The sequence below is a fragment of the Reyranella sp. genome (assembly GCF_965229815.1).
GTDB lineage: Bacteria > Pseudomonadota > Alphaproteobacteria > Reyranellales > Reyranellaceae > Reyranella.
Map to the genome: position 1 here is coordinate 1,344,378 of NZ_CBDDJN010000002.1, position 56,649 is coordinate 1,401,026.

Consider the following 56,649-nt stretch of genomic DNA (forward strand, 5'->3'; position numbering starts at 1 on the left):
GTGGGCAAGAAGAAGGACATCGAGGCCCGGGTCGCGCAGATCAAGGCACAGGTCGAGGAGACGAGTTCCGACTACGACCGCGAAAAGCTCCAGGAGCGCCTGGCCAAGCTGGCGGGCGGCGTGGCGATCATCAAGGTCGGCGGTGCCACCGAGGTCGAGGTCAAGGAGCGCAAGGACCGTGTCGAGGATGCCATGCATGCGACCAAGGCCGCGGTCGAGGAGGGGGTCGTCGCCGGCGGCGGCGCCGCCCTGCTCTATGCGTCGCGCGTGCTAGAGAACAGGCGAGGCGCCAATCCGGACCAGCAGGTCGGCATCGAGATCGTGCGTCGCGCGCTGCAGGCGCCGGTGCGCCAGATCGCCCAGAATGCCGGCTTCGACGGCGCCGTCGTCGCCGGCCGGCTGCTCGACCAGAAGGACGTCAATCTCGGCTTCGACGCCCAGAAGGGCGAGTATGTCAGCATGCTCAAGGCCGGCGTCATCGATCCGACCAAGGTCGTCCGCACGGCCCTGCAGGGAGCCGTGTCGGTGGCCGGCCTGCTGATCACGACCGAGGCGATGGTGGTCGATTCGCCGACCGCCGATGCGCCACCGGCGATGCCGGGCGGCGGCATGGGCGGCATGGGCGGCGGGATGGGCTTCTAGTCCCTTCCTTCCCGGAAAGGAGGCGCCATGACCTTGCGCGCGGAATATCGCCTGGGTCACTCCGAGTACAATGCATTCCTCTTCGCTGCCCTCGGCGAGGACGAGGCCGGGCTGCCCCTCACGGTGCTGTCGGCCCTGACCCGGCTCGGCCTCGATCCCTGGCAGGAGGCCGCCCGCCTGGCCGATCTGCCCCGGGAGGTTGCGGCACGACAGGTCGCCGAGAAGATCGGCCAGTTGCCTGCGGGCAACTGGACGGCCGCCGATGTCGGGGCGATCGCCGAGCGTCTCGTCGGCTGCCTGCCGGCCCGCAGCGTTCCGGCCGTCCCGCTGCCGAAGGACGCGCCGCCAGGGCGCCCCAAGAAGGCACCGTCCCTCGCGATCTGGGTGGTTTGCGGCGTTCTGCTCGCCGCCGTGCTGGCGGTCCGACTCTTCTATTCGTAGCCGGACCGCGCCCTTCCTCTTCGCCGGGGAAGAGGAAGGGCGGTCTCGCCAGGGCGGGTTCTTACTTGATCGTGACCTGGTGCGTGACCTTCTCGCCGTCGGTCACCGTCAGCTCCCGGAAGCCCAGCAGCTTCAGCAGGTCGAAGAAGGTCGCGTCCTCGGCCACCGTGCGCTCCTGGAAGAACGGCGACAGGCGCGACATGGTCGTCATGTTGGCGAGCAGCGCGCGCATGCGATAGACGGTGTTGAGCTCGCCCTGCTGCATGCCGACGATGATCATCTTGTCGGCCTTCTCGCCCTTGGCGAACACGGCATAGGGCACGCGGTAGGCCGACTGGATCGTGCCCTGGGACACGACCGTCACGAACTGGATGCGCTGCGGGCGGTCGACGCCCTCGATGGTCTTGAGGCTCGATTCGAACACCTCGGTCGATGTCGGCTTCGGATAGTAATAGCCGATGTAGCGGTCCTCGGTGGGCGACTTGGCCGGGGCCGCGGCCGGCTTGGCCTGCTGCGCCAGCACCGGCAGGGCGGTCGCGGTCAGGGCGATGGCTGCGAAGGCGGCGACTGTCTTGATCATGATCCGTGTCTCCGGGTGCTGGCGATCAGAACAACGTATAGCCGCCATCGATCACGAAGTCGCGCCCCGTCGTGTAGGCCGTTGCGTCGCTGGCGAGGTAGACGGCGATCGGCCCGAAATCGGCGCCGACGCCCCAGCGGCGCTCGGGAATGCGCGGCAGGACGTTGCCGGCGAACTTCGGGTTGGCGACGGCGTTGGCCGTCATCTCGGTCTCGATCCAGCCCGGCAGGATGGAGTTCGCGGTGATCCTGTGACGCGCCAGCTCGACGGACAGCGCCCGCACCATGGCGCACACGCCGCCCTTGCTGGCGCCGTAGTGGCTGGAGCGGGCGGCACCCTCGATGGCCGCCGTGCTGGCCATCGCGACCAGCGAGCCGCCCTTGCCGCGCTCGACCATGTGCCTGGCGGCGGCCCGGAAGGTGAAGAACACGCCGTCGAGGTTGACGCGCAGGACGCGGCGCCATTCCTCGTAGTCCATCTCGAGGATCGAGCCCTTGCCGCGGCCCGACACGCCGGCATTGGCGACGCAGTTGTCGACATGGCCCATCACCTTCAGCGTCTCGGCGAAGGCCGCCTGGACCTGGGCCTCGTCGCCGACATCGACGATCTGGGTGTGGATCTTGCGGCCGTGGCGCTTCAGTTTCTCGGCGGCGTCGGCGTTCTTCCCGGGGTTGGTGCCCCAGATGCAGACGTCGGCGCCGGCCTCGGCCAGCGCGTCGGCCATGCCGAACCCGATTCCGCCGTTGCCGCCGGTCACCAGCGACACCTTGCCCGTCAGATCGAAGCCCTTGTAGGCCATGCGAAGTCCCCCTCGGTCGGTCTCATCTTCCCATGTTCCTCTCCCCCTTGGGGGAGAGGTCAGGTGAGGGGGCTCGACGCGAAGACTGTCTCCTGCATCGCCCCCTCACCCAGCCTCTCCCCCAAGGGGGAGAGGAGCATGAGCGGGACGATGAACACGAAACGTCGCGTCAGTTCAACTTGTCGGTTTCGACCAGCACAATCTCCGCGTCCTCGACCGCGGTGATCTCGACTTCCGGCAGGTCGACCACGGCCACGCCGTCGCGCGCCTTGGCCGTCACCGGCGAACCGTCGGCGCCGCGCACCTCGATCCTGCCCTTGGCCGCCACGAGATAGGCCGGCTTGCCGTCGAGCGTCTGGCGGAACGACTGGCCCGCCTTCAGCGTGCCGGCATACAGCGCACCGTCGGCGTAGAGCGGGATGGCGCCGTCGTGGCCGCGGCCCGAGGCCAGCGGCACGAGCTTGCCGTCGCGCCCTTCGGTCGGGAACTGGACGGTTTCCCAGCGCGCCGGCACGCCCTGCTGGTTGGGCAGGATCCAGATCTGGAACAGCTCGGTTTCGGCCTGCTCCATGTTGTACTCGGCGTGCTGGATGCCCTGGCCCGCGCTCATCACCTGGATCTGGCCGGCCTCGGTGCGGCCCTGGTTGCCCAGGTGATCCTGGTGGGTGATCGCGCCTTTGATGACGTAGGTCACGATCTCCATGTCGCGATGGGGATGCGGCGGAAAGCCGGACTGCGGCGCGATGCGGTCGTTGTTCCACACCCGCAGCGCACCCCAGTGCACGCGTTCGGGGTTGCGGTACTCGGCGAAGCTGAAATGGAAGTTGGCGTTCAGCCAGCCATGGTTGGACTTGCCGAGCTTCTCGAAGGGTCTGAGTTCGATCATGGTTTACCTCTTGCCGCCAAGATGGCCCGTCGGGTCAGGGGATCAAGTTTCTGGTTGGTGACTGCAGGGACGCGGCGATCCGGGGCCTTGAACGCGGGCGCCGGCGCGGCGGCTTGGCTGTTTCCAGCCAAATGCGTCATGCACTAGGGTGGCCGCCATGCAGCCTGAAGTCCTCGCCTTGCCGGACCCCGCCCTGGTCGAACGGATGCACGTCCTCGAGGGCCGCACGGACGGGACGGATCCGCATTTCGAGCGCTTTCGCAGTGTCCTCACCCAGCTGTCGCGCGACGCCTGGCAGGCGCTGACGGACGAGCTCGACTGCGATCGCGGGCCGCTGGCCGAGGTCGGCGTGATGGTCTTTCCGCTCGACCCGGGCCTCGCCGGGCGGCTGCTCGCGGCGATGCTGTCGGCGCCGCGCACGCGGATCCGGCGCCGCGACTTCGCGCCGGGCTACATGAGCACCGCCACCGCCCAGTGCGACTATCTCAACAGCGGCAACCAGTACCGCAAGCTGACGCCGGCCTCGCGGGCGCTGCTCGCCGAGTTCATGGTCGAGGCCGGCCCTCTCATCGAGCGCATGATCGGCCATCCCTATCGCATCGCCTCGACGCGCCAGTTCCAGCTCATCCCCAGGCGGCCGGCTGCCGACCGTCATCTCGACGGCTGGCCGGTGGCCATGCGCAAGATCTTCATCCTGCCGCAGGGCTGCGGCACGCGCTCGGGCACGACCTGGTTCCGCCGCCGCGACGGCGTGGAGTTCACCCTGGAGAGCGACGCGCCGGTCTGGATGCTGTTCGAGAACAGCGTGGTGCTGCACGCGCCGATCTCCGGCGTGGCGCTGCGCCCGACCATCGAGTTCGACATCGTGCCGGCGCGGCAGACCAGCTTCGAGGTCGTCGATGCCGGCATCGGCGGCTGGTATCCCTACTTCCCGACCGAGCAGGAACTGCAGCGCGCCACGCGCTCTGCCCTCGAGCGCTTCCTCGAGGAGATGCCGGAGGGTGCGCCGGTCGAGACCTGGCGGCAGCGCCTCGCCCGGTCGCTCGCGCGCCTCAGGCCGAGGCGCGGCTGACCTAAAGCATGATGAGATTGGCTGGAAGCAGCCAATCTCATCATGCTCTCCCGCAATCGACGACATTCGAGCGCGCGGATGAGATGAGGTGGAATCGCGAGCGATTCCACCTCATCTCATCCCGCTCTAGTTCCGTTTGCGTCCCTGCAGGACCAGAAGCGCCAGACCGACGCCCAGCATGATCGAGGCCAGCAGGCCGAGCCCCATGGCGACATAGCCGGTCGCCGTCAGCGTCGAGGGCGGACCGCTGCCCAGGTACACGAAGCCGATGCCGAGGCACAGGATCAGCGTGAGCAGGCCGACGCCGATCATCGACGCGACGCCCGAGAGTCTGGAGTTCTTCGTCACCGGCCGGACCTCCGCAAGGACGGGGGATTCTCGGCCTTCCGACGTCCCGCCTGTGCGACCAATCGGTGGCATGAGGCCGCCTGGTTCACCTTCCGCGTCTGCCCGACGTGCGGCCGCCTCTGGCGCCGGGCCCGTCAGTCCACCCGTCAGGCCCCGGTCGCGCCGAGCTCGTTCCTGCAGATCGCGCCGCCCTTCATGATGAGCTTGAGGGTCTCCTGCGGCCGGGCGAACACGCCGAGATCGGCCAGCGGATCGCCCTCGACGACCAGCAGGTCTGCATGGGCGCCCTCGGCGATGACGCCGAGCATGCCTTTCTCCATCAGCAGCTCGGCGTTGACGGCGGTGGCCGAGCGCAGGATCTCGGCCGGCGTGTCGAGGTCGCGGCGCATCTCGAACTCGCGCAGCTGCGATTTCTGGGCGTCGGGTCCCCACAAGTCGGTGCCGAAGCCGATCGGGACGCCGTGCTTGCGCGCCCACCGGTAGACCTGCCGGCCGCGCGCGATGGTGCGTTCGAGGTTGCCGACGATGGCCGGCGACAGGTGCTCGTGGTCGGCGCTTTCGACGCGCTGCACCAGGGAGATGAAGGTCGGCACGTAGAAGGCCCGGTGCTCGGCCATCATGGCCACCGTCTCCTCGCTCACGAAGTTCGCGTGCTCGATGGAGCGGACGCCGGCCTGCAGGCAGCGCCGCACGCCCTCGTCGGTATAGACGTGGGCCATGACATAGGTCCCGCGGGCCGCGGCTTCCTCGACCGCCGCGCGCAGCTCCTCGGGCGTGAACTCGTAGCGCGTGGCGTGCCCTTCGGCCGGGAACACCACGCCGCCCGAGGCGAACAGCTTGATCTGGGTGGCACCGCGGCGCAGCTCCTCGCGCGCCGCCTTGCGCACCGCGTCGACGCCGTCGGTGATCACCGACATGACCGAGAAGGGTCCGGCATGGCCGCACGGGTCGGTCTCCTCATCCGGTGTCCGGAAGTCGGCGCCGCCACCGGTCTGGGTGAGCGCCCGTCCGGAGAAGTACAGGCGCGGCCCGATGATCCGGCCTTCGGCGAGCAGCCGGGCCGTGGCGTGGCCGGCGCCGCCGGCCTCCCGGATGGTCGTGTATCCGTCCATCAGGCAGTTGCGCAGGTAGTCCGCCGAGGCGATGGCGATGTCGGCGGCCGGGCTGGCGATGTTCTTCGGTGTGAGCGACAGGCCGGTGATGTGGGCATGGGCGTCGATCAGGCCGGGCATCAGGGTCCGGCCGGCGACGTCGATCACGGTCGCGTCCGCGGCCTCGACCGGCGCCCGCGAAACCGCAGCGATGCGGTCGTCCCGCACCAGCACGTTGTAGCCCGGCTGCCGGGCGGCGAAGCCCTCGAGGACGAGACGGGCGTTGATGAAGAGCGTCGCTCCCATGAGCGACAGAGTAGGCGCTGCGGGAGGACTGCAGAAGTGGCTATTGTCCCGCCCAAGACCGCCGAACCGTCCTCGGCCCTCGTCCTTTTCTCCAGCAGCCAGGATTCCACCACCTGCCTCGCCGGGGCGCTGTCGTGTCGCGAGCGGGTGGAGACAATCGGCTTCGCCTACGGCCACCGGCTCATCGCGGCGATGGAGGTGCGCGAACCAGGGCGGCGCGGCATCGCGCGCTGTCCGCCGACTGGGGCCGCCGGCTGGGGCCGCCGGCTGCGAGAGGTGCGATGCCAGCCGGCTGTGGGCTGCCGGCTGCCTAGGCTACCGCGCCAATGATGGCGACCGGGCCACCGCCGGCGGGCCCCTGGTGCTCCGCACCCCCTGAGACGTAGAGCAGCGTATCGCCGATCGCGCCGGCCAGCGCGCCGCCGACCAGCGCGCGGGCGTGGCGCGTCGAGTGGATGTCGCTGTCGTCCAGCATGGTGTGGCGGCGCCCGCGGATCTCGCCGGTCGGCGAGGCTTCCGCCTTGGCGAGAACGGCAACGACTTGGTCGCGGCCGATGCCCAGCCGGTCGAGCACGCGCGTCGCCGCCGGGGCGTCGATGGCGTCGGTCATTACGTCGTGGCCGATCACGAGGTTGCCGCCCCAGCCGGGCGCGTTGCCAAGCACAACGATCTCGTTGCGCAGCAGCTCGACTCCGGCCGAGGTGCTGGCGACCTTCGAGTAGAGCGACCAGTCGCGGCAGATCGCCGCTTCGTGCGCCTCGCGGATCTCGCCCAGCGCCAGCGCCACTCCCAGCGCCGAGGCGCCGCGCGACAGTGCCATCGAGTAATAGGTGTCCTCGGTGGTGACGGCGGCACCGCGCCGGCTCGCCTCCTCAATGCGCTCCTTGGTGAGCAGTGGGCACTTGATCTGCACGAAGTGAACGTCGGCCGGATCGGCGATGCCGGCATCCCGCATGGCGAGGCGCACGGTCGTGGCAGTCTCCTCGATCTGCGCCGCGCGGCCGATTTCCTCGGGCCTGAAGGGGCGCGTCAAACCGACGCCGATGGCGAGCCGCGGCGGCAGCTTGGGCGCCGGCGCGGATTCGCGGCACATCACCAGGAGGTGCGGCGACAGGCCGCCCTCGGTGCCGCCCGACATGACGATGGCGACCCGCTGCTCGATCTGCGACAGCGGGCAGCCCAGCCGCTCCGACAGCAGCAGCTTCAGTGCGAGTGTCGCGTAGCCGCGCGTGTAGTCGTTGACGCAGCCATTGCCCTCGGTCTTGCCGACGATCGCCACGATGGTGGCAGGATCGATCTCGCCTGCATCGATGGCGCGCGTCAGCGGCAGGGTGTCGTTCGGTCCGGCCGTCGGCAGGCGCAGCACGCGGGCGCGGCGGAAGGCATTCGTCGTGTCAGGCATGGGCAGCGCCTCGTTGTGCGATCGCAAATCGCGTCACCAGCCGGCCGAGGACAGTAAGCACCGGCGTGTCGACGCCGTTGGCCGCGCCGATCGCGCACGGCGCCTCGACCAGGGCGGCGATCTCGAGCGGCCGGCCGGCCTCGAAGTCCTGCAGGGTCGACGTCCGGAAGCCGCGCATGTGGCCGTTCATCGCCAGCCGCTGCTCGGCGTCGACGGGCAAGGCGATGCCGACCGAACCGGCGACGGCGATCAGCTCGTTCATGGCCGCGACACAGATGTGGCGCAGGCTTGGATCGTCGATCATCTCGTCCATCGTCGCGCTGGCGACCACCGACAGCGGGTTGAAGACCCCGTTGCCCAGCAGCTTGGTCCAGACCTCCTGGCGGATATCGTCGGTCTCGACGATGTCGAGATTGGCCTGCCGCAGCAGCTCGGCGATGCGCGACAGCCGGCCGTCGCGGCGCGGGATCACGTCGCCCAGCACCAGCCGGCGGCCGGAGCTCCAGTCGATGCAGCCGGGGCCCATCCGCGTCGCGCCCATGTAGACGACGCAGCCGACCAGACCCGCCGGATCGATGCCGGAAGTCATGGCGCCTGCGGGATCGAGGCACGAAAGCGTGTCGGGCGCCGCCGGCTCGGACTGGCCGGCGAAGTACCACCAAGGAATGCCGTTGATCGCCGGAATCAGCGTCGTCGACGGCCCGATCAGGCGCTTGAGCAGCGGCATCGCCGACGGCCAGTCGTGTGCCTTCATGGTGCCGAGCACCATGTCCTGCAAGCCGATGTCGTCGTCGGGCGACGCGACGGCGACGCGGACGGTCTCGCGTCTGCCGTGGCGCTCGATGGTGAGGCCGTCGCGGCGAAGGGCGTCGGCCGACCGGCCGCGGGCGATCACCGTCGGCGACAGGCCGGCACGAGCCAGCGACCATGCCACGACGCCGCCGATGCCGCCGGCACCGACCACCGCGATGCTCGGGAATGTCATGTCAGAGTGGCGCCTCGCCGCGGACCGAGGTGCGCCAGATGACACGCCGGTGCAGCGCGTGGTCGTATTCCGTCGCGGTGTGCATCGTTCCGCGATTGTCCCAGATCAAGACGTCGCGGGGCCGCCAGCGGTGGCGGTACTGGAAGGCAGGCTGGGTCGCGTGGGCGAACAGCCGGTCGAGATAGGGCCAAGCCTCGCTGTCCTCGACTCCCGCAAGGCCGGCGAGGCAGTTGCCGCCGAGATAGAGGCTCCTGCGCCCCGACATCGGATGGATGCGGATCATCGGATGGGTGACGTCGGGCGTGCGCGCGAGCTGCCCGGCGGTCAGCGGCGCGGCGTTGCGGCGCTTGGCGTGGAGGTGGCGATAGCTGTGCAGGCCGCGCAAGTGCCGCAGCCGTTCTTGGTCGTCGTCGGGCAGCGTCTCGAAGGCGGCGTAGGTGCTGCAGAAAAGCGTGTCACCGCCTTCCGTTGGCGTCTCCACGCCGTAGAGCAGCGTGTAGGCCGTCGGCTCGGCAAAGTAGGAGAGGTCGGTGTGCCAGCCGAAGCCGTCACGCGGGTTGCCGATGTTGCGGCCGTTCTCGACCACGTTCGACAGGACGTAGATGTCGCGATGGCTGGCCATGCAGTACTGATCGAGCACGTGCGGCTCAAGCTCGCCCAGCAGTCGGCTGACCGACAGCAGCTCGTCGGGGGTCAGCGTCTGCTCGGGGAACACCAGAACGGCATGCTCCGTCAGCGCCTCCAGCAGCGGTGCCGTCGATGCGCCGTCGAGAAAAGACCGCAGATCGACGCTGGCGACCTCCGCTGCGAGATGCTCGGTGAGAGGGCGTGCGACGAGCCTGGGAGCATCTGTCGTCATGTTGGGGCGCGTATGCACAGTCCGTGCCGCGCGAAACGCTCCAGCTGGACAGCGAGCGGTGCGGTTGCGATAGGAAACGCATGCAATACGCGCGTCACCTGCGGTTGATCGACATGATCGCCCGCACGGGTTCGATCCGTCGCGCCGCCGATCGGCTCGGCATCGCTTCATCGGCGCTGAACCGCCGCGTCCAGGAATTTGAGCGCGAGATGGGCGCTAGGCTGTTCGAGCGCCGGCCGCGCGGCGTACGCCTGACCGCCGCAGGCGAGATCGTGATCGCGCATATCCGCAGCACGCTGTCGGACCTCGAGCAGGCGAAGTCGATGGTCGACAGCTTGCAGGGCGTGCGTCGCGGTACGATCCGCATCGCCGCCATCGAGGCGTTGGCAAACGGCTTCCTGCCCGAGGCGATCGCCGAGTTCCTGTCGGACCACCAGCAGATCGAGTTCAAGACCACGATCATGGGGCGCGAGGACGTCGTGCGCGCGGTAATCGAGTTCGATGCCGACATCGGCGTCGTCTTCAATCCCGGCCGCGACCCAATGTTCAAACACGTCCTCGAGATCGAGCAGGCGCTGTTCGCGCTGATGTCGAACCGCCATCCGCTGGCCCGGCGCGAGCAGGTGCGACTGGCCGATTGCGCGGAATATCCGCTAGCGCTGCCCGACCGCTCTTTGGGCGGCCGCCTGCTCCTCGAGGAGTTTCTCGCCAGCAAGGCCTTGATGCTGCGGCCGTCGCTCGAAGCCAACTCGTTCGAGCTGATGCGCGAATATGTCCGCCGCTCGGAGGCCATCTGCTTCCAGATCGGCATCGGCACATTGTCGGCAGCCTCGGCGGGCTGCCGTGCCGTGCCGGTCGCCGACCGTGGCCTGCCGAAGCGCAAGCTGGTGGTGGGAACTCTGCGCGATCGCGTGCTCCCGGTGGCCTCCGCCATGTTCCTCGAGGCGATTTGCGCCCGTTTGGCGGGCACCGCCCGGAATTCGCAGGCGTTGGCAAAGGCTTAGCCCGAGTCATTCCGAAGGCAGATTGCTGCGCTCGAATTCTGGCATCGCTGTGCTTCTAAAATTGCCTCAGCACGCTCAGTCCGGCGGGCGGCCATGGCCCATCGATTGCTTCGTGAAGACGGGTGTTCACGCTGCCGACAGGGAGTGCCGCGCGATGAGGGGTCCTAGCAATCCGATATGTCCTTCCGGCGTCTCGCGACGCCGGGTTCTGGCCGGCGCCGCTGCCGCCGGCACCGCGGCGCTGGCGGCGCCGCGTCTCGCCTTCGCCGCCAAGGACAAGGTCGTCCTGCAGATGGGCTGGATCAAGAGCGTCCAGTATGGCGGCTACTTCGCCGGCCTCGAGAAGGGCTTCTTCGACGCCGAAGGCATCGAGGCGGAGTTCCTGACCGGCGGCCCCAGCATCGATTCGATCAACGTCGTGGCATCGGGCCAGGCGCTGGTCGGCGATCGCGACAGCACCAACATCATCCTGGCGCGCGCCAAGGGCATCCCGGTCAAGGCGTTCGCTGCCGCCTACCAGATCAGCCCGTATTCGCTGATCACCGCCAAGGGCAAGAAGATCTCGACCCTGAAGGAGATGGAAGGCAAGACCATCGCCATCCCGCAGGGCCGTCGCGCCACGATGGCGGCGCTGCTCAAGCGCGCCAACGTCGACGCCACCAAGATCACCTTCGTGCCGACCGGCACCGATCCCGGCATCCTGGCGACCGGCCAGGTCGATGGCTACTTCGGCTGGTACACCAACCAAGGCTCGATGCTGACAAAGAAGGGCTTCGCCATCGACTACACGACCGAGCACGACCTCGGCAATCCGACCTATCCGGTGGCGCTGTTCGCGCTCGACGAGACGATCGACAAGAAGAAGGACCTGCTAGTGCGCTACTTCCGCGCCCAAGCCAAGGCGTGGAAGTGGTTCGCCGAGAACCCCGAGGCGATCGCACGCGTGACCGTGGAAAAGTACGGACCGCGCGGCCTCGACCTCGAGCAGCAGATCGGCGAGGCCAAGATCACCGCGCCGCTGATCATGATGGGCGAGGCGGCGACCAAGGGGCCGCTGTGGATCGACACGCCGTTCTTCAAGGACGGCATCGCCTTCGGCAAGGAGGCGGGCTTCCTCACGACCGACGTGCCCGTCTCTGCCGTGGTCACGCAGGATATCGCCAAGGCTGCGGGATGACCGACGGGGCCGACGGGACTTTCACCGTCGCCCGGGCGCTCACGCATCCGGGAGAGGGGACGTGCGCCCACAACGTCGCCTTTGCCTTCTCGGACGGCCGCGTCGCGGCGATCCGCGACGCGGCCGCCCCGTCCTCGGCGGACAGGCTCGCGTTGCCGGCGCTGGTCAATGCGCACGATCACGGGCTCGGCCTGTCGAACGTGGCGCTGGGCGCCGGCGACGATCCGCTGGAGATCTGGCGCGTCGGCCTTTACGGCCGTCCGGCGCTCGATCCCTACGCCAATGCCGCGGTCGCGTTCGGACGGCAGGCGCTGTCCGGCGTCGGCACGGTCGTCCATCTTCATGTCGGCGGCGCGCGTGGCGCGGCGATGCTCGACCAGGTACGCGCGGTGTGCGGCGCCGCCCGCGACGTCGGCGTGCGCCTGGCCTTCGTCTACCCGCTGCACGATCGCAACTGGCTGACCTACGGCGGCGACGACGCGCTGCTCGCGGGCTATCCCGAAAACCTGCGCGGCTGGCTGCGCCGGAACCTGGTGCGCGAGGCGCCGCCGCTCGACGAGGTCGCGGCCACCGCCGAGCAAGCCGCCGCGATCTGCGCCGATGCCGGCGTCGTCTTCCAGCTCGGGCCCAACGGGCCGCAATGGTGTTCCGATCCGCTGCTGCGTCTGGCGGCCGACCTGTCGGCGGCCAACGGCTGGCGAATCCACATGCACCTGCTCGAAACCCGGACACAGCGCGCCTGGGCCGATCGCACCCATCCCGACAGACTGCTGGCGCATCTCGATTCGCTCGGCCTCGTGTCGGAGCGGCTCACGGTCGCTCACGGCGTATGGCTGCGTGAGCCCGAGATGGCGCTGCTGGCGGAACGCGGCGCCACCGTCGCGGTCAATGCCGTCTCCAACATGCGCCTGCGCTCGGGCCGCTCCCCCGTCGCCGCCTTCCTGCGCAGCGGCCTGCGCTTCGCCCTCGGCCTCGACAGCTTCTCGCTTGACGACGACTGCGACGCGCTGCGCGACCTGCGCGTCGCCTACCTCCTGAACGCCCACGCCATGGTCGAGCCGCCGCTCGACCCGAAGTTGCTGTTCGAGGCGGCGCTGTCGCGCGGCTACTTCTCGGCGACCGGCGAGACCGGCTACGGCGTCCTACGAGCCGGCGCGCCTGCCGATCTCGTGACGATCGACCTTGATGGGCTCGCCGCCGACCGGCTCGAAGGCACCGTCGCCGAGCAGGACCTGTTCCTCACCCGCGCCAGCGCGCGCCACGTCGCCGACCTGGTCGTCGCCGGCCGGCCGGTGGTGCGTGACGGCAGGCTCACCGGAATCGACCTCGACGGCCTCGTGCGCGAGCTCGCCCGCCAGGCGCGCGCGGCGCCGGGCGGCGACGAGGCCCAGCACTTCATGGCCTGGCACAAGGCGGGGCTGCGCGCGCACATTGCCGCCGCCTCCTAGGACGAGAAATGGATTCGCATCTCGAGTTCGTCCGCGTGACAAAGGAGTTCGATCTCGACGGCAAGAGCTTCACCGCCCTGTCCGATGTCTCGCTCGCGCTGCGGCGCGGCGAATTCGGCGCCATCATCGGCCCCAGTGGTTGCGGAAAGTCGACCCTGCTGCGCATGGCGGCCGACATCGTCGAGCCGACGGCCGGCCGCATCACCATTGACGGCCGTCCGCCGTCCGAGCTGCGCGCGAGGCACAAGGTCGGCTTCGTCTTCCAGGAAGCGACGCTGCTGCCCTGGCGCTCGGTGCTGGAGAACGTCGCCCTGCCCATCCGCATCGTCGGAAAGGGCCACTCCGACGCCGCCGATCCGGCGGCGCTCGTACGGCTGGTCGGCCTCGAAGGCTTCGAGAGCGCGCGACCACGCCAGCTCTCGGGCGGCATGCAGCAACGCGTGGCGATCGCCCGCGCCCTGGTGCTGCAGCCCGAGATCCTGCTGCTCGACGAGCCGTTCGGCGCGCTCGACGAGATCATCCGTCAGCGCATGAACCTCGAGCTGCTGCGCATCTGGAGCGAGAGCCGCACCACCGCGCTGCTGGTGACGCACAGCATCGCCGAGGCGGCCTTCATGGCCGATCGCATCTTCGTGATGTCGACCCGGCCCGGCCGCATCCTGCGCGAGATCGAGATTGACCTGCCGCGGCCGCGCGCGATCTCGATGATGCGCAGCCTGGAGTTTGCCGATTGCGTGAACAATCTGCGCGACGTGCTGTTCGGCGCCGAGGCGGAGGTGATGGAGTATGTCTGAGCCGGGCCGCCGGCCCGACGAGCGCGTGCAGGCGATCGTCATCCCGCTGATCTCCGTCGGCGTCGCCCTGCTGGCGGTCGAGCTGACCAAGCGCGGCGGCTTCCTACCGGTGACCATCCCGGCGCCCAGCCAGGTCGCGGCCTCATTCGCCAAGAACCTCGACACCGTCGTCTATCATCTGGTGCCGACGCTGCGTGCCGCCGCGATCGGCTTCCTTGTTGCGGTCGCCGTGGCACTGGCGCTGGCGACGGTGGCGACGCTGGTCAGGTTCGCGAAGTCGCCGATCTACAACATTGCCGTTGTCACCTACAGCATCCCGCTGCTGGCGCTGTCGCCGGTGCTGGTCGTCTGGCTGGGCAACGGTCCAGCGGCGCGCATCACGATCGCGGCGCTGGCCGGCTTCTTCCCGGTCATCGTCGGCGCAATCCAGGGCCTCGATGCCATCGACCGGCGGCAGAAGGAGCTGTTCGACGTGCTGTCGGCGAGCCCGTTGCAGCGCTTCTGGCTTCTGTCGGTGCCGTCGTCGCTGCCGTTCCTGTTCTCCGGGCTGAAGATCTCGGCGGCGAGCGCGGTGCTTGGCGCCATCGTCGCCGAATGGGCGGGGGCGGAGCGTGGGCTTGGCGTGATGATGGCCTACGCCCTGTTCGCCTTCAACGTCGAGCAGGTCTGGCTGACTGTCGTCACCGCGACGCTCTGCGCCATCGTCGCCTACGGCGTCGTCCAGGCCGTCGAGCGGCTGGTCGTCACCTGGCAGGTCGAGAGCGACCTGTGACCCTGCCGCGCGCCCTGCGGCCGCTGGCGCCGCTCGGCACGATCGTGCTGTTCCTTGCCGGCATCTCGCTGGTCTGGCAGGGCGTCATGCAGGTCTTCGCCGTCAAGACCTACTTCATGCCCTATCCCGGCCCGACCTGGCTCGCGATCCTGAAGCAGTGGCCGGTCATCTGGAAGAACCTGTCCAGTACGCTGCTCGAAGGCCTGGTCGGGCTGGCGATCAGCGTCGTGATGGCATCGGCGGTCGCCGGCCTCTGCGTCAACTGGCGGAGCTTCCGGCGCGCCGCCATGCCGTTCGCCATCGCCGTACGCTCGATCCCCATCGTGGCCATCGCCCCGCTGATCACCCTTGTCGCCGGCCGCGGTTTCGCCACCGCAGTGATCGTTGTCGTGCTAGCGACGTTCTTCCCGTTCTTCGTCAATGCCATGCGTGGCTTCCAGGACACGCGGCCGACCATGCTCGAGTTGGCGCATGTCTACGGTGCGTCGCGCTGGCAGACCTTCTATCTCATCCGCTTCGTCTTCGCCCTGCCACACCTGTTCTCCGGCCTGCGCACCGCCGCGCCGCTCGCCATCCTGGGCGCGATGCTGGCCGAATGGCTGACCGGCAGCGCCGGCATTGGCTACCTGATCCTCGATTCGGCGGCGACGCGCGACCTCGAGTTGCTGTGGGCGTCGATCCTGGTCAGCACCATCCTGGCGATGCTGGTGTTCTGGCTGACTGCGGCGGCCGAGAAGATGCTGCTGGCGCGAACGACCTAGAGGTTGCTCGGCCAGCCGGCGCTGCGATGCGCGCCGCTGTCGTAGAACGACTTCATGCCGTTGCGCAGGCCGGCGAGGAACGGCCGCTCGCCGACGATGCGGTCGATCGAGCGGCTCGCCTGCGCCGTCAGCTCGGCGCGGGCGCCGGCGAGGTCGAACGTCGCAAGCCTGGAATCGGCGACGACGGTGCGGCCACCGACCACCAGCCGCATCACGTTGCGCGCCGTCGCCCGAGCGAGCGTCAGCAGCAGCGGATCGGCCGCCCGGTTGGCGTCGGACGAGAGGCTGTCGTAGTCGAGCACGACGAAGTCCGCCGGCGCGCCCGGCTGGAGTCGGCCGATGTCGGTGCGTCCGGTCACGGCGCGATGGCCGGTCTCGCACATCGCTCGCAGCGCCCGTCGCCACGACAGGCCGCCCTGGTCGAAGCCGACGCCGTCGTGGACGTAGTGCGCCAGCCGCAGCTCGCGGAAGCCGTCGTCGTCGTCGTCGAGCGCCATGTTGTCGACGCCCAGCGCGACCGGCATGCCGGCATCAAGGAAGGCGGCGACCGGCGCGATTCCCGACCGCAGCCGCAGGTTGGACGAGGTGTTGACTGCCACGGTGACGCCGCGCTCGCCCAGCAGCTCGATCTCGTCGGGCCGAAGCCAGACGCCGTGCGCGATGGTCAGCCGGTCCGACAGCAGCCCGACCGAATCGAGGTAGCGCACCACACCCTGCGGATAGGCGCCGTCGGCGAACTCGCGCTGGCGCCTGGTCTCCAGCAGGTGCATCTGCACGCGTCGGCCGCTCTCGGCCGAGGCCTCGGCGATCGCCTCGATCAGGGCGTCGGAGCACCACTGGATGCCGGTCGGGCAGAACTGCACGGTGACCGTGTCGTCCTCGATCTCGCGCGCGATCGCCTCGACCAGCGCCACCTGCTCGGCCGGCGCCACTACCGGGCGGTCGAAGCGCCGGCGAATCTCCTCCTGCAGCGCCGGCTCGACGTGGCTGAGCAGTGCTGCGTCGGGACCGTAGGCCAGGCGGTTGCGGTCGCGCATCGGGACGCAAAAGGCGAGGCGGATGCCGATGTCGCGAGCCGCCCGCGCACAGGCGACGGCCTCGTCGAGCAGCGCCGCCGGCGAATGCGGGACGTGGAAATGGACCACCGACCCGATGCCGCTGCGCGCCATGCGGGCATAGGCGACGCCGGCGATCAGGTACGGATCGGCCTCCGGTGCGTTGTACATGGCGGGCAGCCACATCTCGAGCGACTGGTCGGTGGCGCCGAAGCTCACGTTGCAGATGCCGCGGCAATGGTCGTGGCCGTTGGCGAGGCTCGGCAGCACGAAGCCGGAAGAGGACGGCTGCGAGGGCCCGACATCGTCGACCGCGATGATCGTCGATCCTTGCCAGGACAGGAGCTTGCCGGTGGCGAGCGGCGCATCGGCCGACGGCAGCAGCCAGCCGGCGGTGACGGTCTCCAGTGTGATTTCGCTCATGCCGCGCTCCGCGCCTCGTCGAAGGCGAAAAGGCCCGGCGTGCCGCCGGTATGCCAGTAGAGCAGGTCGGCCTTGCCCGGCAGCCCGCCGTCACGGGCGAGCTGCAGCACTGCCTTCATGGTGCGGCCGTTGTAGACGGGGTCGCATAGCAGGCCGTCGCCGCGGGCGACGGCGCGGATGGCGTCGAAGTCGCTGCCGTCGGGCTTGGCGTAGCCCGCGCCGTAGAAGCGGTCGTCGACGCGCAGCCTCTCGACGGGGACGGCGACGTCCAGCCCGAGATAGTCGGCGGTCTCGCGAATCATCGTCGCCATGGCCGGGACCATCTCGACTGCCGTCTTGCCGGTGCTGATGCCCAAGATGTCGACTTCCCAGCCGAGCGCCGCGGCGCCCAGCACGAGGCCGGCCTGGGTGCCGCCGGTCCCCGTCGGGAAGACGATGCCGTCGATGTCGTATTCAGCGAGCTGTCCGCGTGCCTCGGCCATCGCCTCGACGAAGCCGCGGATGCCGACCGCCGTCGAGCCGCCGGGCGGCAGCACGTAAGGCTTGCGGCCGCGCGCCCGAAGCTCCGTCACGGTCTTCTCGATCAGGCGGGCGATCGGCTCGCCGTTGGAGAAGTGCAGGGTGGCGCCATAGAGCTTGCCCAGCAGCACGTTGCCGCGCGCGGCATTGGGCTGGGCGCCGTCGAGGCAAAGCACGGCGTTCAAGCCGTAGCGCACTGCGGCCGCCGCCGCCTGCACGCAGTTGTTGGATTGCAGGAAGCCCGTCGCGACGAGCGTGTCGCAGCCGCTCTCGCGCGCATCCGCGACCAGGTAGGCGAGCTTGCGCGCTTTGTTGCCGCCGAGCGCCAGGCCGGAGAGATCGTCGCGCTTGACGACGACACACCGTCCGATCTCCGCCGACAGCCAGGTCAGTTCGTGCACCGGCGTCGGGAACTGGCCGATCGGCAATCTGTCGGGAAGCTTGTGCGAGACGGGCTTGGACGACATGGGCGATCCTCGGACGAGTCTTCGTTTGCCTGCCCCGGCCTGCACCAACCGTGCCGAAGCCGTTTCGGCCAGTGATGCCGAGATGAGGGCACACCGCGTGCGCTTTTCGTGCGCTCGCAGGGTGCGTCGTTGGCTTGGAACTTGCCTCTTCGCGACCGGAGGCAGCGGATGGATCTCATCGTCGAGGGCGCGCGGGACGCGACGACCGGCCGACCCATCGCGCTCGGCATCGAGGCTGGCAGGATCGCCTTCGTCGAGCCCGCGGTCCCTCCCGGCGTGACCGGCCGGCGGATCGACGCGGCCGGCTGCATCGCGTCGCCGGCCTTCGTCGAGCCGCACTACCATCTCGACAAGTGCTTCCTGACCGAAGGCGCCGCGCCGGAATCCTCTTTCGAGGACCAGGTGGCCGCGGTCGCCGACAGCAAGCGCCGCTACACGATCGACAGCGTGGCCGAACGGGCGGTGCGCGCCGGCCGAATCCTGGGCGCGCGCGGCGTCGGTCGCGTGCGCGGATTCGCCGACATCGATCCCTATGCGCGGCTCATCGCCTTCGACGGCCTGCTCGAGGCGCGCCGCCGCCTCGCGCCGCTGCTCGACGTGCAGATCGTGGCCTTTGCCCAGCACGGCCTGGTCGATGCGCCGGAAACGCTGGCGATGATGCGTTACGCCCTGTTCCACGGCGCGACCGTGGTCGGCGGCCATCCGCAGCTCGAGGCCTCTCCCGAGGCATCGCTCCGCCAGATCGAGCTGGTCTTCGAACTGGCCCGCGAGTTCGACGCCAATGTCGACTTCCACGTCGACGAGAACGACCGAATCGATTCGCTGTGGCTCGAGCAGGTGCTGCGCGCCGCGATGGCCCATCGCTGGGAAGGCCGCGTCGCCGTCTCGCATGCCGCGTCGCTGCCCAAGCAGTCGCCGGCGTACCGGCAGTCGGTCTACGCGATGATGCGAGACGCCGGCGCTGTCATGGTGTCGAGCCCGACCTCGGGCCTGCTGTTCCGCGGCCTCGACGCCGCCGATCCGCCGCGCGGCATCACCACGGTGAAGGAGATGATGGCGGCGGAGATCCCCGTCGCCAGTGCGCAGGAGACCTACCAGTCGGTCTTCGCACCCAACCTCCGGCTGCCCGATCCGATCCTGAACGCGCTGATGCTAGCCTATGCCGCCAAGCTCGCGACCGACGACGGCCTGGCCCGGGTGTGGCGCTCGATCACGGCTGACGCCGCGAAGGCGGTCGACGGCTGCGACGTGTCCTATGGGCTCGCCGTCGGCGCCACGGCCGACTTGGTGGTGGTGAAGGCCGAGAGCATCGTCGATGCCTTCAACCAGGCCGTTCCCGGCCGCATCGTCATCCATGGCGGCCGCGAGGTCGCGCGCTCGAGCTTCGACGAGACCATCCATGCCTGACCCGGGCGGCAGCGCCGTCTTTCTCAACGGTCGCCTCGACGGCGGCGCGGCGGTCGACCTGATGGTCGACAAGGGCCGCATCATCGCCTTCGATCGCAATGCAGCGTCGCCGGGCATGGCGTCGATAGATCTCGACGGCGGCCTAGTGCTGCCCGGCCTGATCGACGGCCACGCGCATCTCGACAAGAGCCTGGTGGGCGACGTGTGGATCGACAACGACTCCTCGGCCGTCATCCAGGACCGCATCGATCACGAGCTGCGTGTCGAATCGCTGGCGCGCCTCCCGCTCGCCCAGCGTGCGGCCAATCTCGTCGAGCTCGCGATCACCCATGGCACGACGCGCATCCGCACGCACGTCGACGTCGAAAGCCGCTACGGTATCGGGCGCGTCGAGGCGATCGCCGGCGTGCGCGAGCGCTATCGCGACGCAATCGACATCGAGATCGTGGCGTTCCCTCAGCTCGGCGTGGTCAGCCGCCCGGGCACGGTGGCGCTGCTCGATGCCGCGCTCGATGCCGGGGCCGACCTGCTGGGCGGCATCGACCCAGCCGGCGTCGATCACGACGTGAAGGGCCAGCTCGACGTGCTGTTCGGCCTCGCCGCCAAGCGCGGCGTCGCCCTCGACTTCCATCTGCACGACCAGGGCAGCCTCGGCTTGCACCAGCTCGAGCGCATCGCCGAGCGCGCGGCGGCACAGTCGATGCAGGGACGGGTAGCGATCAGCCACGCCCATTGCCTCGGCACGGTCGATCCCGCGCTGCTGCAGCCGGTGATCGACAAGCTGGCGGCTGGCGGCGTTTCCATCATGACATTCGGGCCGGGCGCGGTCGCCATGCCTCCCATCAAGCGCTTGCGCGAGGCGGGCGTGACGGTCTTCAGCGGCAACGACAATATCCGCGATCCATGGACGCCGTTCGGCAACGCCGACATGCTGGAGCGCGCGATGATCGTTGCCTATCGCTCCGGCTATCGTAGCGACGGCGATCTTCGCATCGCCTTCGATCTCGCGACGGTCGCTGCCGCGAAGGCGACGGGTGCTGCGGATTACGGCCTGTGGCCGGGCGCGTGGGCCGACTTCAGCGTCGTTGCAGCGGCGTCGTTTCCCGAAGCCGTGGTGGCGCGGCCGGTGCGCGACTGCGTGGTCAAGCGAGGGAAGGTGGTCGCGCGTGGCGGCAGGCTGGTCGGTCGCTGACGCGCTAGTGAACTAGGCTGCCGTCGTCTGCTCAAGCGTGACGGCCAGCGCGAGCAGGTCGAGGTCGCGGCCGGGCGGGCCGATCAGCGCCAGCCCGATCGGCGCGCCGTCGACTGTCGCGGCCGGGATGTTGATCTGAGGCTGGCCGCTCAGCCCGGCGATGCAGGTCAGGCGCTGGGCGCGCTGGCGGAAGCTCTCGACCGCCGCGCCGGTCGCGGTGAGGAGCGGCGCCGGGCCGGGCGCGGTCGGCAGGCAGAGCACGCCATCCAGGCCGACCATGTCGCGCACGCGGCGGGTGATGCGGGCTCGGGCTTCGCGGGCCGGCGTCACGTCCTGACCCGACATCTCCTTCGCGAAGGCGAAGCGCTCGCCGATCGCCGGGCCGAATACCGGCTTCGCCTCCTCGATCCACGGCCCCAGGACCGACCAGGTCTCGTTCGCCGACAGCAGCCGGAACTGCACGCGCCACGACTCCAGCCCGTCGTCGGCGATCGTGACGGGAGCCGCGCCGCCGAACCGTCGCTCGACGGCGGCAATGGCCGGGGCGAGCGCGGCGCGGGCCGCCTCGTCCGCCTCGGCCTCGGCATCGAGCCCGCGCATCAGGCGGGCGAGCGGCGGCCGGGCCGGCGCGGGCGGCAGCAGCACCGCGCCGGCCTCGGCGAACAGGCGGGCGTCGCGGGCGAACCAGCCCAGCACGTCGAGGCTCGGCATGAAGGGCACGACGCCGTCGAGCGGCATCAGCCCGTGCGTGGTGCGGATGCCGTAGAGACCGCAATAGCTCGCCGGCACGCGGACCGAGCCGCCCGAATCGGTGCCGAGCGCGAGGTCGCACAGCCGTGCCGACACCGCCGAGGCCGAGCCGCTCGACGAGCCGCCGGGCACACGATCGGGCGCGGCGGCGTTGAGTGGCGTGCCGTAGTGGAAATTGTCGCCGTTCAGGCTGTAGGCCAGCTCGTCGCTGATCGTCTTGCCGACCATCGTGGCGCCGGCCTCGAGCAGCGCCGTCACGCAGGGGGCCGTCGCCGTCGCCGGCCCGTGCGTCTCGAGCCAGCGCGGGTTGCCCGCGCCCGTGACGTGGCCCGCGATGTCGATGAAGTCCTTGACGGCGAAGGTGCGGCCGGCGAGCGGGCCGGTCGCGGCGCCGGCGATGCCGAAGCGGCCGTGCGGGCAGAAGGCGCCGGCCGTGTCCGCGAATTCCCAGGGCGGCGTCATTCGGCAGCTTCCGCCGCAGCGGTGCCGGCGGGCGACATCGGATAGTTCCGCCGCCGCGCCTCGGCGCGGTAGCGCACCGCCAGCCAGCGGTTGAACTGCGCCAGCGTCTCCTCGAGATGGCTGAAGCGGCCGCGCGGCGCGAAGCGCGAGAACTTGGCGCGCTGCATGGCGAGGTTGACCGTCGTGTCCTGCTCGCCGAGCTGGCGCGAGCCCTCCATCATCCGGGCGGCGCGTGCCTTGAAGTCGGGCAGCTCGACGGTGCTGCGCGGCATGCACCAGCCGCCCGCCGTGAACAGGCCGCCGCCGACCTTGAGGGAGGTCGGGCCCTGCGGGAAGACCAGGCCGTAGCACAGCATGTCGGGCATGAAGATGATGTTCATGTTGGGCGGCACCATGCCGAAGCCGACGCGGTTGCGCTGCTTTTCGCTCAGCGTCTCGATGATTGGGAACAGGGCCGGCGCCGCCCAGCCCTTCTCGGTCAGGCTGCCGTCGCGCTCGAGGAACGGCACGTAGCGCACGATCACGTTGTCGTCCGGGCCGCGCCAGGGATCGAACTCGACGCCGGTCGAGGGCGCGAAGTCGTGGATGACCGGATGGACGAACTGCGTGTGGTAGGGCTCGATGTAGTTCTCGAGCAGCATCTTCCAGTTCCACGGCACCGGCTCTTGCGTCACCTCCGGCGCCACGGTGACCATGTTGTCGAGGTCGTAGCCCGCCATGTAGGGCTCGAGCTTGGCGAGCGTCGGCGCCAGGGGCAGGGCCGCCGGATCGAAGTTCACGAAGATGAAGCCGTGCCACAGCTCGACCCTGAGGTTGGGCAGCGACGCTTCGCTCTTCAGCACGTCGAGGCCGGCCGTCTGGCCCATGTGCGGCGCGCCGAGGAACTCGCCGGCAAGGCCGTAGGTCCAGCGGTGATAGGGGCAGGTGAAGGCGCGCGTGTTGCCGGCGCAGTCCTCCTGCAGGGTGTGGCCGCGATGCCGGCAGAGCGCGGACAGCGCGCGGATGACGCCGTCCGTGCCGCGCACCACCAGGATCGGCTCGTCGGCAAGCGTCAGGGCGAGATAGTCGCCGGCATTGGGGATCTGCTGGGCGCGGCCGACGCACAGCCATGACCGCATGTAGACCGCCGCCATCTCGAAGGCGTGGAAGGCCGGCGAGCGATAGGCTTCCGGCGGCAGGACCCGGGCGACCTCGACCGGCCCGTCCGAGGCGTCGAGCCCGTCGAGGACGGCGGCGACGTCGGGATGCGGGATATCGGCAGCGTGTCGGTCGATGCCTGGCATGCGTTGCTCCGTCTGGCGTCCGCCGGTCTGTGCCGACGGGCCCGCCATGCATCCGCCATGCCATGAGTCGCGAAATCCGGTGGGTCCGAACCCCTTGAATCCCGCGCAGGCCCTCCCAAATCGTCGGCCGCCGGGTGTCGACACCGAGCCCGGCCCATTTGTTTCGCATGTTGCTCCATGGAGGACGTGATGATGCAGATCGACCAACTTCGCCCCCGGGCACGGCCGGCGCTGCCGGTGCTCCCGGGAACTGTGAACCCTGAGTTCGTGCGATGGGAGTGCGAGTCGGACCGACCGGCCGCTGCCGCCCACGCGACCCAACCGGACCGCCAGGCGGCGGCCGAGCCCGCCGGCCGGTCCGATTCGCCGCCTTGGCCACGGGTCTTTCCGGGGCTATAGGCGGTCGCCAACAATGACAGGAATGGACGGACGATGAACGGGGACGCGGCGACCGCCGAGACGCATCAATTCCAGGCCGAGGTTGCCGAGCTCCTCAACCTGATGGTCCATTCGGTCTATTCCGAGACCGACGTGTTCCTGCGCGAGCTGGTGTCGAACGCCTCGGATGCGCTCGACAAGGTTCGCTACGAGGCGATCGCCCGGCCCGAGCTGCTGGCGGGTGACGAGAAGCTCGCCATCCGCATCAAGCCCGATGCCGTCGCCAACACGCTCACCATCGCCGACAACGGCATCGGCATGGACCGCCAGGAGCTGGTCGACAATCTCGGCACCGTGGCGCGCTCGGGGACCAAGGCCTTCCTCAAGGGGATCAAGGACGCCAAGGACGGGCTCGGCCTGATCGGCCAGTTCGGCGTCGGCTTCTACGCCGCCTTCATGGTGGCCGACCGGATCGTGGTCACGAGCCGCCGCGCCGGCACCGAGGAGGCCTGGGTCTGGACCTCGTCGGGCGGCGCGGGCTTCGACGTCGCGCCGGCGAGCCCCGAACAGGCCGAGCGCGTGCGCCGCGGCACCGAGATCGTGCTGCACCTGAAGGACGATGCGGCCCGCTACCTGCAGCCGTTCGAGCTGGAGCGCGTGATCCGCACCTATTCGGACCATATCCTGTTCCCCATCGAGCTGGTCGACGACAAGGGCGAGGCCCGCCAGGTCAATGCCGCCAGCGCGCTCTGGCAGCGCGCCAAGTCCGAGGTCACGGCGGAGGACTACACCCAGGCCTATCGCTCGATCGCCAACGCCTTCGACGAGCCGGCCCTCACCCTTCACTACAAGGTCGAGGGTCGGCAGTCCTATGCGGTGCTGCTCTTCGTGCCGACCATGCCGCCCTTCGATCTCGCCGATCCGGGCCGCAAGGGGCGCGTGAAGCTCTATGTCCGCCGCGTCTTCATCACCGACGATGCCGAGCTGCTGCCGGCGTGGCTGCGCTTCGTGCGCGGCGTCGTCGACAGCGAGGACCTGCCGCTCAACCTGTCGCGCGAGATGCTGCAGAACAATCCGCAGGTGAAGCAGATCCGCAGCGGCCTCACCACGCGCGTGCTGGGCGAGCTGGAATCCTGCGCCTCGAAGGACGCCGATGCCTGGCTCAGGATCTGGCACGCCTTCGGGCCGGTGCTGAAGGAGGGGATGTACGAGGATCAGGAGCGCGCGGCCCAGCTGCTCGCCCTGGCGCGCTTCGCCACCACGGCGGGCGACACGTTGCGCTCGCTGAAGGACTATGTCGCCGATCTCAAGCCCGGCCAGAGCGAGATCTACTATCTGGTGGGCGAAAGCGCCGAGCGGCTCAAGGCCAACCCCAAGCTCGAGGCAGCGCGGGCCCGCGGCATCGAGGTGCTGCTGCTCACCGATCCGATCGACGCCTTCTGGACGATGATGCCGCCGGAGTTCGACGGCAAGAAGCTGCGCTCGCTGAGCCAGGGCGACGTCGATTTCGGCGAGGTGCCGCTGGCCGACGGCGGCACCGAGGAGACCAAGGCCACGGGCGAGGACGAGGCCGCCATCCTGAAGACGGTGAAGGAGTCGCTCGGAGAGGCCATCTCGGACGTGCGCGCGTCGCAGCGGCTGACCGACAGCGCCGCCTGCCTGGTGGCGAGCGACCAGGGCCGCGACCGCGAGCTGGAGCGCCTGCTGGCGCGCGCCAACCGCGGCAGCGGCGCCAAGCCGATCCTCGAGCTCAACATGCGCCACGCGCTGGTGAAGGCGGTGGGTGCCGCGCAGGCCGCCGGCCAGGCGGCGGAGGCGGCCGACATCGCCGCGCTGCTGCTCGACCAGGCGCATATCCTCGACGGCGAGATCCCGGCCGATCCGGCGGCCTTCGCACGCCGCCTGAACGCCTTCGTCGTGCGCGGCCTGAAGCCCCCAGCCTGAGATCATCAGCCTGAAGCCATCGGCCTGAAGCCATCGGCCTGACAGGCACGGGTGGCTTGCGCCTTGCATGGCGGCCATGGGAAGCCTGCCGCCATGTCCTCATCCGCTCTCGTCCTCTTCTCCGGCGGGCAGGATTCGACCACCTGCCTGGCCTGGGCCCTGTCGCGCTACGAGCGCGTCGAGACCGTGGGCTTCGCCTACGGCCAGCGCCACGCCGTCGAGATGGACGTGCGCGAGCCGGTGCGGCGGGAGCTCGCCGGCCTGTCGGACGATTGGGGCCGGCGCCTCGGGCCGGATCGCGTCGTGCCGCTCGACGTGCTGGGCGAGGTGAGTGCCAGCGCGCTCACCGCCGACCTGCCGTTCGGCACGCGGCCCGACGGTTTGCCCGCCACCTTCGTGCCGGGCCGCAATCTCGTCTTCCTGACCTTCGCCGCCATCGTCGCCTACCAGCGCGGGCTGAAGCACGTGGTGGCGGGCGTCTGCGAGACCGATTTCTCGGGCTATCCCGACTGCCGCGACGACACGGTGAAGGCGCTGCAGGTCGCCATCAACCTCGGCATGGAGGCGCGGCTCGTGCTCGAGACGCCGCTGATGTGGATCGACAAGGCCGAGACCTGGCAGCTCGCCCAGACGCTCGGCGGGCGGAAGCTGGTCGATCTCATCGTCGCGGAGACGCACACCTGCTACGTCGGCGACCGCGAGCATCGCCACGACTGGGGAGCCGGCTGCGGCACCTGCGACGCCTGCCGGCTGCGGGCCGGCGGCTGGGCACGCTGGCGCGGATCGGCGGCCGGCTCGAACGCTCCCTAGCGTTTGCCGGAAATCGAGAAGGGGATGTCCCCTTCCTGGGTCTTCACGTCGGTCATGGTGCGGACGGCCCAGTGCAGCACATAGCTGCCCGGCTGCAGGGTCGGCGCGCGGGCGAACAGGACATCGGGCGCCGATTCCAGCCGCGGCGTGAGCCGCTCGACCAGCTGGCCGTTCTGCCAGATCGACAGCCGGGAATGGATATGGTCGATCGGCCGATCGAAGCGCACGAAGAACGAGCTTCCGGGCTCGCCGATCACGGCCTGCGCCTTGGGCATGGAATCGAGCACGTTCAGGTCCTGCGCAGAGGCGGGCGCGACGACGGCGAGCAGGGCCAGGAGGCCCGCGAGGAGGGAGCGGGGAAATTGCATTGGCGTTCGATTCCTGTGCAGGAATGATTTCATCAATCCGGCCTAGAGTGAAGCGCGCTCACGCAGGCGCGAAGAAGACGTCCATCAGGCCAGGTCTCCCGTAGATGCCGTACACCCCGCTCGCGAACTCGACCGTGCTCGATGCCTTTGCGTCGGGGCAGTTCAACGACGCGCAGTACCAGGCCGTGCTCGCGGGCAGCAGCAATGCCGGCGCGGTGCTGGCGGACCTGTTCGGGTCTCCGGGCGAGCCGGCCAGCATCAGCGTGGCGACCAGCGGTTTCGTCACGGTCGGGCTGGTGCTCAACCGCGCCAACGATCCGACGGCCCTGCTGTCGAGTTCCTGGGCGACGCGGCAGGCGCAGCTTGCCGACCAGGCGGCGGTCTGGGCGACCTACGGGGCCGACGCGGCGACCTACGGCGCCGTCTACAATGCCGTGAAGTCGGTGGTCGGCGAGGGGGCGCTCTCGCTCGCCACGGCGATGGGCTACGTCTCCAGCGTCGAGGACCGCACGGTCTGGGTGACGCTCACGCCCGGCGAGTTCCAGGCCCTGCTCGGCGTCACGCAGCTCGACATCCGGGAATTCGATGCGCCGGCCTGGACAGGCAATCTCGGGATCAACGACCTGATCCCGGCCGGCGCGATCGGCGGTGTGTGGCTGGAGGCCAACGCCCTGCCGCAGAACCCCATGGTCTTCAATTCGACGCCGGTGCCGGTGTCGGCCGGACCGCTGGGCATCGCCAACGGGGCCGCCCTGAGCAGCAGCGTGATCGCCACGCCGACGGCGATCGCCGACAACTACCGCTTTCCCTTGCCCGCCGACGTCGACACGCCGACGATCGCCCTGATCGAGAGCAACATCACCGGCAGCGGCGGCGAAAGCCTGCGCCTGGCGCTCAACCAGTACCGCGCCGCCATCGGCCTGCCGCCGGTAACGGAAGCCGAGTTCCAGACCGTTCCCGCCGGGGCGCAGGCCAACCAGCTCAACGGCGAGGTGACGCTCGACGTCTCCGTCATCGCCGGCGCCGCGCCCAACAGCACGCAGATCCTCTACGGCATGCAGGAAGCCGGCACGCCGTATCTCGCCTACCAGCGCGCCATCTTCGATGCGGTGAACGATCCCGGCATCCTGTCCTCGTCCTATGGCATCTATGGCCAGCCCACGGCCGCGTCGCCCTTCCAGTGGGCCTTCCAGCAGCTCTTCGTCGACGCCGCCCTGGCCAACGTCTCGGTCCATGTCGCCGCGGGCGACCTGGGCGCGGCGGGCTACCCAACCAACGGTGTCCCGAACGTCATCAGCAGCCAGAGCGCCACCTACGCCCTGCTGGTCGGCGGCACGGCGATCGCCACCCTGTCGACAGCGCTCGAGGATCCGACCCTGGCGTCGCTGGTCTCGCTGGCCCTGGTGGACAATACGGAGATCGTGTTCTCCCTGGTGGCGGCGGGTCTCAAGACCCTGCCGTCGCATCTCGATGCCAGCGCACCCGGTCCGGCCGGCGCCGCCAGCAGCCTCACGACCCTGGTCGAGGCGGTCTGGCAGACGCTGGTCGTGCAGCAGGCGGGCAACCAGCTCGAAGCGCCGTTCGGCAGCAACGAGACCGGGTCCGGCGGCGTCGCGACCTACCTGCCCGTGCCGGCCTACCAGTCGCGCTTCGGGCTCAATCCTACGGGGCCGAGCGGCAGTGGCCGCGGCGCTCCCGACGTCTCGGCCCTGTCGGCCGGCGACTCCTACTACGGGGTTCTCAACGACGCCTATGTCGACGGCCAGAGCGGGGCCTCGCTGCTCACCCTGTCCGGCGGTACCAGCGCCAGCGCGCCGCTGTGGGCGGCGCTGACCGCGCAGTTCAACACCATCTTCGCCGACCAGGGCCTGCCGCGGCTCGGCTTCTACAACGACCTGCTCTACAACGCCGCCGTCGTCGCGCCGGGATCGTTCAACGACATCCTGCTGGGCAACAACGTCAACAGCTACTTCACGACGGACCACGACACCGGCTTCACCAACATGTCGGGCCAGCCGATCGTGCCGACCGGCATGGGCTACGCCGCCGGGCCGGGCTACGACCTCGCCACGGGGCTCGGCACACCCAACGGCCTGCTGCTGGGCCGCGCCCTCACGGCGATCGCCCACGCTCAGGTTTCGTTCAGCAGCAGCCCGGCCCTGCTCGACGACGACGGGAACGGCGGGTGGCAGAGCGGCGCCGACCAGAGCCTGCTGTTCCAGGTCACCTCGCCCGGCGGCGACGCCAGCATCGATGTCAGCATCGGCGCGATCGGCACGCCCTTCTTCAGCGGGGCTTCGGGCAGCTTCGCCTGGACCAGCCGGCTGGCCCAGCAGTCGCTGCAGGCCGATTTCGATCCCGGCCTCGTCACGCTGTTCGACAAGCAGGCCCAGGGCGCCGTGAGCTATTCCGGCGTCGCCCTGGGTCAGGCCGTTGCACTGACGGTCGACGGCGCGTCCGGTCAGGCGCTGCAGGCGAGCTACAGCAATCCCTACGGCTTCGCCGACTTCTTCGCCGGCGGCGATTCCGTGCGCGTCGCCCGCCCGATCGCGATCGCCGAGACGGTGGGCGGGGCCAACGACCAGCTCGCGGTCGTGCGCCTGCGCCAGGGCGGCCAGGATTCGCTCTCCCTGACGCTCTACAAGGTCGACGACCTCGCCGGCTCGATCGACGGGCTGGCGCCCGGCACCGCCGGCTACAATGCCGCGATCGCCGGCCGCGCCTACCAGACCACGGCCGGCGACACGGCCATCGCCGGTCCCGGTTATGGCCAGTACGCCCAGGTCATGCTTCAGAACGTCGATGCCGGCGACATGATCGCCATGAAGCTCACCGACCAGACGACCGGCGCGTTCTTCTTCGCCTTCGCCAATGCCAACGAGACGGTGAACGGCCAGGCCGTCGGCCATCTCTGGAACTACGGGCTGAACACCTGGGGCTGGGAAGACACGTTCGGCGGCGGCGACCGCGACTACAACGACCTCGTCGTGCAGCTCGACTTCACCAGCGCGTCGGGCCACGGCTGGCTGGTCTGATCCGCTGCGGCGGCGCTACAGCCCGGCCAGCACCTTGTCGGGCGTGATGGGCAGGTCGCGGACGCGGTGACCGGTGGCGTGGAACAGGGCGTTGGCGATCGCCGCAGCGGTGCCGACCACGCCGATCTCGCCCAGTCCCTTGATGCCCAGCGGATTGACCTTGTCGTCGCGCTGGTCGACGAAGCTCACCTCGATGGGCGGCACGTCGGCGTGCGCCGGCACATGGTACTCCGCCAGATTGTGGTTCATCGGCCGGCCGAACCGGTGGTCCGTCAGCGTCTCCTCGTGCAGCGCCATGCTCATCCCCCAGACCATGCCGCCCAGTACCTGGCTGCGCGCTGTCAGCGGGTTGAGGATGCGGCCCGCCGCGACCGATCCGACGAGGCGCGTCACGCGGACGATGCCGAGCTCGGCGTCGACGCGCACCTCGGCGAACACGGCGGAGTGCGTGGCGCGGGAATAGCGGCGCATGTCGAGCAGGCCGGGCAGGGTGAGGCCCTCGCTGGTCAGTCGACCGCCGGGCGCCTGGCGCAGGATCTCCTCCAGCGTGACGAAGCGGTTGGAGTCGTGGCGCAGCGCCACGCGGCCGTCGAAGAAGACGAGGGCCTCTGGGCTCGCATCGTCGAGCGCCCGGGCGGCCAGGCGGGCCACCTTGGCCCGCAGCCGCGCGCACTCGGCCGCCACGGCGGATCCCAGCGACGCGGCGTGCATCGAGCCGCCCTCGACGATCGACCAGGGGAGGCTGGAATCGCCCAGATGGACCTCGACGCGAGCGGGTGGGAGGCCGAGCGCCTCGCCGGCGATCTGGGCCATGATCGTGTAGGTTCCGGTCCCGATGTCGGCGCCGGCGCTGCTCACCACCAGTCGATCGGCCGTGAGCTCGACCCGCGCCCGGGTCGGCACCTGGTTGGAATCCCAGATGCCGCTCGCCATCCCCCAGCCGATCAGCTCGTTGTCCTCGCGCATCGATCGCGGCGCGGGCGACCGCCGGGACCAGCCGAAACGGGCGGCGCCGTCGCGGTAGCAGTCGAGCAGGCCCTCGCTGGTGAAGGGCCGGTCGCGGTTGGCCTGGTCGCGGTCGGCATGGTTGCGGACGCGCAGCTCCAGCGGATCGAGGCCGGCTGCGGCGGCGAGCTCGTCCATCGCGCATTCCAGGGCGTAGACGCCGGCCGCGCCGCCGGGCGCGCGCATGTCGAGCGGCGTCGGCACGTCGGTCTTGAACAGCCGGTAGCCGTACTGCGTGCTGGCGCAGGCGTAGAGCTGGGCCGACCAGTTGACGATGTTCTCCTGGTAATCCTCGTACCGCGAGGTGCCGGCTTCGGCCTGGTGACGGATCGCGAGCAGCCGGCCATCGCCATCGGCGGCCAGCGTCACCTGCTGACGCGTCTGCGGCCGCCCGCCGAGCGTGAACATCTGCTGGCGGGTCAGCGCCACGCGCACCGGCCGGCGCAGGAGCCGCGCCGCCAGCACCGCGAGGAAGAGCTGGTACGACGGCCGCAGCGCCGAACCGAAGGCGCCGCCGACATAGGGCGACAGTACGCGCACCTTGCGCGAGGGCAGGCCGAACACCCAGGCGACCCAGGTCCGCACGTTGCGCACGCCCTGGGTCTTGTCGTGAATGGTGAGCCCGCCGTCGGGATCGCAGACCACGGTCGTGGCGTGGGTTTCCAGCGGATTGTGATGGGACACCGGCACGCGATACTCGGCGGCGATCCGGACGGCGGCGCGGGCGAGGGCGGCCTCGACATCGCCGCGCGGCCTGGCCGGCGGCGGGATCATCATCCGCCGGCGCGGCGGCTCGTAGGCGGATACGGCTGCGCGCTCGGCATCGGTCTCGTGCGGCGCCGCTTCGTAGGAAACCTCGACCAGGCCGGCAGCATGTCGCGCCGTCTCGAGGTCCTGCGCCACGACCAGCGCCACGGGCTGGCCGTTGAAATGGATCTCGGCATCGCGCAGGGGCTGCAGCGGGCGGCCGGGCGGCGCCGTCTGGTCCTTGTAGACCAGCGACAGGCGCGCGGTGCGCGGCCGGTTGAGATGGGTCAGCACCGCGACCACGCCCGGCACGGCGCGCGCCGCCCGGTCGTCGATGGCGGCGATGCGGCCGCGCGCCACCGTGCTCGACACGACGACGCCGTGCAGCAGTCCGGGCGCGCCGACATCGGCGGCGTAGGCTGCCCGGCCGGTGAGCTTGGCGGGCCCGTCGATCCGCGGCAGGGCGGTGCCGGGACCGCTCATCACGCGATCCTCTTGTCGCTCTGCGACTGCGGCGTCGCCGCCGCGGCCTGGCCGAGGGCGCGCACGATGGCGCGGCGTGCCATGTCGACCTTGAAGCCGTTGTGGGCGAGCGGACGGGCGCCCTCCAGCAGCGCGTCGGCAGCGGCGGCAAAGCGGTCGCGTGCGGGACGATGGCCTTCGAGCAGGGCCTCAGCCGCCGGCACGCGCCATGGGCGCGGCGCTACGCCGCCGAGCGCGATCCGCGCCACCATCACCGTGTCGCCCTCCATCGCCAGGCCGACCGCCACCGATACCAGGGCGAAGGCGAAGGACAACCGGTCGCGCAGCTTGAGATAGGTGTAGTGGCGCGGGAAGAGCGGCGGCGGCAGCTCGACGGCCAGCACGAGCTCGCCGGGCTCGAGCATCGTGTCGCGCTCCGGCCGGTCGCCCGGCAGGCGATGAAAATCGGTGAGCGGGATGAGCCGCTCGCCGGCCGGTCCGGCGACGCGCACCTCCGCCCCGAGCGCGGCCAGTGCGACGCACAGGTCCGACGGATGGACGGCGACGCAGTGCTCGCTCGCCCCCAGGATGGCGTGAGCGCGGTTCAGGCCCTCGCGCGCCGCGCAGCCGCTGCCGGGCGCGCGCTTGTTGCACGGCGTGGCCGGGTCGTAGAAGTAGAGGCAGCGCGTGCGCTGGAGCAGGTTGCCGCCGGTCGTCGCCATGTTGCGGATCTGCGGCGAGGCACCGGCCAGCAGCGCGCTCGACATCAGCGGATAGCGGGCCTCGATCAGCGGATGCCAGGCGAGCCGGCTGTTGGGCACCAGGGCGCCGATCGACAGGCCGCCGTCTGGCCGCTCCACGATGCGATCGAGCGGCAGCCGGGTGATGTCGACCAGGCGCCGCGGCCGGGCGACCTTCTCCTTCATGAGGTCGAGCAGGTTGGTGCCGCCGGCGATGTAGCTGGTCCCGGGATCGCCGCCCGCCGCGACGATGGCGTCCGCGACGTCGGTCGCCCGCACGTACTGGAACGGGGTCATTGCGGCTTCGCGTCCATGCCCATCGTCTCGGCGATGGCGTCCACGATGTTGGGATAGGCGCAGCAGCGGCAGATGTTGCCGCTCATCAGCTCGCGGATGTCGTCGCGCGTGGCGGCTCGTCCTTCGGCGATCAGGCCGAGCGCCGAGCAGATCTGGCCCGGCGTGCAGTAGCCGCACTGGAAGGCGTCGTGGCGGTGGAAGGCCTGCTGCAGCGGATGCAGGGCGTCGCCGCCCGACACGCCCTCGATGGTGGTGATGGAGGCTCCGTCCTTCATGACGGCGAGCGTCAGGCAGGCGTTGATGCGCTGGCCGTCCACCAGGACCGTGCAGGCGCCGCACTGGCCGTGGTCGCATCCTTTCTTGGTGCCGCACAGGCCGAGCCGTTCGCGCAGGGCGTCGAGCAATGTCACCCAGGGCTGCAACCGCAGGCGATGCTCGCTGCCATTCACCGTGAGGCGGATCTCGATCGCGTCGGGGTCGGGCATGCGGAGCTCCGGCGAGGGATGGGAGCGCATCCTACGGGATTCGGCGCCGGTCGCTAATGCCGCCGGTGTCCGCTCACGCGGTCGCGACCTCGAGGACGGTCTTGCCGATGCCGCCGCCCGCCAGCGCATAGGCGAGCGCGGGGCCCGCCTCCGCCAGGCCGAAGACGCGGCCGACAGGCGGGACCAGCGTGCCCTTGCCCACCCAGTCCAGCAGCTCGTCCAGCTCGGCGCGGGCCTTGCCGCCTTCGAAGACCGCGGCGAACTGGCGATAGTCGACGCCGACCAGGGACGCGCCCTTCAGCAGGGGCAGGTTGACGGGCAGTGCCGGAATGGCGCCGGCCGCGAAACCGATGACGAGATGCCGGCCGCCCCAGCGCAGGGAGCGGAACGCGGGCTGCATCAGCGGGCCGCTCACCGGATCGAAGACGACGTCGAGGCCGTCGGGTGCAATGGCTTTCAGCCGGTCGCGCCAGCCGTCGGGCTCGCGGTCGAGCACGGCATCGGCGCCGGCCCGGGTCGCGGCCGCCCGCTTGGGGACCGTCGACGCCACCGCGACGACGCGGGCGCCGAGCCGCTTGCCGACCTGGACGGCCGCCAGGCCGGTGCCGCCCGCGGCGCCGATCACCAGCAGCGTCTCGCCCGCCGCCAGGCGCGCGCGGTCGCGCAGCGCATGAAGCGCCGTCACGTAGTTGATGCGGAAGCCGGCACCCTGGAGCATGGACATGGCGGGCGGCAGCCGGTGCAGCGACTCCGCCGGGGCAATGGCGTAGTCGGCGAACCCGCCGTGCACCGTGGCGAGCACGCGGTCACCGATGGCAGGGCCGGCCACGTCGCTGCCCAGCGCGTCGATCCAGCCCGCCGCCTCGCCGCCCGGGACATGCGGCAGCGCCGGCTTCACCTGATAGCGGCCGAGCGCCACCAGCGCGTCGACATAGCCGATGCCGCAGGCCGCCACCCTGATCCGCACCTCGCCCGCGCCCGGCTCGGGAAGCGGGCGTTCGACCAGGCGGTAGCGGTCGAAGGAGTCGAGCGCCTCGCCTTCGACGACCCTCATCGCTTGAGCCGGATGACGGCGGCGGTCGGCGGCATCATCCGGTCGACCGCGTCCACGAGCTGGGCCTGCGTGAACGGCTTGGCCACGACGTCGGCCTTGGCGAAAGCCGCCGGCAGGCCCTCGCGGCCATAGCCGCTGATGAACAGGAACGGTACCTGGCGGCGCGCCGCGGCGGCGGCGACCGAGTCGACCGGCCGGCCGTGCAGGTTGCCGTCCAGGATGACCAGGTCGTAGCTGCCCTCGTCGATCATCTGCAGGGCCTGCTCGACGGTCGATGCCGTCGCGGTCTCCTCGGCCCCGCCATCCTCCAGGCAAGCCGTCACGAACATCGCCACCATCGGTTCGTCCTCGACCACCAGGAACCGGCGTCCGCTCAGGGGCTGCGCCGGTCGTGCCGCCGCCGTGGTTGCCGGACGCGCCGCCTCGGCGACCGGCCGGTCGAAGCCCGCGGCGTCGGGCGCGGAGGGCAGCCTGAGCGCGATTTCCCAGACGATGCCGTCGGCGCGATAGGAAGCCGTCGCGGCTCCGCCTTCGGACTTGGCGCTCTCCTCGATCAGGGTGGTGCCGAAGCCGCGGCTCGACGGCGCCTTGACCGCGGGACCGCCGCGCTCCTCCCACACGAGCTGGAGCCTGCGGTCGTTGATCGTCCAGCTCAGCAGGATGCGGCCGGCGGGCGAGACCAGGGCGCCGTACTTGCGGGCATTGGTGCCGAGCTCGTGCAGGATCAGGGCGAGGTGCAGCGCCATCTGCGGCGCGAGGTCCACCTTCGGCCCGGAGATGCTGAGGCGGCTGTCCTCCGTAGGCCCGAGCCGGAGCTGGTCGCGCGCCAGCTCGGCGAGGTCGGCGCCGCGCCAGCTCGTGTTGCTCAGCATCGAATGCGCCTGTGCCACCGACTGCAGGCGGCCGGTGAAGGCGGTCGCGAAGTCCGACGGGTTGGCGGCCAGCCGCAGGGTCTGCACGGCGATCGCCTGCACGACAGCCAGCGTGTTCTTCACCCGATGGTTCAGCTCGGCGATCAGCAGCCGCTGCGTCTCCTCGGCGCGCCGCCGCTCGGTGATGTCGAGGATCTCGGCGTTGACCGAGACCAGCTCGCCCGTGGGCGACAGGAGCGCCGAGCAGTACCATTCGCAGTCGATCGCGGCACCGTCCTTGCGCCGGTTGCGCCAGGCCCGCATGCCGCGGGACTGCTCGCCCTTCAGCATCGTGGCGCTCTCGGCGGCGAAGTCGCGGGCCTCACCCTCGGCCATCAGCAGCTCGGTCACCTGGCGGCCGATCGCCTCGCCGGCGCTCCAGCCGAACAGCCGCTCGGCTCCCTTGGACCATGAGTTCAGCCGGAACGAGGCGTCGAACTCCAGGATGGCGAGGGGGGAATTGTCGCGATGCGATTCGATCCGGTGGAGCGCCGTCGTGAGGTTGTCGGCGGCGACGCGCAGCTCGTCGCGCTGGCGGGCGACCTCCTCGCGGTGCTGGTAGAGCTCGAAGAAGATCTTGGCCTTGTTGCTCAGGACCTGGGGATCGACCGGCTTCATCAGGTAGTCGATGGCGCCCGATTCGTAGCCGCGGAAGCGCCGGCGATCGTCGTTGGCGACGCCGGTCAGGAAGATGATGGGGACGCGGCGCGTGCGCTCGGTGCCGCGCATCAGCTCGGCCAGCTCGAAACCGTCCATGCCGGTCATGTGCACGTCGAGCAGCGCCAAGGCGAAGTCGTGCTGCAGCAGCAGCTCCAGCGCCTCGGTGCCCGACCGGGCCTTGTGGATCTCCAGCCCGTCGCGGCGCAGCAGCGCCTCGAGGGCGAGCAGATTGTCGACGCTGTCGTCGACCAGCAGGAACTTGACCGCGTCAGCCGGCATGGGCGACGTCCTCCCTAACAGGCGCCAGGGACCGGCGGTAGATGCGCTCGGCGTCGGCGAACGGCACGAAATTGTCGGCGTGGGCCGAGAAGCGCAGGGTCTCGGTGCTGCCGAGGCCGAGGAAGCCGCCATGCACCAGCGATTCCCCGAACAGGCGGATGGCGCGGTCCTGCAGGTGCCGGTCGAAGTAGATCAGCACGTTGCGGCAGGACACGAGATGGACCTCGGAGAAGACCTCGTCCGACGCGAGGCTGTGCTCCGAGAACACGGTGCGGGCCCGCAGGCTCTTGTCGAACACGGCCGCGCCGTAGGCCGCGGTGTAATATTCCGACAGCGACGAGCGGCCGCCGGAGGCGCGATGGTTCTCGGTGAACTGCGCGATGCGGTCGAGCTCGTAGATGCCCGCCTCGGCGCGCTGGCGCGCCGCCGGGCTGATGTCGGTGGCGTAGAAGATCGTGCGCCGCTCGAGCTCTTCCTCGCGGAACAGGATCGCCAGCGAGTAGAGCTCCTCGCCGTTGGCGCAGCCCGCCACCCAGACCTTCAGGGAAGGATAGGTGCGGAGGTGCGGCACGACGTGCTCGCGCAGCGCCCGGTAGTAGCCGGGATCGCGGAACATCTCGCTCACCTGGATGGTAAGGAAGCCGATCAGCTGCGGCAGGACCGTCGGGTCGTGCAGCAGCCGGTCCTGGAGCGACGACAGGGTCGGGCAGCCCAGCTTCTCCTGGGCGTGGCGCAGACGCCGCCGGACCGAATTCGCGGAATAGCCGCGGAAATCGTAGTGATAGCGGCGGTGCAGCGCCTCGAGCAGCAGCGCCATCTCGATGTCGTCGGTCGTCTCCACGGCCGGCTCCTAGCGCGGCATCCAGACGCGCACCAGCGACAGCAGCTTGTCGACGTCCAGGGGCTTGGCGAGATAGTCGTTCGCGCCCGCCGCCAGGCATTCCTCCTGGTCGTCCTGCATCGCCTTCGCCGTGAGCGTGATCACCGGCAGGTTGCGGAGCTGCGGACGGCTGCGGATCTCGCGCGTGGCCGTGAGCCCGTCCATCTCGGGCATCATCACGTCCATCAGCACGAGGTCGACCGGCCGCTCGCCGTTGACGCGCGGCCGGTCCAGCTTCTCCAGCGCCTCGCGGCCATTGCGTGCGATGTCGATGGCGACGCCATGCGGCTCCAGCACGCTGGTCAGCGAGTAGATATTGCGCACGTCGTCCTCGACGATCAGGACCCGGCGGCCCTCGAGGGCAGCATCCCGGCTCATCGACTGGACCAGCATCTGCTGCTGCTGCTCGGGCAATTCCGAGACGACCTGGTGGAGGAACAGCGCCACCTCGTCGAGCAGCCGCTCGGGCGACTTGGCGCCCTTGATGATCACCGACTTGGAGTACTTGCGCAGCCGCAGCTCCTCGTCGGCCGACAGGTCGCGGCCGGTGTAGACGATGACCGGCGGGAAGGCGAAGGCCTCGTCCTGGCTGAGCTGCTCCAGCAGGTCGAAGCCGGAAGCGTCGGGCAGGCTGAGATCCAGCACCATGCAGTCGAACGTGGTGCTCGACAGCTGCTCGAGCGCCGCTGCGGCGGTCGACGCGCCCACCGTCTCGATGTCGCGGGTCTTGAGGAGCAGCTGCAGGCTCTCGAGCTGCGTGTCGTCGTCCTCGACGATCAGCACGCGGCGGAGCCGCTCCGTCCAGCGCTTCTCCAGCCCTTCCAGCGCCGAGATCAGTCGATCGCGCGTCACCGGCTTCTGCAGATAGCCGACGGCACCGAACGACAGGGCGGTCTCGGCATGGTCGTTCACCGAGACGACGTGGACCGGGATGTGCCGCGTGCGCAGGTCACGCTTCAGGCGGTCGAGCACCGACAGGCCGGTATGGTCCGGCAGGTTCATGTCGAGAAGCAGGGCGTGCGGCACGTACTGGCGCGCCAGCAGGACGCCCTCCTCGGCGGTGTCCGCGTGCAGGCACTGGAAGCCGAGCTCATGGGCAAGGTCGTAGAGGATGCGGGCGAAGGCGATGTCGTCCTCGACGACCAGAAGGATGCGGCTGTCCCCGCTCAGCTGCTCGCGATCGTCGTTGAAGGGCCGAGGCGCGAGGGGCCGCGGGGCCGGTGCACGGGCGGGCGCCGGACGGGCGGCGGTATCCGCGGGAACAGGCGGGCTGGCAAGCACGCCGTCGGCGGCCGGCGCCGGGGCGGGCTCGAGTCGCTCGGGCAGCAGCAGGGTGAAGGCGCTGCCCTTGCCTTCTGCGCTCTCGAGCTGGATGTCGCCCCCGAGGAGTCGCGCCAGCTCGCGCGATATGGACAGGCCGAGCCCGGTGCCGCCGTACTTGCGATTGATCGTGCCGTCGGCCTGGCGGAACGGCTCGAAGATCGCCTGCTGGTTCTCGGGCGAGATGCCGATGCCGGTGTCGCGTACGGTGAAGGCGATGCGACCGTCGGCGGCCCGCCCGACCCGCAGCGAGATCTCGCCGCGCTCGGTGAACTTGGTCGCGTTGGACAGGAAGTTCTTCAGCACCTGCTCGACCCGCTGCACGTCGGTCTCGATCGCTTCCGGGAGGCCGGGCGCGAACTCGGTCGAAAGCTGCAGCCCCTTCTCGGTCGTCACGACGCGGAAGGGAGCGATCAGTCGCTCGACGGCGCGCACGATGTTGACGCTGTCGATCCGGAGGTCGATGCGGCCGGCCTCGATCTTGGAGATGTCCAGGATGTCGTTGATCAGGGCCAGCAGGTCGTTGCCGGCGCTCTCGATCGTCTCGGCATGCTTGACCTGCTCGGCCGTGAGGGTGCCGCCGCGATTGTCGGCCAGCAGCCGCGCCATGATCAGCAGCGAGTTCAGCGGCGTGCGCAGCTCGTGGCTCATGTTGGCGACGAATTCCGACTTGTAGCGGCTGGCCTGGGCGAGCTCGCGCGCCTGCGCCTGCAGCGTCGCCTGGGCGCGGCTGAGATCGTCGCGCTGCACCTCGAGGAGACGGGTCTGCTCCTCGAGCTGGGCATTGGTCTGCTCGAGCTCGCTCTGCTGGTGCTCGAGCCTCGCCTGCGAATCCTCGAGGGCGCGGCGCTGCTCCTCCAGCTCGGCATTGGAGGCGCGCAGCTCGTCGCTCTGCACCTGCAGCTCCTCGGTCTGCCGCTGGGTCTCCTCCAGGAGCTCCTGCAGGCGGACGCGGTACTTGGCCGAGCGCACGGCCACGGCGATCGATGCGGCGAGCTCCTCGAGGAGCGCGATGGCACGGGGATCTGCGGATCCGACGAAGCCCAGCTCGACGACGGCGTTCACCTCCCCGTCGACCCGGGCGGGTGCCACGATCAGCTCGCGCGGCTTGCCCCGGCCCAGGGCGGAGCCGAACGCCAGCTCGCCCTCGGGCAGGTCGCGCGCGACGAAGGACCGCCCGTCCTTGATCGACTGGCCGATCAGTCCTTCGCCGGGCTGTATGCGCTCGGGCACCGTCGTGCCGGCGGGGATCGCGTACAGGGCGGTGCGCTCGTGGCCGCCGCCCTCGCGCACGAAGAAGGCGCCGGCCTGCGCGCCCAGATACTCGGCGAGGAAGCGCAGGATGCTGTCGCCCAGCCGGGCAGGGGGCTGCTCGCCGCTCAGCGCCTGGGAGAGGCCGACCTGGGCGGCCTGAATCCATTGCTGGTCGCGCATGGCGATCTTGTTGCGGATGAAGGCGTAGCCGGTGGCGGCCAGCACCCAGATGCCGATGATGCAGAAGGCGCGGTTGATGCGGGCGACCTCTGGCCGGACCGCCTCGTCAGTGCCGATCGCATAGCCGAGGACGATGAGAACGGTGGCGATCGCGGCGACCGCGAAGGGCGCCTGCGGCCGCCAGGCGAGATAGGCCGCCGCTGTCGAGAGCAGGTAGAGGATCCAGACCGCGATGCCCAGCGGGACGATCAGGTCGCCGAGGAAGGTCAAGGCCATCAGGCAGGCGATGCCGCCGTAGATGGCGGGCTCGGACAGCTGCCGGGAAGCGAGATTGGTCAAGGAAGGGTCCTCAGGGAAAGCGCGGCTAAGGGCGGCGGCTCGACGCCGCGGGCGACCGGCAGCGGGCGACTGGCAGTGGGCGACTGGCACCCCCGGCGACACGCGCTGCCCGTCCGGACCGGGATCCGGGCGGTTCGCGGGACGGCCTGATCGTCGGCGAAGATGTCAGGAAGGGGAGGGGAAGGGGCTGAGACGAAGACCACGATCTGATCGTGCGGGCTGAGAGCTTTGTCCGGGAAGGACACTGCTAGGGGACGGGACGACACAAGACAACGCCGGCGGGGTCGGCAGGTTGCATCCCGTCGGAGGGTGGCGAACCTACGTCGAGCGGACGGCGGCGGCGAAAGCGTCGAGGGACCAGGTGTTCCGGGCCTGGACGCGCGGCAGGTGCAGGGGATCCTGTGCGAGATCGGCATGGCCGGGTTCCGCCGAAAGCCCGATCTCGTAGCCGCATCGGCGCACGATCCGCAGGAAGCGTTCGTCGACGGCACTGTCGGATGCGGCAAAGGAGCAGCAGGGACGCCCCAGCGCCCGTTCGAGCGTGGCGCGGGACCGCGCCGCCTCCAGGGCGAGGTCGCGGCTGGGCAGGTCGGCGAGCGGGCGACCATCCGCCAAGCGGCTGCCGAACCCCGCTCCTTCGGCGGCCAAGTCCCGGATCTGCTCCCAGCTCAGGAACTCAGCCGACCGGGGTCGGGGACCGCGGCAGCAGAGAAGGTCCGGATCGACGAACAGCTCGGCGGCGAACCCCTGTTCCCGCAGGACGGGCCAGACGGTCTGGGGGAAGTCGCCACGGGCGCCTTCGAACACGATCATTACCGGCCGGCCGGCGAAGGGCCGGCGGTCCGCGAAGTGCCGGTGAAGATCGGCCGAGGTCACCGTCCAGTAGCCCTCGCTCTTCAGCCAGCGCATCTGCCGCTCGAATGCGTCGAGCTCGGGACGCTCCGGGGAGGCGCCACCGCCATAGGCGAGGATGGGAAGGCGCTCCGTCCGTCCCGTGCCGGGCTTCGGGGTAGTCTGGTGCGTCTCCGCGCGGGCCCCGGACGGGGCGGCAGCCGACGGGCGCCCCGCCGGGACGGCGCGCGCAGCCATGCCACGGCCTTCGGCGATCAGCGCATCGAGGGCGCGGCCGGCGGCGCCCAGGCCGCCGGCGGCGGCCAGGGCCGCCTCGCCCAGGGCATGACGGGCCAGTCCGCGCGTCCCGTGCCGGGGCCATCCTCGGGTTGCCAGGTCGACGCCGAGACGCGCGCCGGCCCGCGCGCCGGCGAACCAGAAGGACGGGCGGCGCAGCCACCGGCCGGCTCGGATGACCGGGCCTATTCCCACCGAGTCGAGGGCGAGGCGCATCGTGTCGCCGGTCGACAGGTGGCCGAGCGCCGGCGCCTCGGCGCGGGCAAGGACGCGGCCGGCGTGGCGGAATTCGACCAGCACCCGGTCGACCCGATCGGAGACCAGGATCGGGGTCGGACGGTCGATCTCCTGGCGGACCAGCAGCGAGGCGCCGGCCGTGGTGCGATTTCGCGGATGCGGCGGCCTCAGCAGGTCCGGTTCGAGCAGGAAGCCGAGTTGCCGCGCCAGGCCCGGCCGGCCGGCGGCCGCCTCGACGGCCGGCAGCAGCGCGGCGACGCGGGCGGCGAGCTGCGGGTCGTCGGGCAGCTCGTCCTCGAGCCGCTGGGCGCCGAAGGCCACGCCCGAGAGGATCGTCTGCCGGCAGCGCTCGACCAGGTCGCCGTGCCGGTCGGGCAGCGGCAGCAGAAGGTCCAGGCCATGGCCGCCCTGGCCGATCTCCGAGGCGGCGAAGGACAGGGCGTGGAGGCCGAGCGCCATTTCCTTGCTGCACAGGGCCGGATCGACGCCGCCGGCATGCTGCGGCGAGGGATTGACCGCGCGGGAATCGGCGCCGTAGGCGCGGTCGACGACGCGCAACGTGTCGGCCAGGGCCAGCCTGGTCTGCATCGAGAGCGAGCCCGCCCGCATGCGGTAGAGCGCCAGGATCTCGGGCACGGGCCGGAAGGGCACGCCGGTGCGGGCGATCCGGATGAAGAAGTCGAGATCCTCGGCGGCCCGAAGGCTGTCGTCGAAGCCGCCCTGCTCGACGACCAGCGCCCGGTCGACCACGGCGCCGTGCATCGCGATGGCCCAGTCGCGGGTCAGACGTTCGAAGGGGGCGACGGCCACGTCGGCGGCGAACCAGCCGGGGCCTCGCCGGCCGTCCGGCGTGAGGCGCCGCGACCCGCAATAGGCTACCTTGGATCCGTCCGTCTCCAGCCGGCCCAGCATGCGCGCCATGAAGGGCGGCTCGATGAGGTCGTCGGCGTCGAGGAAGAGAAGCCATCGGCCAGTCGCGGCGGCAATGCCGCGATTGCGGGCCGCGGCGGCGCCCTGCCGGAGGCCGAGGGCCGGCAGCAGCCGGATCCGGCCATCGCGCCGCGCCTGCTTCTCGGCGATCGCCGCCGTGCCGTCGGTCGAGCCGTCGTCGACGACCAGCGCCTCCCAGTCCGTGCGCGTCTGGGCGCGCAGGCTCTCGAGGGTCTCGGCCAGCGTCCCGGCGGCATTGTGGGCCGGAATGACAACGGACAGGCTCATCGCGCCGACACCGGCGCCGGCGGAAACGACGGCGCCGGCCGGCCGGCCATGGCCGCCTGCCGTCCCCGATCAGAGGATGGGAAGGACCTCATCGGCCGGAGAATGGCCTTGCTTCTCCGGCGATGCAATTACGCGCGCTGTAAAATCATGACGCGGGACTCGGGCGGCGCGCGCGGATCGCTCAGACACGATGCAGGTCGACATAGGGCATGTAGCGCCAGCGCAGCCGGATCGCGAAGGCCCGGCCGATGAACATGCAGGCGCAGAGGGTGGCGATCTCCGGCGAGAACTGGCGAAAGAAGAAAGGGACAGTCCCGATAAGCGAGCCGGCGATCTCCACGATCACGGCGGCCAGCAGCACCAGGGCAATGCCGAGGGACGCCCGGGCCCGGGGCAGCCGGACCTTGTCGATCTGCTGGTCGACCTGGATCGGCAGGGTGAAGCCGCGCGCGAGGCCGACCGTCAGGCCGATCGCTGCCGCCGCGCCGATGATCCAGGGCGGCTGGTGGGTGCCGAGATGAATGAACGCGAAGGTGAGAGCGCAGGCCCCAGAGGCCAGCGACGGCGCCCACAGGCGCGGACGGGTCAGGGGCCGGTGACGCACTTCGCCCAGGGTGAAGCGCACGCACAGGAGAGCGCAAGCGAACAGCACGAAGTGCAGTACGTTGAACGCCACGGCGGGCACCCTTGGTTCGGCGCTCCCACAGCGCCTGCCGGGCATCATAGGGTCGTTCGGCAGGGCTGGCGACCGCGGCGACGCTGTGACGCGCCCGGCGGCGATGGGGCTACTTGTAGGACGAGATCTCGATCAGGCTGCCGTCCGGATCGCGACAGTAGACGGAGACGATCGGTCCGCGGGCGCCGCGCTTCTCGGTGGGCCCCTCGATGATCGCGACCCCGCAGGCGCTCAGGTGATCGGCCACGGCCTGGGGCGTCGCATCGGCCAGGAAGCAGAGGTCGTCGCTTCCTGCCGCCTCGTGGTCGGCCGTGAACCAGTCGGCCTTGCTGGCCGAGACCGGGCGCAGGTTGATCTTCTGGCGGCCGAACTTCATCGAGGTGCGACGGGTCTTGCCCGGGCCGGGATCGAAATCCTCGCGCGTCATGCCGAGGACGCGCCCGTACCAGGCGGCCGCGACCTCGACGTCGCGCACGTTGATGACGAGATGATCGAGGGCATCGACGACGAGGGCCATGACGGTCTCCGGGGCGGCTCGGACGGCTACGGCTCAGGCTTCCTGGTCCATTGTGGCGGCAGGAGCTGGGTGTTGAGCACGTAGTTCGGGCTGTTGTCGGTCAGCCGCAGGGTGCCGACGAACGGCAGGTCGTACTGGCTTCGAAAGTAGATTTCCGCGCGCTGGGCGATTCCCGGATCGTCGGCCGACGCCGGCGGCAGGAGGCGGCGGAAGGGGCAGGTGAAGGTGGCCGACTCCCCGGGCGCCAGGCCGCCGGCGCCGCGGCGCAGGGTCAGGTCCGTCGCCTCGGCGATGGCGGGCGGCTGCGACGAGCCGCGGACGCTGGCCAGCACGCAGTAGATCCTGAGATTGTCCAGCGCCAACCACGGGCTCTGGTTGCGGACCTCGAAGGCGACTTCGAACGGCGAGCCCGCCGTCACCGCTGCCGAGGAATAGCCTGGTGTCGGCCGCAGCGCCCACAGACCCATCGCGATGCCGGCCAGACCCACCGCCACGAGCGCGAACACAATAACGCCGCGCAGCGTGCGGCCGGCGTCGCGCGCCAGCATCAGCATCTCCTGCTCGAGCGTCGGGGGCGGGGGCTGGGGCGGCGCCGCCCGGCGCCGCGGCTGCCGTCGGCCCTCGGGGGGAGGCGAAAGCGGCAGCCTGCCTTGCCGGGATGTCGTCGTTCTGCGCCGCGTCGCCATGCCTGTCCGGTCCGGTGGCGCGCACCATGCCATCGTCGGGGCGGTGGCGACAGGGCCAAGGTGTGCGACGTTGACGGCTATTTGCGTTGCGGCCCGGGCGAGCCTCTGGCACATCGCCGCCGCTCCGCATTCAGGGAACTCCGATGCCCAAACCCAAGATCGCCATCGCCTGCCAGGGCGGCGGCAGCCAGACTGCCTTCACTGCCGGCGCCCTGAAGAAGCTGTGCGAGGCCCGGATCGGGCAGGATTTCGAGGTGGTGGCCATCAGCGGCACCTCGGGCGGCGCGGTCTGCGCCACGCTGCTCTGGTACGCCTTCATGAAGGGCGAGCAGCCCCTGTGGGGCCGCCTGATGAAGTTCTGGGAGGAGAACACCGCCCAGGGCCCGGTCGAGCACGCCATCAACCGGTTCATCGTCGATTCGGTGCGCCTGGTGAATGCCGGCATGATGCCGACCCTGCAGCTCAGCCCGTCCTCGCCGCTGATGCAGTCGATGATGGACGTCATGACGCGCGGCCAGCGCCCCGGCTTCTCGGACTTCCGCGGCCTGCTGGAGACCCATATCGACTTCGCCGAGATCGCCTCGTGGGGTGCCCGCCCCGGGGCGCCGGTGCTGATCCTCGGCGCCGCCAACGTCACGACCGGCGCGCTGGCCAAGTTCGTGTCCTCGCGCGAGCCGATCCGCGTGGAGCACATCCTCGCCTCCTGCGCCGTGCCCAACATCTTTCCGGCCGTGCAGATCGACGGGCATGCCTACTGGGACGGGCTGTTCTCCGACAATCCGCCGGTCGAGGAGCTGGCGCGGCCGCGCTCGGTCGGCGAGGAGAACATTCCGGACGAGATCTGGCTGATCAAGATCAACCCGACGGCCCGTCTTGCCGTGCCGGTGAAGCCGGGCGAGATCATCGACCGGCGCAACCAGCTCGAGGGCAACATCTCGCTGTTCCAGCAGCTCGGCCATCTCGAGATGCTGAACGACCTCCTCCTCGCGGGCGCCTTCCGCCCGGAGTTCCTGGCGCGCTTCGATCTCAAGGGACCGATCCGCATCCCGAAGTCGTTCCACACCGACGCCGACAAGCCCTACCACATCCCCAGCATCGAGATGCCGGCAGAGCTGCAGGATCTGCTGGATTACGAGGGGAAGATCGATCGCGGCTCGCACAACATCAACCGGCTGGTCGCCGAGGGCGAGAAGGCGGCCGAGGTCTTCCTGCGCGAGCGTGCCCGTACCGTCGCGGCCTCGGCGCTGTCGGAGGGCGAAACGGCCGGCCAGCGCACCTGACGCGCTGCGACGCCGACCGTGGCGTGGACCCTCGGCACCCGTTACGCTCGACGGCAGAGGAGAAGCAGCGTGACCAAGGGTGCCGCGGCGGAGGAGCAATCTGCGTCCCGGCTGATCGACGAGAGGATCCGGGAGCTCGGCGACTGGCGGGGCGAGATGCTGGGCCGGCTGCGCGCGCTGATCCGCGAGGCCGACCTGGAGGTCGTCGAGGAATGGAAGTGGCGCGGCGTTCCCGTGTGGTCGCACGACGGCATCATCTGCACGGGCGAGACCTACAAGAGCGTCGTGAAGATGACCTTCGCCAAGGGCGCCGCCCTCGAGGACCCGTCGTCGCTGTTCAATGCCAGCCTCGACGGCAATGTCCGCCGGGCCATCGACCTTCGCGAGGGCGACAAGGTCAAGGTGACGGCGCTGAAGGCACTGGTGCGCGCTGCCGTGGCGCTCAACGGATCGAAGGTCCGGAAGCGGCGCTGACCCGTGAGCGGCGGCACGGTCCTCGCATGTTGCACCAAGCTTACCGGAGACACTGAATGCTCGATCTGCTGCTGACGCACGCGACCGTCGCCACCATGGCCGACGGCGCCCCGTTCGGGCTGGTGCCGGATGGCGCGGTGGGGATCGAGGGCGGCAAGATCGCCTGGATCGGCCCGGCCGCGCAGGCGCCGCCGGCGGCCGCGGTGCGCGACCTCGCCGGCAAGGTGGTGACGCCCGGCCTGGTCGATCCCCACACGCACATCGTCTACGGCGAGGAGGGGCTGGTCGATTTCGAGATCCTGTCGCAGGGCGGCCAGCGCTGGGACCTCGAGCCGAAGGGTGGCGGCGTCGGCCAGCTCGTCCAGCGCACGCGGCGCCTGTCCGAGGAGGCGATCTACGCCGCCAGCCACGCCCGCATGAGCCGGCTGATCGCCAACGGCGTCACCACGGTCGAGAGCAAGTCGGGAGCCGGGCTCGACCGCGACACCGAGCTCCGGCTGATGCGCATCTCGCGGGCGCTCGGCCGCGACCTGCCGGTCACCGTCGTCTCGACCTTCCTCGGTGCGCACGGGCTCGCGCCGGAATATGCCGGCCGCCGCGACGACTATGTCGACTTCCTGGCCGACGACGTCCTGCCCGAGGCGGTGCGGGAGGGCCTGGTCGACCAGGTCGACGGCTTCTGCGACGAGGTCGGCTTCAGCCATGCCCAGATGGATCGCCTGTTCGCCCGCGCGGCGTCGTTCGGCCTCGGCGTCAAGCTGCACGCCGACCAGTACACCGACTTCGGCGCCGGGGCCGTGGTCGCCCGCCATCGCGGCCTGTCGGCCGACCATCTCGAATTCGCCTCCGAGGCGACGGTACGGGCGATGGCCGAGGCGGGCACCGTCGCGACGCTGCTCGCCGGCGCGCACTATTCCCTGCACGAGACCTGGAAGCCGCCGGTCGACCTTTTCCGCGCGCTCGGCGTGCCGATGGCGCTCGCCACCAACAGCAATCCGGTGAGCTCGCCCACGGTCTCGCCGGCCTCGCAGATGAACCTCGCCTGCTTCCTGTTCCGCCTCACGCCCGAGGAGGCGCTGCGCGGCTTCACCGTCAACGGCGCCCGTGCGCTCGGCCTCGGCGCCTCGGCCGGCCTGATCGCCACGGGCCGCGCCGCCGATCTCGCGGTGTGGGACACCGACGATCCGCGCGGCATCGCCTACCCGATCGGCGGCGCGCCCTGCCTCGCGGTGCTCAAGGACGGCGCGGTGGTGCACGAGGCGCCGGCGCCGCGGCTGGCCCGCGCATGAGTGCCGACGACCTCCTGGCGGCGCTCGATGCCGGCCACGACGCGCGCGTCGACTTCCTGCAGCGCTTCGCGCGCATCGATACCGCGAACCCGCCCGGCGACACGACCCGGGCCGCCGATCTCTTCCGTGCCTTTCTCGACGCCGAGGGGATCGCCCACCGGACCGAGGCGCCGCTCGCCCATGCGCCGAACCTGATCGCGACATTCGAGGGCGGCGCCGGTCCGGGCCGCCACCTGGTGCTGAACGGCCATCTCGACGTCTTCCCGATCGGCGACCGCGCCTCGTGGGCGCGCGATCCCTGGTCGGGCGACATCGCCGACGGTCGCCTGCACGGCCGCGGCACGGTCGACATGAAGAGCGGCACGACCGCGCTGCTGCACGTCTTCGCGGCCCTCCACCGGCTGCGGGCAAAGCTGCGCGGGCGGGTCACGCTCACCGTCGTCTCCGACGAGGAGACTGGCGGCAAGTGGGGCGCCGCCTGGCTGATCGAGAACCGGCCGGACGAGGTGCTGGGCGACTGCGTGCTGAACACCGAACCGTCGGGGCTCGCCACCGTGCGCTTCGGCGAGAAGTGCATGCTGTGGCTGCGCTTCGTCATCGCCGTCAAGGGTGGCCACAGCGCCTATCCCCATACCGGCCAGAGCGCCAACAAGGTGGCGGCGGCCCTGATCCGCGACCTGCAGGAGATCGAGGCGATGGTGCCCGACGAGCCGGCGACCGTCCGCGCCACGCTCGACAGGGAAGAGGTCAGGGCCGCGGCCGATCTCTCGCTGGGCGCGGGGGCGGCCGGGGTGATGCGCCGCGTCTCGGTCAATATCGGGACGATCCAGGGCGGCGTGACGATCAACATGCTGCCGCCCCGCTGCGTGCTCGAGGTCGATTGCCGGCTGCCCGTCGGCATCCCGCGCGCCGCCGTCCTGGCCAGAGCGACGGAGATCGCCGCCCGCCATCCCGGCACGACGTTCGAGGAGATGCTGCCCGGCGGGCCGGAGGCCACCGTCTCCGATCCGACGCACGAGATGATGGGCCATCTGCTGCGCCGCGCGGCGCACGGCCAGGCGAAGCCGCCGCAGCCGATCGTCAGCCTGGGCGGCACCGACACGCGCTTCTGGCGCGCCCGCGGCGTGCCGGCCTTCGTCTACGGCTGTTCGCCGGCCGGCATGGGCGGCATCGACGAGAGCGTGAGCCTCGCGGAGTTCGACCACGTGACGCGTACCCACGCGCTCGCGGCCTGGGACTACCTGACACTTGTCTGACGGGAACGGAGTCACCGCGGCGGATTGAGCATGTCGCCCGGCTCGTAGCGGAAGAGCATGGGACAGCTCGCCGGCGGCTGCTGCGGTGCGCGCGTCAGGCCGTGGCGAGTCACCAGGGCGAGATCGAACACGTCGAGATCGCCGGGCGACAGCGAGACGAAGCAGTGGGATCGGGAATCCGATCCCGGGCCCAGGACTTCGAAATTGAGTCCGCTCGGCCGCGGCAGCGGCACGCCGGCGACGCGCAGGTCGGCATAGACCTTCTCCACCAGGCGCTCGTCCTTCGACGCGATCACCGCCGCGAGCTGGCGGGCGAGCGGACCGCTCACGGTGAAGGATACGAGGTTCTCGTGGATATGCTCCAGCAGGTGCCGGCGCGCCTGCGACAGGGCGATCGAGCGCGCGTCCGAAGCGCGGGCCGGCGTGCGCCGGCCCGTGGCGTGGTTGCAGATGTTGGCGGCCTGCTGCTCGAGCCGGCCGGGCGACGGCATCGGACCGGCAGGGCAGGCTTGCGCCGCGATGAACGCCTCGTCGGTATCGATGTATTGCCACTGCCCGGCCGGCCGTCCGACCAGGGTCGCGACGAAAGTCCCGGCGACGCCCATGTCGGTGGCGTATCGCATCAGCTGGGCGGCACCGGCGCGGGCCAGCCCGAAGGAACGGGCGATGCCGGCCTCCGCATCCTGCCGCGTCTCCTTCTCGACGGCAGCGGCGTCGATGGTGAAATTGTGGAAGGCGACCTGGCCGCCGATCTCGATCGTGCGGCTGGGGCGGATACCCGCCGCGTCGCGCGCCGTGCCTCCGAGGAACGCGAGCGCACACGCCGAAAGGCAGCTGTCGCCCTTGCGCACGACCGTCGCCACGCCGTAGTCGTGCAGCAGGTAGCCGATGGCGATGCCGACGAGCAGGTTGCCGCCGATGCTGCTGAGCTCGATGGTGGCGAGCCGTCCGTCGTCCGTCGGCGGCGCACGGGCCCGGAGCCTGGACAGCGCATCCCTCAACCGTTCGGCGTCTCCCGCCTCGATCTCGCCGGTCAGTCGCAGCGTGTGCAGGACGATCGGAGTCGCGGGATCGAGGCCGGGGATGGTCCTGCTGTCGACGGCCAGCGTGCCCGCGACGGCCGTCGCGGACACGGCGAGCAAAGCGAGCGCGGCCAGGCAGGCCGCGAAACGTCGCCCTCGTGGCGCTACGGCTTGCCCGCGAACGGACAACCGCCTTCGCCCATCGGCCGGAAGGCATCCTTGCCCGGCACGGTGGCGACGATCTTCGCGAGGTCCCACTCGCCCTTCGATTCGGCGGGCGTCTTGACCTCCATCAGGTACATGTCGCGGATGACGCGGCCGTCGGGACGCACCCTGCCGTCCTTGGTCATGAAGTCGTTGATCGGCAGCTCCCGCATCTTGGCCAGGACCGCCTTGGCCTCGTCCGTGCCGGCCGCCTGGACGGCCTTGAGATAGTGCAGCACCGCGCCGTAGGTGCCGGCCTGGATGAAGGAGGGCGGTCGGCCCATCTCCTTGGCGAAGCGGTCGGTGTAGGCCCGGGCCTGCGGATTCATGTCGTAGTAGAAGGGGCTGGAGAGCAGCAGGCCCTGGGCGATCTTCAGCCCGAGCCCGTGCACGTCGGGAAACTGGGCCAGCGGCGCGCTGATGCGCATTCCCTGCTTCATCAGGCCGAACTCGGCGGCCTGCTTGACGGCGTTGATGATGTCGTTGCCGCCATTGGCCACCATCAGCCCCTTCGCCTTCGAGGCCTGGGCCTGCACGATATAGGACGAGAAGTCCGGCGAGTTCAGCGGATGGCGCACCGATCCCAGCACCTTGCCGCCGGCCGCCTGGATGAACTGCGTGGCGTCCTGCTCGATCGCCAGCCCGAAGGCGTAGTCGACCGTGACGAAGAACCAGGTGTTGCCGCCCTGCTTGCTCAGCGCCTCGACGATCGTCTTGGTCTGGCCGTACGTGTCGTAGATCCAGTGGATGGTGTTGGGACCGCAGCCCTTGCCGGTGAGCGCCGAGGTGGCCGCGGCGGTCGGCATGACGATACGGTTCTTTTCCTGCGCCACCTTCACCAGGGCGAGCGCGATCGCCGAGTTCGGGATGCCGATCACCATGTCGACATCCTCGTCGTCGTACCAGCGCTTGGCGATTCCGACGCCGACATCGACCTTGCTCTGGAAGTCGGCCGCGACGACCTCGATGGGCTTGCCCAGAACCGAGCCGCCGAAATCCGCGACCGCGAACTTCACCGAGGCGACGTCGCCGGGACCGGTGTTCTCGGCGTAGGGGCCGGACATGTCGTCCAGCACGCCGATCTTCACCGCCTTGTTCTGGGCCGACACGGGAACGCTGAGCACGCAACACGACAGGACCGCCGCGAGGGCGGCTTTCAGGTATCGCATCGTTTCCTCCCGCAACGTCCTTCAGTGACGTTGTTTTGCGGCACTCTAGCACGGCCGGGAGGGGCTCGCGATGGGGAGGATGGCGGGGCTCGCCCGGGGGGGAGGCCGGACGGTCCGGTTCAGTCCGGGTTGCCGTAGATCTCGTCCTTGCTCTGGTCGGCGACATCGTCGGCGACCGACGCCAGCCAGGCCCTCGCTTCCTTCTCCGACCGGAACATCTTGGCCGGCCGCTTGGACGGCGAGATGTTGATGAACCGCTTGAAGGCCGAGCGCACGATCTCGCCCTTGCCGATCACGGCGAGCGGGCCGCTCGGCTGCGAGAAGGTGTAGGCGCTGAGACGCGCGCCGACCCGCAGCACGTCATTGTCGTCGTAGAGCGGCTTCATCCGGGTAGCGTCGAAGAGCTTGGCGTAGCGCAGCACGTTGGTCGAGGCGAGCGCGTCGAAATGCTCTTCCATGTCCTCGATCGTGACCGGTCCTTCGGCGATGACGTGGATCAGCTTCTGGTCGTGAAGAACTTCCCAGCGAAGCGGCATGTGGGTGTCCTCCTGGCACTCTCCCTGATTGTCGATGTTGCCATGCGTGCCGTCGCGACCGCCAGTGACAACGGGGTCACGAGACTGCAAGGATCGCGGCGCCATGGCCCGCCATTGGGGCCCGCCATTGGGGCATGGTCAGACGACCGGCACCTTCCGGGCGGCGAGCATGGCCGGCGAGATCACGTCCATGTCGAGGGGCACGTGCCAGCGCTTGGTCAGCCGCACCTCGGGAGCGGCGTTGCCGGCCGTGACCGGGCCGTCGCCGCCCTCGAGCACGAAGCCCTCGTAACCCTTGTCCATGACCTCGTTGCATTTTTGCACATAGACCGGGAAGCCGCCGATATAGGGCATGAACACGCGCGGCCGGCCGGGCACGTTGGCGCCGACGTACCACGAGCTGCAGGTCGAGCGCAGGGACACCTGGCTGACCTCGTTGACATGGTCGACCCAGTCGTCCTCGTCGGCGACCCGCGGCTCGAAGGTGCGGGCGCCGACGTCGCGCATGTGCGCCATCAGGTCGACCATCCAGTCGACATGCTGCTCGATCGCCTGGATCATGCTGGCCAGCACCGAGGGGCTGCCCGGTCCGGTGATGAGGAACAGGTTGGGGAAGCCCGCCGAGGCGAGGCCGAGAAAGGTGCGCGGCCCGGCCTTCCACTTCTCGGCCAGCGTCAGCCCGCCGCGGCCGACGATGCGCATCCTGTCGTAGGAGCCGGTCATGGCGGCGAAGCCGGTGGCGCAGACCACCGCATCGAGCGGGTAGGTCTTGCCGTCGACGACGAGGCCCTCTTCGGTGAAGCGCTCGATCGGCGTCTTCGACACGTCGACCAGCTTCACGTGCGGCTTGTTGTAGGTGGCGAAGTAGTCGGTATCGACGCACAGCCGCTTGCAGCCGAACACGTTCTCCGGGCAGAGCAGCTCGGCGGTCGCCGGATCCTTCACGATGCTGCGGATCTTGTCGCGGGCGAAGTCGGCGATCGTGTCGTTGGCCTCCTTGTTGAACAGGAGATCGCCATAGGCGCCGAGGAAGGGCAGGCCGCCCTTGGCCCAGAACTCCTCGTACTGCCGCTGCCGCTCGTCGGGCGTGGCCTCCAGCGCGGGCTTGGCGTTGAAGGGGAAGTAGAAGCCGGTCGGCCGCGAGCGGGCCCTGGCCCGCAGCGCCGGATAGTCGGCCTTCACCTTGGCCACATGGTCGGGGTCGTGCGGCGCGTTGTAGGCCGGAACCGAATAGTTGGGCGTGCGCTGGAACACCGTCAGCGCACTGGCCTGCTCGGCGATCAGCGGAATCGACTGGATGGCCGACGATCCCGTGCCGATCACGCCGACGCGCAAGCCGGTGAAGTCGACGCCTTCCTTGGGCCATTCGCCGGTGTGGTAGATCGCACCCTTGAAGTCCTCCATGCCGGCGAAGGGCGGCTTGTTCGCCGAGGACAGGCATCCCACCGCCATCAGGCAGAACCGGGCCTCGACGCGGTCGCCGCGGTCGGTCTCGACGACCCACAGCGCCCGCTTCTCGTCGAAGGTCGCCGTGGTGACCCGGGTCTCGAAGCGGATGTCGCGGCGCAGGTCGAAGCGGTCGGCGACGTGGTTGGCGTAGGCCAGGATCTCGGGCTGCGGCGCGTACTTCTCCGTCCAGTTCCATTCCTGGTCGAGTTCTTCCGAGAACGAGTAGGAGTATTGCAGGCTCTCGACGTCGCAGCGCGCGCCGGGATAGCGGTTCCAGTACCAGGTGCCGCCGACGCCGTCGCCGGCCTCGAAGCAGACCGCGCTGAAGCCCATTTGACGCAGGCAGTGCAAGGCGTAGAGCCCGCCGAAGCCGGCGCCGACGACGACGGCATCGGCGGTGGCGGTCGGCGACGGGCGGGTGTTTGCGGTGATCGGGGACTGTGTGCTCATGGCGTGATTTTTTGCCGATCGTGCGCTCGCCGCAAGCCGCCGGGCGCAAGGCCGCGCATCTGCGTTCGCTTGGCGGTCCGGCCGTCGCGATTGTCGCCACCTCTTGCGCGTCGGGCGGGCCCAACCGAAAATCACCATCAGAGGGCGGTGTCCGGTTGCGGATCGCGCTGGCGACGGCCGGCGTGGACGCCTGTGGCCGCGCCGTGAAGGGCGTCGCTGTGGATCAGTCTCCGACAACCATCGACTTTCGTGCCGTGCTGCTCGGCCTGCGCATCGACACACGCGGGCTGGAGCATCCGGACACGATAAGCCTGTCGCCGCTCACGCTGCGGGTCGGCCGGCACGGCGTCGCCTTCGCCTTCCGCTTCGGCGTCGTGGTGTTCGCCGGCGTGCCGCTGGCCGACGAGGGGCCGGTGCTCGACGTGCTGCGGCCGCGGGTTGTCGATCCGCTGGAGATCGCCGAGGCCGACCGGCTGACGGCGACCCTCAATGCCGGCGGCGAGGACCGGCTGGAGCCGACCGGCGCGCTCTTCCTCAAGGACGCGACCCCGGAGCGCCTGCAGGTCGTGGCCAACGTGCTGGCCAAGAGCCTGGTGCTGGCGCATCACGAGACCCGGCTGGCCGTCGTCTTCGACCGCATCGACGTCCTGGCCATGGAGATCAAGCGCAGCGGGCGCGGCATGCGCCATGCCCGCGAGCTCGTCCGTCAGGTGGGCGACAGCCTGCTGACCCAGCACCGCATGGTCGGGCGCGTCGCCGTCGAGGACAAGCCCGACATCCTGTGGGACTGGCCCGAGCTCGAGCGCCTCTATGCCCGGCTGGCCGACGAGTACGAGCTGCTCGAGCGTGGCCGCGCCGTCGACCGCAAGCTGACGCTGGCCGGCGACACCATCCGCACCCTGCTCGAGCTGGTGCAGAACCAGCGCGCGGTGCGGCTGGAATGGTACATCATCATCCTGATCGCGATCGAAATCCTTCTGTCGCTCTACGAGATGTTCATCCGCGGCCACTGAGCGTCCGACGGGCGATGCCCGCGGGCGGCTGGCGTCAGGCCACCGCCTGGCGCCGGCACAGGCAGGAGGCGCGGATCGGCACCTCGGCGCGGGCCATCGCCAGGTCGAGCCGGGCCTTGATCAGCGGCGCCTCGACCTTGTCGCCGCGCCGGCTCAGGCACTCGTGCAGCCCGTGCAGGCTCCAGACATTGTCGGGATGCTGGCAGGAGCGGCTGAGCTTGCCGTCGAAGCCGAGATCGGCGCGGTAGACCGCCTCGGCCTCCTCGATGCGCCCCTGCTCGAGCAGCAGGGCGCCCAGCGCGTGGCGGGTCGGCTGCATCCAGCCCCAAGGCTCGTCGTAGGGCAGCGAGTCGTCGAGCTCGACGGCGCGCCGCAGATGGGCGAAGGCGAGATCGTGGTTGCCGCGGCGGTACTCGAGCTCGCCGGTCAGCATCTCCTCGGCGATGGCCAGCAGGTCGGGCATGACGTTGTTGTGCACCCGCCGCGTCTCCGGCACGCGCGCCCGGGCGGCGCGGAAGGCGGCGCGCGCCGTCTCCGCCTCAGCGATCTCGCCCAGCACGGAATGCGCCACGCCCTTGGCATAGAGCATCATGGCGGTGGTCGAGCAGTAGAGATCGCGGTCGGCGGGCAGCTCCTGGTCGATGATCTCGCGCCACTTGCCGAAGCGCACCAGCACGTGCTGCTTCATGGCGAGGAAGGGCTCGATGAAGTCGGCCATGGGCGGCGAGGGCACGCGCAGCAGCGCCTCCGGCGTGGTGTCGATCAGCTCCTGGGCCGCCTCGATCGCCGGCGTGTACTGGCCGAGGAACATGGCGCCGTAGACGACGAAGTGGTGGTTGTGGTTGCGGTAGAGCGTGTAGAAGTTCATCGCCCCGTCGCGGGCCACGAACTTGCGATCGGCGGCAACGGCCTTCTGATTGTAGACGACGACATCGTGATAGTTGCCGCACAGCACGTCGATATGGGTCGGCATGTGGACCAGATGGCCCGAATCCGGCACAAGCTCGCGCAGCCGGTCGCCGGCGCGCAGCGCGCGCTGCGGGAAGGGCGACATCTCCATCAGGTGGACGTAGAGGTGCAACAGGCCGGGGTGGTCCCAGGTCGCCGGCAGATCTTTGAGCGCTTCCTCCAGCACCGCCATGGCCTCGGCCGTGCCGGCGTCCCGGGCGACGCCGCCGGTGCCGAGATCCCACATCTGCCACGGCGTCTCGTTCATGATGGCGTCCGTGAAGACGGCGCGGACGTCGAGGTCCTGCGGGTGCTGCCGGAAGACCTCGCGCATGAAGTTGGTGAACGCCTTGTCCCAGCCCGACTGGTCCTCGATCGGGGTGCGCTGGGGATAGCGGGCAGGCAGGGCGGCGATCAGGGCCTGCTCCACCGGCGTCGCTCCCGGCGCCGCGGCGACCGCCTTCTCCATCGCGTCGTAGGAGGCCGCGAGCGCCCGGGCCTTGCCCTGCGGGTCGTAGAGGATCCAGGGCAGGTTGTAGTTGGGGCCGGAGGCGTAGGAGACGCCCCAGTGCGCCATCGCGCAGTCGGGATCGTGCGCCAGCGCCTGGACGAAGCACTTGATCGCTTCTTCGTGGTTGAAGGCGTAGAGCCAGTTCAGGCCGCGATCGAACCAGGTCTGGGCGTCCGCCGACCGGGTGGTGATGACGCGCCCGTACGCACCGAGATCGTAGTAGTCCATGGCGTCGCTCCGCAGCTGCTGTCGGCGGCACGGTAGCACAGGCCGCGCGGCCGACGCTTCCCTGGCCGCCGAAGGTCCGGCATATCATCGGGTCTTCATGCACCCGTTGTCATGGCGCGGCCGTACCGACAGGAGGAGCGAATGATCCTCCTTCTCGTCTTCGTCGCGCTGGTGCTCGGCTACAGTCTGGTGTCGCGCCGGCTGGACGGGACCGTGGTCACGGGACCCATCGTTTTCACGGCCGCGGGAATCGCGGTCGCCCTCATGGCCCCCACCGACCTGGCC

The 56,649-nt window shown here is 70.1% G+C and carries 50 protein-coding genes (2 of these 50 running past the window's edge); 21 read left to right on the forward strand and 29 right to left on the reverse strand.

What is annotated here, in order from left to right:
- Both groL and ACO073_RS06890 read left to right on the forward strand, forming a co-directional pair.
- On the forward strand, window positions 1-642 hold the 3' end of the coding sequence (gene groL / locus ACO073_RS06885) for a chaperonin GroEL (RefSeq protein WP_421996414.1). Its footprint begins 1,005 nt before the window's first position; only the last 642 of its 1,647 coding nucleotides appear in the window; its start codon lies beyond the left edge, outside the window; the stop codon is at window positions 640-642.
- Between the two features lie 27 nt (window positions 643-669).
- Window positions 670-1,083, forward strand: a complete 414-nt coding sequence (locus tag ACO073_RS06890; RefSeq protein WP_421996415.1) for a hypothetical protein — start codon at window positions 670-672, stop codon at window positions 1,081-1,083.
- Between the two features lie 61 nt (window positions 1,084-1,144).
- Here the strand turns inward: ACO073_RS06890 and ACO073_RS06895 are convergent, their stop codons facing one another.
- From ACO073_RS06895 to ACO073_RS06905, 3 genes are all read right to left on the reverse strand, one after another.
- Window positions 1,145-1,663, reverse strand: coding sequence for a hypothetical protein (locus ACO073_RS06895; RefSeq protein WP_421996416.1), 519 nt, complete (start codon window positions 1,661-1,663; stop codon window positions 1,145-1,147).
- 25 nt (window positions 1,664-1,688) lie between these two features.
- Window positions 1,689-2,462 (reverse strand): SDR family NAD(P)-dependent oxidoreductase, encoded by a 774-nt coding sequence (locus ACO073_RS06900; RefSeq protein ID WP_421996417.1) that lies wholly within the window; start codon window positions 2,460-2,462, stop codon window positions 1,689-1,691.
- A gap of 169 nt (window positions 2,463-2,631) precedes the next feature.
- A complete protein-coding gene (locus ACO073_RS06905; RefSeq protein WP_421996418.1) occupies window positions 2,632-3,348 on the reverse strand; it encodes a pirin family protein in 717 nt (238 codons plus the stop codon).
- A gap of 157 nt (window positions 3,349-3,505) precedes the next feature.
- Between ACO073_RS06905 and ACO073_RS06910 the strand changes: the two genes are divergently transcribed.
- Window positions 3,506-4,420, forward strand: a complete 915-nt coding sequence (locus tag ACO073_RS06910) for a hypothetical protein (protein WP_421996419.1) — start codon at window positions 3,506-3,508, stop codon at window positions 4,418-4,420.
- Between the two features lie 126 nt (window positions 4,421-4,546).
- Here ACO073_RS06910 and ACO073_RS06915 read toward each other — a convergent pair whose 3' ends face one another.
- On the reverse strand, window positions 4,547-4,768 hold the full coding sequence (locus ACO073_RS06915; RefSeq protein ID WP_421996420.1) for a hypothetical protein: 222 nt from the start codon (window positions 4,766-4,768) through the stop codon (window positions 4,547-4,549).
- 146 nt (window positions 4,769-4,914) lie between these two features.
- Window positions 4,915-6,165 carry an amidohydrolase family protein gene (locus ACO073_RS06920; protein WP_421996421.1) on the reverse strand — a complete coding sequence of 417 codons (1,251 nt, stop codon included), beginning with the start codon at window positions 6,163-6,165 and terminating at the stop codon, window positions 4,915-4,917.
- Window positions 6,166-6,201: 36 nt separating this feature from the next.
- Between ACO073_RS06920 and ACO073_RS06925 the strand changes: the two genes are divergently transcribed.
- Entirely contained in the window at window positions 6,202-6,495 is a 294-nt protein-coding gene (locus ACO073_RS06925; RefSeq protein WP_421996422.1) for a 7-cyano-7-deazaguanine synthase, read from the forward strand.
- On the opposite strand, the gene ACO073_RS06930 is transcribed toward ACO073_RS06925, so the two are convergent.
- Genes ACO073_RS06930 through ACO073_RS06940 form a run of 3 tightly spaced genes read right to left on the reverse strand, consistent with a single transcriptional unit; the run spans window position 6,476 to window position 9,411 of the window.
- On the reverse strand, window positions 6,476-7,567 hold the full coding sequence (locus ACO073_RS06930) for a ring-opening amidohydrolase (protein WP_421996423.1): 1,092 nt from the start codon (window positions 7,565-7,567) through the stop codon (window positions 6,476-6,478). The genes ACO073_RS06925 and ACO073_RS06930 overlap by 20 nt on opposite strands.
- Entirely contained in the window at window positions 7,560-8,552 is a 993-nt protein-coding gene (locus ACO073_RS06935) for a ketopantoate reductase family protein (RefSeq protein WP_421996424.1), read from the reverse strand. Before ACO073_RS06935 ends, ACO073_RS06930 begins: the two co-directional genes overlap by 8 nt.
- A gap of 1 nt (window position 8,553) precedes the next feature.
- Window positions 8,554-9,411: a TauD/TfdA dioxygenase family protein gene (locus tag ACO073_RS06940; RefSeq protein ID WP_421996425.1), complete on the reverse strand. Its 858-nt coding sequence runs from the start codon at window positions 9,409-9,411 to the stop codon at window positions 8,554-8,556.
- Window positions 9,412-9,491: 80 nt separating this feature from the next.
- Here ACO073_RS06940 and ACO073_RS06945 point away from each other — a divergent pair, with 80 nt between their 5' ends.
- From ACO073_RS06945 to ACO073_RS06970, 6 genes are all read left to right on the forward strand, one after another.
- Window positions 9,492-10,415: a LysR family transcriptional regulator gene (locus tag ACO073_RS06945; RefSeq protein WP_421996426.1), complete on the forward strand. Its 924-nt coding sequence runs from the start codon at window positions 9,492-9,494 to the stop codon at window positions 10,413-10,415.
- Between the two features lie 154 nt (window positions 10,416-10,569).
- Window positions 10,570-11,592, forward strand: coding sequence for an ABC transporter substrate-binding protein (locus tag ACO073_RS06950; RefSeq protein ID WP_421996427.1), 1,023 nt, complete (start codon window positions 10,570-10,572; stop codon window positions 11,590-11,592).
- The gene (locus ACO073_RS06955; RefSeq protein ID WP_421996428.1) at window positions 11,589-13,040 is read left to right on the forward strand and encodes an amidohydrolase family protein; all 1,452 of its coding nucleotides are present in this window, start codon (window positions 11,589-11,591) and stop codon (window positions 13,038-13,040) included. The genes ACO073_RS06950 and ACO073_RS06955 overlap by 4 nt, the downstream gene beginning before the upstream one ends.
- A gap of 8 nt (window positions 13,041-13,048) precedes the next feature.
- Entirely contained in the window at window positions 13,049-13,834 is a 786-nt protein-coding gene (locus tag ACO073_RS06960; protein ID WP_421996429.1) for an ABC transporter ATP-binding protein, read from the forward strand.
- Window positions 13,827-14,606: an ABC transporter permease gene (locus ACO073_RS06965; protein ID WP_421996430.1), complete on the forward strand. Its 780-nt coding sequence runs from the start codon at window positions 13,827-13,829 to the stop codon at window positions 14,604-14,606. The genes ACO073_RS06960 and ACO073_RS06965 overlap by 8 nt, the downstream gene beginning before the upstream one ends.
- Complete coding sequence (locus tag ACO073_RS06970; protein ID WP_421996431.1) at window positions 14,603-15,367, forward strand: ABC transporter permease; 765 nt, start codon at window positions 14,603-14,605, stop codon at window positions 15,365-15,367. The genes ACO073_RS06965 and ACO073_RS06970 overlap by 4 nt, the downstream gene beginning before the upstream one ends.
- Here the strand turns inward: ACO073_RS06970 and ACO073_RS06975 are convergent.
- Together ACO073_RS06975 and ACO073_RS06980 are read right to left on the reverse strand one after the other, a co-directional pair.
- A complete protein-coding gene (locus tag ACO073_RS06975; RefSeq protein ID WP_421996432.1) occupies window positions 15,364-16,845 on the reverse strand; it encodes an amidohydrolase family protein in 1,482 nt (493 codons plus the stop codon). The two genes, ACO073_RS06970 and ACO073_RS06975, sit on opposite strands and share 4 nt — an antisense overlap.
- Complete coding sequence (locus ACO073_RS06980) at window positions 16,842-17,831, reverse strand: 1-aminocyclopropane-1-carboxylate deaminase/D-cysteine desulfhydrase (RefSeq protein ID WP_421996433.1); 990 nt, start codon at window positions 17,829-17,831, stop codon at window positions 16,842-16,844. Before ACO073_RS06980 ends, ACO073_RS06975 begins: the two co-directional genes overlap by 4 nt.
- Before the next feature lie 168 nt (window positions 17,832-17,999).
- On the opposite strand from ACO073_RS06980, the gene ACO073_RS06985 reads away from it, so the two are divergent.
- Together ACO073_RS06985 and ACO073_RS06990 are read left to right on the forward strand one after the other, a co-directional pair.
- Window positions 18,000-19,238, forward strand: a complete 1,239-nt coding sequence (locus ACO073_RS06985) for an amidohydrolase family protein (protein WP_421996434.1) — start codon at window positions 18,000-18,002, stop codon at window positions 19,236-19,238.
- Window positions 19,231-20,430, forward strand: coding sequence for an amidohydrolase family protein (locus ACO073_RS06990; protein WP_421996435.1), 1,200 nt, complete (start codon window positions 19,231-19,233; stop codon window positions 20,428-20,430). The genes ACO073_RS06985 and ACO073_RS06990 overlap by 8 nt, the downstream gene beginning before the upstream one ends.
- Before the next feature lie 12 nt (window positions 20,431-20,442).
- Here the strand turns inward: ACO073_RS06990 and ACO073_RS06995 are convergent, their stop codons facing one another.
- Complete coding sequence (locus ACO073_RS06995; RefSeq protein WP_421996436.1) at window positions 20,443-21,642, reverse strand: amidase; 1,200 nt, start codon at window positions 21,640-21,642, stop codon at window positions 20,443-20,445.
- A complete protein-coding gene (locus ACO073_RS07000; RefSeq protein ID WP_421996437.1) occupies window positions 21,639-22,925 on the reverse strand; it encodes an aromatic ring-hydroxylating oxygenase subunit alpha in 1,287 nt (428 codons plus the stop codon). Before ACO073_RS07000 ends, ACO073_RS06995 begins: the two co-directional genes overlap by 4 nt.
- Window positions 22,926-23,357: 432 nt before the next feature.
- Here ACO073_RS07000 and htpG point away from each other — a divergent pair, with 432 nt between their 5' ends.
- Both htpG and queC read left to right on the forward strand, forming a co-directional pair.
- Window positions 23,358-25,247, forward strand: a complete 1,890-nt coding sequence (gene htpG, locus ACO073_RS07005; protein WP_421996438.1) for a molecular chaperone HtpG — start codon at window positions 23,358-23,360, stop codon at window positions 25,245-25,247.
- Between the two features lie 93 nt (window positions 25,248-25,340).
- Window positions 25,341-26,057, forward strand: a complete 717-nt coding sequence (gene queC / locus ACO073_RS07010; protein ID WP_421996439.1) for a 7-cyano-7-deazaguanine synthase QueC — start codon at window positions 25,341-25,343, stop codon at window positions 26,055-26,057.
- Here the strand turns inward: queC and ACO073_RS07015 are convergent.
- Entirely contained in the window at window positions 26,054-26,425 is a 372-nt protein-coding gene (locus ACO073_RS07015; RefSeq protein WP_421996440.1) for a copper resistance protein CopC, read from the reverse strand. The two genes, queC and ACO073_RS07015, sit on opposite strands and share 4 nt — an antisense overlap.
- 104 nt (window positions 26,426-26,529) lie before the next feature.
- Between ACO073_RS07015 and ACO073_RS07020 the strand changes: the two genes are divergently transcribed.
- Window positions 26,530-29,460: a DUF4114 domain-containing protein gene (locus tag ACO073_RS07020; RefSeq protein ID WP_421996441.1), complete on the forward strand. Its 2,931-nt coding sequence runs from the start codon at window positions 26,530-26,532 to the stop codon at window positions 29,458-29,460.
- 15 nt (window positions 29,461-29,475) lie between these two features.
- Here ACO073_RS07020 and ACO073_RS07025 read toward each other — a convergent pair whose 3' ends face one another.
- The 11 genes from ACO073_RS07025 to ACO073_RS07075 form a co-directional block, all read right to left on the reverse strand.
- A complete protein-coding gene (locus tag ACO073_RS07025) occupies window positions 29,476-31,695 on the reverse strand; it encodes a xanthine dehydrogenase family protein molybdopterin-binding subunit (protein WP_421996442.1) in 2,220 nt (739 codons plus the stop codon).
- Entirely contained in the window at window positions 31,695-32,711 is a 1,017-nt protein-coding gene (locus ACO073_RS07030; protein WP_421996443.1) for an FAD binding domain-containing protein, read from the reverse strand. Before ACO073_RS07030 ends, ACO073_RS07025 begins: the two co-directional genes overlap by 1 nt.
- Window positions 32,708-33,226, reverse strand: coding sequence for a (2Fe-2S)-binding protein (locus ACO073_RS07035; protein WP_421996444.1), 519 nt, complete (start codon window positions 33,224-33,226; stop codon window positions 32,708-32,710). The genes ACO073_RS07030 and ACO073_RS07035 overlap by 4 nt, the downstream gene beginning before the upstream one ends.
- 43 nt (window positions 33,227-33,269) lie before the next feature.
- Window positions 33,270-34,250: an NADPH:quinone oxidoreductase family protein gene (locus ACO073_RS07040; protein ID WP_421996445.1), complete on the reverse strand. Its 981-nt coding sequence runs from the start codon at window positions 34,248-34,250 to the stop codon at window positions 33,270-33,272.
- Complete coding sequence (locus ACO073_RS07045) at window positions 34,247-36,100, reverse strand: response regulator (protein WP_421996446.1); 1,854 nt, start codon at window positions 36,098-36,100, stop codon at window positions 34,247-34,249. The genes ACO073_RS07040 and ACO073_RS07045 overlap by 4 nt, the downstream gene beginning before the upstream one ends.
- Window positions 36,090-36,917 (reverse strand): CheR family methyltransferase, encoded by an 828-nt coding sequence (locus ACO073_RS07050; RefSeq protein ID WP_421997407.1) that lies wholly within the window; start codon window positions 36,915-36,917, stop codon window positions 36,090-36,092. The genes ACO073_RS07045 and ACO073_RS07050 overlap by 11 nt, the downstream gene beginning before the upstream one ends.
- Window positions 36,918-36,950: 33 nt before the next feature.
- The gene (locus tag ACO073_RS07055) at window positions 36,951-40,073 is read right to left on the reverse strand and encodes a response regulator (protein ID WP_421996447.1); all 3,123 of its coding nucleotides are present in this window, start codon (window positions 40,071-40,073) and stop codon (window positions 36,951-36,953) included.
- Window positions 40,074-40,391: 318 nt separating this feature from the next.
- Window positions 40,392-42,656, reverse strand: coding sequence for a glycosyltransferase (locus tag ACO073_RS07060; protein ID WP_421996448.1), 2,265 nt, complete (start codon window positions 42,654-42,656; stop codon window positions 40,392-40,394).
- A 181-nt stretch (window positions 42,657-42,837) separates the two neighbouring features.
- Entirely contained in the window at window positions 42,838-43,332 is a 495-nt protein-coding gene (locus ACO073_RS07065; RefSeq protein ID WP_421996449.1) for a hypothetical protein, read from the reverse strand.
- Window positions 43,333-43,441: 109 nt separating this feature from the next.
- The gene (locus ACO073_RS07070) at window positions 43,442-43,849 is read right to left on the reverse strand and encodes a VOC family protein (RefSeq protein ID WP_421996450.1); all 408 of its coding nucleotides are present in this window, start codon (window positions 43,847-43,849) and stop codon (window positions 43,442-43,444) included.
- A gap of 26 nt (window positions 43,850-43,875) precedes the next feature.
- Entirely contained in the window at window positions 43,876-44,397 is a 522-nt protein-coding gene (locus tag ACO073_RS07075; protein WP_421996451.1) for a hypothetical protein, read from the reverse strand.
- 281 nt (window positions 44,398-44,678) lie between these two features.
- Here ACO073_RS07075 and ACO073_RS07080 point away from each other — a divergent pair, with 281 nt between their 5' ends.
- The 4 genes from ACO073_RS07080 (at window position 44,679) to ACO073_RS07095 (ending at window position 48,834) form a co-directional block, all read left to right on the forward strand.
- Window positions 44,679-45,815, forward strand: coding sequence for a patatin-like phospholipase family protein (locus ACO073_RS07080; RefSeq protein ID WP_421996452.1), 1,137 nt, complete (start codon window positions 44,679-44,681; stop codon window positions 45,813-45,815).
- Window positions 45,816-45,884: 69 nt separating this feature from the next.
- Entirely contained in the window at window positions 45,885-46,289 is a 405-nt protein-coding gene (locus ACO073_RS07085) for a DUF1801 domain-containing protein (RefSeq protein WP_421996453.1), read from the forward strand.
- Window positions 46,290-46,345: 56 nt separating this feature from the next.
- Window positions 46,346-47,578: an imidazolonepropionase gene (hutI, locus tag ACO073_RS07090; protein WP_421996454.1), complete on the forward strand. Its 1,233-nt coding sequence runs from the start codon at window positions 46,346-46,348 to the stop codon at window positions 47,576-47,578.
- Entirely contained in the window at window positions 47,575-48,834 is a 1,260-nt protein-coding gene (locus ACO073_RS07095; RefSeq protein ID WP_421996455.1) for a M20/M25/M40 family metallo-hydrolase, read from the forward strand. The genes hutI and ACO073_RS07095 overlap by 4 nt, the downstream gene beginning before the upstream one ends.
- 11 nt (window positions 48,835-48,845) lie before the next feature.
- On the opposite strand, the gene ACO073_RS07100 is transcribed toward ACO073_RS07095, so the two are convergent.
- From ACO073_RS07100 to ACO073_RS07115, 4 genes are all read right to left on the reverse strand, one after another.
- A complete protein-coding gene (locus ACO073_RS07100; protein ID WP_421996456.1) occupies window positions 48,846-49,967 on the reverse strand; it encodes a hypothetical protein in 1,122 nt (373 codons plus the stop codon).
- A gap of 53 nt (window positions 49,968-50,020) precedes the next feature.
- Window positions 50,021-51,229, reverse strand: coding sequence for an ABC transporter substrate-binding protein (locus ACO073_RS07105; RefSeq protein WP_421996457.1), 1,209 nt, complete (start codon window positions 51,227-51,229; stop codon window positions 50,021-50,023).
- Between the two features lie 119 nt (window positions 51,230-51,348).
- A complete protein-coding gene (locus ACO073_RS07110) occupies window positions 51,349-51,765 on the reverse strand; it encodes a hypothetical protein (RefSeq protein ID WP_421996458.1) in 417 nt (138 codons plus the stop codon).
- Between the two features lie 138 nt (window positions 51,766-51,903).
- Window positions 51,904-53,664 carry a flavin-containing monooxygenase gene (locus ACO073_RS07115; protein WP_421996459.1) on the reverse strand — a complete coding sequence of 587 codons (1,761 nt, stop codon included), beginning with the start codon at window positions 53,662-53,664 and terminating at the stop codon, window positions 51,904-51,906.
- 218 nt (window positions 53,665-53,882) lie between these two features.
- Here ACO073_RS07115 and ACO073_RS07120 point away from each other — a divergent pair, with 218 nt between their 5' ends.
- Window positions 53,883-54,677, forward strand: a complete 795-nt coding sequence (locus tag ACO073_RS07120) for an RMD1 family protein (protein ID WP_421996460.1) — start codon at window positions 53,883-53,885, stop codon at window positions 54,675-54,677.
- A 34-nt stretch (window positions 54,678-54,711) separates the two neighbouring features.
- Here ACO073_RS07120 and ACO073_RS07125 read toward each other — a convergent pair whose 3' ends face one another.
- Window positions 54,712-56,364: a tetratricopeptide repeat protein gene (locus ACO073_RS07125; RefSeq protein ID WP_421996461.1), complete on the reverse strand. Its 1,653-nt coding sequence runs from the start codon at window positions 56,362-56,364 to the stop codon at window positions 54,712-54,714.
- A 141-nt stretch (window positions 56,365-56,505) separates the two neighbouring features.
- Between ACO073_RS07125 and ACO073_RS07130 the strand changes: the two genes are divergently transcribed.
- Window positions 56,506-56,649, forward strand: partial view of a cation:proton antiporter gene (locus ACO073_RS07130; protein ID WP_421996462.1) — the 5' end (the start) only. The gene runs 1,080 nt beyond the window's last position; 144 of the gene's 1,224 nt are visible here — the first part of the coding sequence; the start codon lies at window positions 56,506-56,508; the stop codon falls past the right edge of the window.

Bases quoted from the DNA above. Each gene is read 5' to 3' on its own strand.
- ACO073_RS06985 (WP_421996434.1), top strand. From the start codon at position 18,000: ATGGATCTCATCGTCGAGGGCGCGCGGGACGCGACGACCGGCCGACCC.
- ACO073_RS06895 (WP_421996416.1), bottom strand. From the start codon at position 1,663: ATGATCAAGACAGTCGCCGCCTTCGCAGCCATCGCCCTGACCGCGACC.
- ACO073_RS06960 (WP_421996429.1), top strand. From the start codon at position 13,049: ATGGATTCGCATCTCGAGTTCGTCCGCGTGACAAAGGAGTTCGATCTC.
- ACO073_RS07060 (WP_421996448.1), bottom strand. From the start codon at position 42,656: ATGAGCCTGTCCGTTGTCATTCCGGCCCACAATGCCGCCGGGACGCTG.
- ACO073_RS06995 (WP_421996436.1), bottom strand. From the start codon at position 21,642: ATGACGCCGCCCTGGGAATTCGCGGACACGGCCGGCGCCTTCTGCCCG.
- ACO073_RS06945 (WP_421996426.1), top strand. From the start codon at position 9,492: ATGCAATACGCGCGTCACCTGCGGTTGATCGACATGATCGCCCGCACG.
- ACO073_RS06910 (WP_421996419.1), top strand. From the start codon at position 3,506: ATGCAGCCTGAAGTCCTCGCCTTGCCGGACCCCGCCCTGGTCGAACGG.
- ACO073_RS06965 (WP_421996430.1), top strand. From the start codon at position 13,827: ATGTCTGAGCCGGGCCGCCGGCCCGACGAGCGCGTGCAGGCGATCGTC.
- hutI (WP_421996454.1), top strand. From the start codon at position 46,346: ATGCTCGATCTGCTGCTGACGCACGCGACCGTCGCCACCATGGCCGAC.
- ACO073_RS06900 (WP_421996417.1), bottom strand. From the start codon at position 2,462: ATGGCCTACAAGGGCTTCGATCTGACGGGCAAGGTGTCGCTGGTGACC.
- ACO073_RS06990 (WP_421996435.1), top strand. From the start codon at position 19,231: ATGCCTGACCCGGGCGGCAGCGCCGTCTTTCTCAACGGTCGCCTCGAC.
- ACO073_RS07015 (WP_421996440.1), bottom strand. From the start codon at position 26,425: ATGCAATTTCCCCGCTCCCTCCTCGCGGGCCTCCTGGCCCTGCTCGCC.
- ACO073_RS06955 (WP_421996428.1), top strand. From the start codon at position 11,589: ATGACCGACGGGGCCGACGGGACTTTCACCGTCGCCCGGGCGCTCACG.
- ACO073_RS06920 (WP_421996421.1), bottom strand. From the start codon at position 6,165: ATGGGAGCGACGCTCTTCATCAACGCCCGTCTCGTCCTCGAGGGCTTC.
- ACO073_RS07045 (WP_421996446.1), bottom strand. From the start codon at position 36,100: ATGCCGGCTGACGCGGTCAAGTTCCTGCTGGTCGACGACAGCGTCGAC.
- ACO073_RS06980 (WP_421996433.1), bottom strand. From the start codon at position 17,831: ATGTCGTCCAAGCCCGTCTCGCACAAGCTTCCCGACAGATTGCCGATC.
- ACO073_RS07030 (WP_421996443.1), bottom strand. From the start codon at position 32,711: ATGACCCCGTTCCAGTACGTGCGGGCGACCGACGTCGCGGACGCCATC.
- ACO073_RS06890 (WP_421996415.1), top strand. From the start codon at position 670: ATGACCTTGCGCGCGGAATATCGCCTGGGTCACTCCGAGTACAATGCA.
- ACO073_RS06975 (WP_421996432.1), bottom strand. From the start codon at position 16,845: ATGAGCGAAATCACACTGGAGACCGTCACCGCCGGCTGGCTGCTGCCG.
- ACO073_RS07070 (WP_421996450.1), bottom strand. From the start codon at position 43,849: ATGGCCCTCGTCGTCGATGCCCTCGATCATCTCGTCATCAACGTGCGC.
- ACO073_RS07075 (WP_421996451.1), bottom strand. From the start codon at position 44,397: ATGCTGGCGCGCGACGCCGGCCGCACGCTGCGCGGCGTTATTGTGTTC.
- ACO073_RS07000 (WP_421996437.1), bottom strand. From the start codon at position 22,925: ATGCCAGGCATCGACCGACACGCTGCCGATATCCCGCATCCCGACGTC.
- ACO073_RS07040 (WP_421996445.1), bottom strand. From the start codon at position 34,250: ATGAGGGTCGTCGAAGGCGAGGCGCTCGACTCCTTCGACCGCTACCGC.
- ACO073_RS07080 (WP_421996452.1), top strand. From the start codon at position 44,679: ATGCCCAAACCCAAGATCGCCATCGCCTGCCAGGGCGGCGGCAGCCAG.
- ACO073_RS06940 (WP_421996425.1), bottom strand. From the start codon at position 9,411: ATGACGACAGATGCTCCCAGGCTCGTCGCACGCCCTCTCACCGAGCAT.
- ACO073_RS06905 (WP_421996418.1), bottom strand. From the start codon at position 3,348: ATGATCGAACTCAGACCCTTCGAGAAGCTCGGCAAGTCCAACCATGGC.
- ACO073_RS07035 (WP_421996444.1), bottom strand. From the start codon at position 33,226: ATGCGCTCCCATCCCTCGCCGGAGCTCCGCATGCCCGACCCCGACGCG.
- ACO073_RS07110 (WP_421996458.1), bottom strand. From the start codon at position 51,765: ATGCCGCTTCGCTGGGAAGTTCTTCACGACCAGAAGCTGATCCACGTC.
- ACO073_RS07115 (WP_421996459.1), bottom strand. From the start codon at position 53,664: ATGAGCACACAGTCCCCGATCACCGCAAACACCCGCCCGTCGCCGACC.
- ACO073_RS07020 (WP_421996441.1), top strand. From the start codon at position 26,530: ATGCCGTACACCCCGCTCGCGAACTCGACCGTGCTCGATGCCTTTGCG.
- ACO073_RS07105 (WP_421996457.1), bottom strand. From the start codon at position 51,229: ATGCGATACCTGAAAGCCGCCCTCGCGGCGGTCCTGTCGTGTTGCGTG.
- ACO073_RS07095 (WP_421996455.1), top strand. From the start codon at position 47,575: ATGAGTGCCGACGACCTCCTGGCGGCGCTCGATGCCGGCCACGACGCG.
- ACO073_RS07125 (WP_421996461.1), bottom strand. From the start codon at position 56,364: ATGGACTACTACGATCTCGGTGCGTACGGGCGCGTCATCACCACCCGG.
- ACO073_RS07050 (WP_421997407.1), bottom strand. From the start codon at position 36,917: ATGGCGCTGCTGCTCGAGGCGCTGCACCGCCGCTATCACTACGATTTC.
- ACO073_RS06935 (WP_421996424.1), bottom strand. From the start codon at position 8,552: ATGACATTCCCGAGCATCGCGGTGGTCGGTGCCGGCGGCATCGGCGGC.
- htpG (WP_421996438.1), top strand. From the start codon at position 23,358: ATGAACGGGGACGCGGCGACCGCCGAGACGCATCAATTCCAGGCCGAG.
- queC (WP_421996439.1), top strand. From the start codon at position 25,341: ATGTCCTCATCCGCTCTCGTCCTCTTCTCCGGCGGGCAGGATTCGACC.
- ACO073_RS06950 (WP_421996427.1), top strand. From the start codon at position 10,570: ATGAGGGGTCCTAGCAATCCGATATGTCCTTCCGGCGTCTCGCGACGC.
- ACO073_RS06930 (WP_421996423.1), bottom strand. From the start codon at position 7,567: ATGCCTGACACGACGAATGCCTTCCGCCGCGCCCGCGTGCTGCGCCTG.
- ACO073_RS07025 (WP_421996442.1), bottom strand. From the start codon at position 31,695: ATGAGCGGTCCCGGCACCGCCCTGCCGCGGATCGACGGGCCCGCCAAG.